The 47,674-nt window shown below is 71.5% G+C and carries 37 protein-coding genes and 5 pseudogenes; 33 read left to right on the forward strand and 9 right to left on the reverse strand.

Features of this window, described 5'->3' with window-relative positions:
- The first annotated feature begins 50 nt into the window (after positions 1-50).
- On the forward strand, positions 51-749 hold the full coding sequence (locus tag ACFVHB_RS32070) for a hypothetical protein (protein ID WP_380329222.1): 699 nt from the start codon (positions 51-53) through the stop codon (positions 747-749).
- A gap of 18 nt (positions 750-767) precedes the next feature.
- Here ACFVHB_RS32070 and ACFVHB_RS32075 read toward each other — a convergent pair whose 3' ends face one another.
- Positions 768-1,040 carry an antitoxin gene (locus tag ACFVHB_RS32075; protein ID WP_380329224.1) on the reverse strand — a complete coding sequence of 91 codons (273 nt, stop codon included), beginning with the start codon at positions 1,038-1,040 and terminating at the stop codon, positions 768-770.
- Between the two features lie 148 nt (positions 1,041-1,188).
- Between ACFVHB_RS32075 and miaA the strand changes: the two genes are divergently transcribed.
- From miaA to hflX, 5 genes are all read left to right on the forward strand, one after another.
- Positions 1,189-2,133 carry a tRNA (adenosine(37)-N6)-dimethylallyltransferase MiaA gene (miaA, locus tag ACFVHB_RS32080; RefSeq protein ID WP_380329226.1) on the forward strand — a complete coding sequence of 315 codons (945 nt, stop codon included), beginning with the start codon at positions 1,189-1,191 and terminating at the stop codon, positions 2,131-2,133.
- Positions 2,134-2,362: 229 nt separating this feature from the next.
- The gene (locus tag ACFVHB_RS32085) at positions 2,363-2,887 is read left to right on the forward strand and encodes a hypothetical protein (protein ID WP_380329228.1); all 525 of its coding nucleotides are present in this window, start codon (positions 2,363-2,365) and stop codon (positions 2,885-2,887) included.
- 60 nt (positions 2,888-2,947) lie between these two features.
- Positions 2,948-3,856, forward strand: a complete 909-nt coding sequence (gene dapF, locus ACFVHB_RS32090; protein ID WP_380329230.1) for a diaminopimelate epimerase — start codon at positions 2,948-2,950, stop codon at positions 3,854-3,856.
- A 307-nt stretch (positions 3,857-4,163) separates the two neighbouring features.
- On the forward strand, positions 4,164-6,518 hold the full coding sequence (locus ACFVHB_RS32095; protein ID WP_380329232.1) for a RelA/SpoT family protein: 2,355 nt from the start codon (positions 4,164-4,166) through the stop codon (positions 6,516-6,518).
- A gap of 111 nt (positions 6,519-6,629) precedes the next feature.
- On the forward strand, positions 6,630-8,141 hold the full coding sequence (gene hflX, locus ACFVHB_RS32100) for a GTPase HflX (protein WP_380329234.1): 1,512 nt from the start codon (positions 6,630-6,632) through the stop codon (positions 8,139-8,141).
- A 143-nt stretch (positions 8,142-8,284) separates the two neighbouring features.
- On the opposite strand, the gene ACFVHB_RS32105 is transcribed toward hflX, so the two are convergent.
- Positions 8,285-9,445: a trypsin-like serine peptidase gene (locus ACFVHB_RS32105; protein ID WP_380329236.1), complete on the reverse strand. Its 1,161-nt coding sequence runs from the start codon at positions 9,443-9,445 to the stop codon at positions 8,285-8,287.
- 38 nt (positions 9,446-9,483) lie between these two features.
- A complete protein-coding gene (locus ACFVHB_RS32110) occupies positions 9,484-10,647 on the reverse strand; it encodes a hypothetical protein (protein ID WP_380329238.1) in 1,164 nt (387 codons plus the stop codon).
- A gap of 342 nt (positions 10,648-10,989) precedes the next feature.
- Here ACFVHB_RS32110 and ACFVHB_RS32115 point away from each other — a divergent pair, with 342 nt between their 5' ends.
- The 5 genes from ACFVHB_RS32115 (at position 10,990) to ACFVHB_RS32135 (ending at position 19,010) form a co-directional block, all read left to right on the forward strand.
- A complete protein-coding gene (locus ACFVHB_RS32115; protein ID WP_380329240.1) occupies positions 10,990-12,936 on the forward strand; it encodes an IucA/IucC family protein in 1,947 nt (648 codons plus the stop codon).
- A complete protein-coding gene (locus ACFVHB_RS32120) occupies positions 12,933-13,505 on the forward strand; it encodes a GNAT family N-acetyltransferase (RefSeq protein ID WP_380329242.1) in 573 nt (190 codons plus the stop codon). Before ACFVHB_RS32115 ends, ACFVHB_RS32120 begins: the two co-directional genes overlap by 4 nt.
- A 122-nt stretch (positions 13,506-13,627) precedes the next feature.
- On the forward strand, positions 13,628-15,067 hold the full coding sequence (locus ACFVHB_RS32125) for a lysine N(6)-hydroxylase/L-ornithine N(5)-oxygenase family protein (RefSeq protein WP_380329244.1): 1,440 nt from the start codon (positions 13,628-13,630) through the stop codon (positions 15,065-15,067).
- Entirely contained in the window at positions 15,045-16,871 is a 1,827-nt protein-coding gene (locus tag ACFVHB_RS32130) for an IucA/IucC family protein (protein ID WP_380329246.1), read from the forward strand. Before ACFVHB_RS32125 ends, ACFVHB_RS32130 begins: the two co-directional genes overlap by 23 nt.
- 12 nt (positions 16,872-16,883) lie before the next feature.
- Entirely contained in the window at positions 16,884-19,010 is a 2,127-nt protein-coding gene (locus ACFVHB_RS32135; RefSeq protein WP_380329248.1) for an ATP-dependent DNA helicase, read from the forward strand.
- Positions 19,011-19,189: 179 nt separating this feature from the next.
- On the opposite strand, the gene lexA is transcribed toward ACFVHB_RS32135, so the two are convergent.
- Positions 19,190-19,852: a transcriptional repressor LexA gene (gene lexA, locus ACFVHB_RS32140; protein ID WP_224281048.1), complete on the reverse strand. Its 663-nt coding sequence runs from the start codon at positions 19,850-19,852 to the stop codon at positions 19,190-19,192.
- 562 nt (positions 19,853-20,414) lie between these two features.
- On the opposite strand from lexA, the gene nrdR reads away from it, so the two are divergent.
- From nrdR to ACFVHB_RS32175, 7 genes and pseudogenes are all read left to right on the forward strand, one after another.
- Entirely contained in the window at positions 20,415-20,912 is a 498-nt protein-coding gene (gene nrdR / locus ACFVHB_RS32145) for a transcriptional regulator NrdR (protein WP_380329250.1), read from the forward strand.
- Between the two features lie 208 nt (positions 20,913-21,120).
- Complete coding sequence (locus ACFVHB_RS32150) at positions 21,121-24,003, forward strand: vitamin B12-dependent ribonucleotide reductase (RefSeq protein ID WP_380329252.1); 2,883 nt, start codon at positions 21,121-21,123, stop codon at positions 24,001-24,003.
- A gap of 116 nt (positions 24,004-24,119) precedes the next feature.
- Positions 24,120-24,434: pseudogene (locus tag ACFVHB_RS32155) on the forward strand (DnaB-like helicase C-terminal domain-containing protein); the annotation flags it as partial.
- A gap of 182 nt (positions 24,435-24,616) precedes the next feature.
- Positions 24,617-25,336 carry a hypothetical protein gene (locus tag ACFVHB_RS32160; protein ID WP_380329254.1) on the forward strand — a complete coding sequence of 240 codons (720 nt, stop codon included), beginning with the start codon at positions 24,617-24,619 and terminating at the stop codon, positions 25,334-25,336.
- A gap of 143 nt (positions 25,337-25,479) precedes the next feature.
- Entirely contained in the window at positions 25,480-25,761 is a 282-nt protein-coding gene (locus ACFVHB_RS32165) for a DUF3892 domain-containing protein (RefSeq protein WP_380329256.1), read from the forward strand.
- Positions 25,762-26,534: 773 nt separating this feature from the next.
- Positions 26,535-27,661 (forward strand): annotated as a pseudogene (locus ACFVHB_RS32170) (tyrosine-type recombinase/integrase).
- Entirely contained in the window at positions 27,658-27,984 is a 327-nt protein-coding gene (locus ACFVHB_RS32175) for a helix-turn-helix domain-containing protein (RefSeq protein ID WP_380329258.1), read from the forward strand. Before ACFVHB_RS32170 ends, ACFVHB_RS32175 begins: the two are co-directional and overlap by 4 nt.
- 1,308 nt (positions 27,985-29,292) lie before the next feature.
- Here the strand turns inward: ACFVHB_RS32175 and ACFVHB_RS32180 are convergent.
- On the reverse strand, positions 29,293-29,619 hold the full coding sequence (locus tag ACFVHB_RS32180) for a hypothetical protein (protein ID WP_380329260.1): 327 nt from the start codon (positions 29,617-29,619) through the stop codon (positions 29,293-29,295).
- 943 nt (positions 29,620-30,562) lie between these two features.
- Between ACFVHB_RS32180 and istA the strand changes: the two genes are divergently transcribed.
- Together istA and istB are read left to right on the forward strand one after the other, a co-directional pair.
- Positions 30,563-32,224: an IS21 family transposase gene (istA, locus tag ACFVHB_RS32185; RefSeq protein ID WP_380329262.1), complete on the forward strand. Its 1,662-nt coding sequence runs from the start codon at positions 30,563-30,565 to the stop codon at positions 32,222-32,224.
- The gene (gene istB / locus ACFVHB_RS32190) at positions 32,221-33,063 is read left to right on the forward strand and encodes an IS21-like element helper ATPase IstB (protein ID WP_380329263.1); all 843 of its coding nucleotides are present in this window, start codon (positions 32,221-32,223) and stop codon (positions 33,061-33,063) included. The genes istA and istB overlap by 4 nt, the downstream gene beginning before the upstream one ends.
- Before the next feature lie 46 nt (positions 33,064-33,109).
- On the opposite strand, the gene ACFVHB_RS32195 is transcribed toward istB, so the two are convergent.
- Positions 33,110-33,694, reverse strand: coding sequence for an SMI1/KNR4 family protein (locus tag ACFVHB_RS32195; protein ID WP_380329265.1), 585 nt, complete (start codon positions 33,692-33,694; stop codon positions 33,110-33,112).
- A 357-nt stretch (positions 33,695-34,051) separates the two neighbouring features.
- On the opposite strand from ACFVHB_RS32195, the gene ACFVHB_RS32200 reads away from it, so the two are divergent.
- The 12 genes and pseudogenes from ACFVHB_RS32200 to ACFVHB_RS32255 all read left to right on the forward strand — a co-directional run bounded on the left by ACFVHB_RS32200 (position 34,052) and on the right by ACFVHB_RS32255 (position 45,765).
- Positions 34,052-34,816, forward strand: coding sequence for a hypothetical protein (locus ACFVHB_RS32200; RefSeq protein ID WP_380329267.1), 765 nt, complete (start codon positions 34,052-34,054; stop codon positions 34,814-34,816).
- Positions 34,817-34,968: 152 nt separating this feature from the next.
- The gene (locus ACFVHB_RS32205) at positions 34,969-35,214 is read left to right on the forward strand and encodes an RNA polymerase subunit sigma-70 (protein WP_380329269.1); all 246 of its coding nucleotides are present in this window, start codon (positions 34,969-34,971) and stop codon (positions 35,212-35,214) included.
- Positions 35,214-35,783, forward strand: a complete 570-nt coding sequence (locus tag ACFVHB_RS32210; protein ID WP_380329271.1) for a Clp protease N-terminal domain-containing protein — start codon at positions 35,214-35,216, stop codon at positions 35,781-35,783. Before ACFVHB_RS32205 ends, ACFVHB_RS32210 begins: the two co-directional genes overlap by 1 nt.
- Before the next feature lie 229 nt (positions 35,784-36,012).
- Entirely contained in the window at positions 36,013-37,776 is a 1,764-nt protein-coding gene (locus tag ACFVHB_RS32215) for a sensor histidine kinase (protein ID WP_380329273.1), read from the forward strand.
- Between the two features lie 9 nt (positions 37,777-37,785).
- Entirely contained in the window at positions 37,786-38,220 is a 435-nt protein-coding gene (locus ACFVHB_RS32220) for a roadblock/LC7 domain-containing protein (RefSeq protein ID WP_380329275.1), read from the forward strand.
- The gene (locus tag ACFVHB_RS32225) at positions 38,217-38,585 is read left to right on the forward strand and encodes a DUF742 domain-containing protein (RefSeq protein ID WP_380329277.1); all 369 of its coding nucleotides are present in this window, start codon (positions 38,217-38,219) and stop codon (positions 38,583-38,585) included. The genes ACFVHB_RS32220 and ACFVHB_RS32225 overlap by 4 nt, the downstream gene beginning before the upstream one ends.
- A pseudogene (locus ACFVHB_RS32230) lies at positions 38,566-39,192 on the forward strand (ATP/GTP-binding protein); the annotation flags it as partial. The gene ACFVHB_RS32225 and the pseudogene ACFVHB_RS32230, both read left to right, overlap by 20 nt.
- Positions 39,193-39,344: 152 nt before the next feature.
- Complete coding sequence (locus ACFVHB_RS32235; protein WP_380329279.1) at positions 39,345-40,589, forward strand: cytochrome P450; 1,245 nt, start codon at positions 39,345-39,347, stop codon at positions 40,587-40,589.
- Between the two features lie 201 nt (positions 40,590-40,790).
- On the forward strand, positions 40,791-41,996 hold the full coding sequence (locus ACFVHB_RS32240) for a cytochrome P450 (RefSeq protein ID WP_380329281.1): 1,206 nt from the start codon (positions 40,791-40,793) through the stop codon (positions 41,994-41,996).
- A 208-nt stretch (positions 41,997-42,204) separates the two neighbouring features.
- On the forward strand, positions 42,205-43,617 hold the full coding sequence (locus tag ACFVHB_RS32245) for an ABC transporter substrate-binding protein (RefSeq protein WP_380329283.1): 1,413 nt from the start codon (positions 42,205-42,207) through the stop codon (positions 43,615-43,617).
- Between the two features lie 100 nt (positions 43,618-43,717).
- Positions 43,718-44,743 carry a carbohydrate ABC transporter permease gene (locus ACFVHB_RS32250; RefSeq protein WP_380329285.1) on the forward strand — a complete coding sequence of 342 codons (1,026 nt, stop codon included), beginning with the start codon at positions 43,718-43,720 and terminating at the stop codon, positions 44,741-44,743.
- A gap of 170 nt (positions 44,744-44,913) precedes the next feature.
- Positions 44,914-45,765, forward strand: coding sequence for a carbohydrate ABC transporter permease (locus tag ACFVHB_RS32255; RefSeq protein WP_380329287.1), 852 nt, complete (start codon positions 44,914-44,916; stop codon positions 45,763-45,765).
- A 66-nt stretch (positions 45,766-45,831) separates the two neighbouring features.
- On the opposite strand, the pseudogene ACFVHB_RS32260 reads toward ACFVHB_RS32255, so the two are convergent.
- Both ACFVHB_RS32260 and ACFVHB_RS32265 read right to left on the reverse strand, forming a co-directional pair.
- Positions 45,832-46,103 (reverse strand): annotated as a pseudogene (locus tag ACFVHB_RS32260) (GNAT family N-acetyltransferase); the annotation flags it as partial.
- Between the two features lie 81 nt (positions 46,104-46,184).
- Positions 46,185-46,346 (reverse strand): hypothetical protein, encoded by a 162-nt coding sequence (locus tag ACFVHB_RS32265; protein WP_380329289.1) that lies wholly within the window; start codon positions 46,344-46,346, stop codon positions 46,185-46,187.
- 195 nt (positions 46,347-46,541) lie between these two features.
- Between ACFVHB_RS32265 and ACFVHB_RS32270 the strand changes: the two genes are divergently transcribed.
- The gene (locus ACFVHB_RS32270) at positions 46,542-46,901 is read left to right on the forward strand and encodes a hypothetical protein (RefSeq protein ID WP_380329291.1); all 360 of its coding nucleotides are present in this window, start codon (positions 46,542-46,544) and stop codon (positions 46,899-46,901) included.
- A gap of 79 nt (positions 46,902-46,980) precedes the next feature.
- Here ACFVHB_RS32270 and ACFVHB_RS32275 read toward each other — a convergent pair.
- Positions 46,981-47,196 (reverse strand): annotated as a pseudogene (locus tag ACFVHB_RS32275) (IS5/IS1182 family transposase); the annotation flags it as partial.
- Between the last annotated feature and the right edge of the window lie 478 nt (positions 47,197-47,674).

Raw genomic sequence — 47,674 nt, forward strand, 5'->3', positions numbered from 1 at the left:
GGACTCCACGTCCCGCCGGGCCGCCGTCGTTCTTGGCTAGAGTGATCCACATGCTGGTTGCCGCCGCCGTCTGCCCCTGTCCGCCGCTGCTCGTCCCGGAGGTCGCCGCCGGTGCGGCCGCCGAGCTGGAGCCGCTGCGCGCGGCCTGCGACGAGGCGCTGGCCGCGCTGCTGGCGGCCGGGCCGGAGCTGCTCGTGGTGGTCGGGACGGGGCCGGAGGCCGAGGTGTGGACCGAGGGCGGAGCCGGCTCCTTCCACCGCTACGGGGTGCCGCTGGTGGTCAAGCTGCCGGCCGGCCGGGTCGAGGGCCCGGAGCTGGCGCCCTCGCTCACCGTCGGCGCCTGGCTGCTGGAGCGGGCCGGGGCGACCCTGCCGACGCACGCCTGCTCGGTGCCCGCCGACGCGCCCGCCGACCGGATGCTGGGCCTGGGCCAGGGGCTGGCCGGGCTGGCCGACAAGGTCGGGCTGCTGGTGATGGGCGACGGCAGCGCCTGCCGCTCGCTGAAGGCACCCGGCTACCTGGACGAGCGGGCCGAGGGCTTCGACGCGGCGCTCGCCGACGCGCTGGGCTCGGCGGACCTGGCGGCGCTGGCCGCCCTGGACCGGGGCCTGGCCGCCGAGCTGAAGGCCGAGGGCCGCGCCCCCTGGCAGGTGCTGGCCGGTGCCGCGGAGGGCGCGGGCCTCACCGCGCGACTCGGCTACCAGGACGCCCCGTACGGCGTCGGGTACTTCGTGGCGTCCTGGAGCTGAGCACCCCGGCCCGGGCGGTCAGGCCGGCGGCCCGCCGGGGCTCCGGTCGGCCCCGGGCTGCTCGGGCTGCTCGGGCTGCCCGGGCTTGTGGGCGAAGTCGTCCACGGCGTGCTTGGCCTTGCTGGTGCCGTGCTCGATCTTCTCGCTGTACTTGCCCTTGGTCGCCTTGTCGATCGCGTTGCCGGCCTTGTCCACGACGTGGTCGATCTGCTCGTTGTGCTTGCCGGCCAGCTCGCTGGCCTTCTCCTTGAGCTCCTCGGCCTTGCCCTTGAGGTTGTCCATCAGGCCCATGACGTCCTCACCTTCTTCCTCTCCTCTCGGTCAACGACCGTTGCGCTCGAACCGTTCGCAACGGCCCTCACCGGTCCATCGTGGCCCGTCCGCCCGGGGGCGGGGGGACAGGTCACCCGCGTGGCGGCGGGTTTGGGAGACTTGTTCGGTGAGCACCTCCCGTACCCCCCGTGTCGTCTCCGTCGTCGGCGCCACCGCCGCCGGCAAGTCCGACCTGGCCGTGGCCATCGCCCGCAGCCTCGGCGGCGAGGTGATCAACACCGACTCGATGCAGCTCTACCGCGGCATGGACATCGGCACCGCCAAGCTCACCCCGGCCGAGCGCGGCGGCGTCCCGCACCACCTGCTGGACATCTGGGACGTCACGGAGGCCGCCAGCGTCGCCGAGTACCAGCGGCTCGCCCGGGCCGAGATGGACCGGCTGCTCGCGGCCGGCCGCACCCCCGTCCTGGTGGGCGGCTCCGGGCTGTACGTGCGGGCGGCGATCGACGAGATGGAGTTCCCCGGCACCGACCCGGAGGTCCGGGCCCGGCTGGAGGCCGAGCTCGACCAGGCGGGCCCGTACGCGCTGCACCGGCGGCTGGCGGAGCTGGACCCGGCCGCCGCCGCGGCGATCCTGACCAGCAACGGCCGGCGGATCGTCCGGGCGCTGGAGGTCATCGAGATCACCGGGCAGCCGTTCACCGCCAACCTGCCGAGCAACACCGCGGTCTACGACGCGGTGCAGATCGGCGTCGCCGTCCCGCGTCCCGAACTGGACGAGCGGATCACGCTGCGGGTCGACCGGATGTGGGAGGCCGGACTGCTCGACGAGGTGCGGGAGCTGGAGCAGGCCGGCCTGCGGGAGGGCAGGACCGCCTCCCGGGCGCTCGGCTACCAGCAGGTGCTGGACCACTTCGCCGGCGAGTGCACCGAGGACGAGGCCCGGGCCGAAACCGTCCGGGCGACCAAGCGGTTCGCCCGGCGCCAGGAGTCCTGGTTCCGCCGGGACGACCGGATCCACTGGCTCTCCCGCCCGGCCGGCGCCGACCCCGCCGAGCTGCTCGCCCGCTCGCTGGAGCTGATCGAACGTCAGGGAACCGCCACTCCGTAGGCGCGATCCGGCCAATCCGGCGGTGCACCTGCGCGCGCAGCCGGCCGTGCAGGACGAACCGGCGGTCACGGCCCGATCACGTGATGGCCACGGATCACCCGATGACGCCGGTCAGGCCCGGAACGCCCCCCTGGACATGCCATCATCGAGGTCATAAGGGTCGGCCCGTGCGGGCCGACCGTGCCCGGCCGCGAGTCCGCACTCGTGTCGAACTGTCAGGGGAGGCCGCGTGTCGACGGGTACCGGCCCCGAAACCGGCCAGAGCGCCATGCCGATGAGCGGCAGCGCCACGGCGCAGGCCGACGACCTCGACGCGTCGGCCCTGCCCGACCTGCCCGTGCTGCCCGGCCTCGACGCCCCCACCTCGTACGCGGTCGCGCTGCCCGCGCTGGACACCCGCGCCCCCGCCGGCGCGGTGCACGAGCGGGAGATCCGCCCGCGCCGCCGGCTGCGGTGGTGGCAGACGCTGCCGATCGCGCTGCTCGCCACAGCCGGTTCGCTGATGTTCGCCTTCCCGCTCGCCTTCGGCTCGGCCGGCGCCGGCTCGGCGATGGTCGGGATGCTCGGGCTGCTGCTCACCGCGGCCTCGGTCGGCTGGGGCGCGATGGCCGCCCGGCACGCCGGGTACAAGTGGCCGGGCCTGCCGCGCCGGGGCTCCGGCCAGCGGGCCGGGTGGAAGGCGATCGTGATCTACACCCTGATCGTGCTGGCCGCCTGCGCGCTGGCCCTCTGGCGGGTCGTCCACCTGCGCTGACCCCGTCCGCCAGGTGGTCCGCCCGGTCGCCCCGGACGCCGGCTCAGTACCATCGGGAGGGTGAGCGACTTCTCCCGGCAGCCCGCCGGCATCCCCTTCCTCAAGGGCCACGGCACCCAGAACGACTTCGTCATCGTGCCCGACCCGGACGGCCGGCTGACCATCGGCCCCGAGGCCGTCGCCGCGCTGTGCGACCGCCGGGCCGGCATCGGCGGCGACGGGGTGCTGCGGGTGGTGCGCTCGGCCGCCGACCCGGCCTCGGCCGACCAGGCCGACCGGGCCGAGTGGTTCATGGACTACCGCAACTCCGACGGCTCGATCGGCGAGATGTGCGGCAACGGCGTCCGGGTCTTCGCCCGGTACCTCGTCGAGGCCGGGCTGGCGAAGCCGGGCGAGCTGGCGGTCGCCACCCGGGCCGGGGTGCGGACGGTGTGGATCGCCGAGGACGCCGAGGACGGCACGCCCGGCGAGGTCACCGTGGACATGGGCCGCGCGCTGCTGCCCGGCCCGGACGGGATCGAGGTGACCGTCGGCGAGCGGCACTGGCCGGCCCGCAACGTCAACATGGGCAACCCGCACGCGGTCGCCTTCGTCGAGAGCCTGGACGACGCCGGCGACCTGCTGAAGGCGCCGCTGACCAGCCCCGCGACCGCCTACCCCGAGGGCGTCAACGTCGAGTTCGTGGTGGACCGCGGGCCGCGGCACGTCGCGATGCGGGTGCACGAGCGCGGCTCCGGCGAGACCCGCTCCTGCGGCACCGGCGCCTGCGCCGTCGCCGTCGCCACCGCCCGCCGGGACGGCGTCGACCCGGCGGTCACCGGCGAGCCCGTCACCCACACCGTTGACGTGCCGGGTGGCCGGCTGACGATCACCGAGCACCCGGACGGACGGGTGGAGAAGACCGGGCCGGCGGTGATCGTGGCCCGCGGCGAGCTCGACCGGCGCTGGCTGGCCGCGTTCCAGGGCTGACGGCCGCGGGGGCTGACGGGCACTCGGCGCCCGGTGACCGATGACCGGTGACCGGCACTCCATGACCGGCGCTCGGCGACCGATGACCGGCGCTCGGGGCCGATGACCGAGGCGCGATGACCGCCCGCGGCCGGCAGCCGCGGGCGGTTTGCCCATTTCGTACGGCGACGAATCCCCCCGTTCGGGTGATCCGGCTGACGGATGGGAAGCAGGGCGTCGCGGAACGTGCTCTGCTCGGTAGCATGGACCACCGGGTCGATCGCCCCTCGGCAGGGGCAGCAACCGGTGACCGCCGCCGGAGGTGTTGATGACCATCGAAGCCGGGCAGCCCCTGGCGGGGCAGCCGACGTCCGCACGGCAGGCCGGGGCCAGGCGGCCCCTGGGAGGGCTCGGCCGCGTCGCGCTCGGCCGGGCCGGGCGGGCCGCGTTACTGGCCACCGGCCGCACGCCGGTGCCGGACGCGCTGGAACCGCTCGTCCGCGTCCACCGCGAGCACCACCCGCAGGCCGATCTCGCCCTCCTCGCCCGGGCCTACCGGCTCGCCGAGGCCAGCCACCGCGGGCAGAAGCGCAAGAGCGGCGAGCCGTACATCACGCACCCGCTGGCCGTCACCATGATCCTGGCCCAACTCGGCGCCGGGACGACCACCTTGGTCGCCTCGCTGCTCCACGACACCGTCGAGGACACCGACCTGACGCTGGCCCAGGTGGCCGAGGGGTTCGGTCCCGAAGTCGCCTACCTGGTCGACGGGGTGACGAAGCTGGAGAAGGTCGACTTCGGCGCGGCCGCCGAGGCCGAGACCTTCCGCAAGATGCTGGTCGCGACCGGCGACGACGTCCGGGTGATGGTGATCAAGCTCGCCGACCGGCTGCACAACATGCGGACCATCCGGCACATGAAGCCGGCCAGCCAGGTGCGGATCGCCAAGGTCACCCGGGACGTCCTGATCCCGCTGGCCGAGCGGCTCGGCATCCAGGTGCTCAAGGCGGAGCTGGAGGACATCGTCTTCGCCACCCTGCACCCGGAGGAGCACGCCCGGACGCGCGCGCTGCTGGCCGGCCACGAGGCCGAACCGGACGCCCTGCTCCAGTCGTTCGCCCGGACGCTGGCCCGCCAGCTCACCGAGGCCGGGGTGGCCGCCGAGGTCACCGTCCGCCCCCGGCACTGCGTCTCGCTGCACCGGGTGCTGCTCAAGCGGGCGGCCGCGCCCGGGCGGGACGGCCGGCCGCAGCGTCCGCAGCCCGCCGACTTCGGGCGGCTGCTGGTGGTGGTCGAGGAGAACGCCGACTGCTACGCCGTCCTCGGCGAGCTGCACACCTGTTGGACGCCGCTGCCCGGCGAGTTCAAGGACTTCGTGGCCGCCCCCAAGTTCAACCTGTACCAGTCGCTGCACACCGCGGTGGCGCTGGCCGCCGGCGAGGTGGTCGAGGTGCTGGTCCGCACCCGGCGGATGCACCAGGTCGCGGAGACCGGGGTGGTCGCCCTCGGCGACCCCCGGCAGCCCGGCGCGAGCGGCGCCGACCAGACCGGGGACGAGCTGGACCGGACCGACCCGGCCCGCCCGGGCTGGCTCAGCCGGCTGCTGGAGTGGCAGCAGGAGACCCCCGACCCGGACGCCTTCTGGTCCGCGCTCACCGCCGACCTGGCCGGGGACCGCGAGATCACCGTCGTCACCGAGGGCGGCGAAACGCTTCAGCTGCGGGCCGGCGCCAGCTGCGTGGACGCCGCCTACCTGCTCGGCGAGGAGACCGGCCACCGGTGCATCGGGGCCCGGGTCAACGGCCGGCTCACCGCCCTGTCGACCGTCCTCCAGGACGGCGACCGGCTGGCCATCCTCACCGAGCAGGGCGACCCGGCGGCCCGCCCCTCCGGCCCGGCCCCCGAGTGGCTGGCCCACGCCCGGACCCCGGCCGCCCGGCTGGCCATCGAACGGTGGCTGGCCGACCACCCGGCGCGGCTGCCGGTGGTGCGCACCGGCCCCTCGGCCGGCCAGCCGGCCCCGCCCGCGCACCGGGCCGCCGAGCGCGGCGCCGCCCCGGTGGCGGTGGCCGGCCGGCCCGGAGCGCCGGTCCGGCTGGCGCGCTGCTGCACCCCGGTGCCGCCGGACGAGGTCAGCGGCTTCGCGATCCGCGGCGGCGCGGTCGCCGTGCACCGCACCGGCTGCCCGGCGGGGGAGCGGATGCGGGCGGACGGGCGCGGCGTGCTGGAGATCCACTGGCAGCCGGACGGCGCACCGCCGGCCGGGTACCGGGCCACGCTGCGGGCCGAGGCGCTCAACCGGCCCCGGCTGCTGGCCGACCTCACCGCGGCGATCTCCGGGGAGGGCGTCGGGATCGTCTCGGCCGAGGTCGAGCCGCCGCAGGAGCTGCGGGTGCGGCACACCTACACCGTCGAACTGCCCGAGCCGGCCGCCCTGGCCGCGGTGATGCGGGCGATGCTGCGGGTCTCCGGGGTGTACGACGTGAACCGCCCGCACGCCCCGGAGGGCGGCGGCGCCCCGCGCACGCCCGCCGGGGACGCCGAACCGGCGGCGGCCGCGGGAAATGGGGATGACCCGCCCGCACCGGGCGTGCGACCATCATGGGGAATTCACGGCCGTTCCGCGGCGTTCACCGGGCATCGGGAAAACCTGCCCGTGCGGGCCCGCGGTCCCGAGGGGTAGCTCACACCTCGCCCGAGCGGTAGACGGGGCGGCAGCTGGGCAGACTCCCGTGCGTGACCGTCGGGTACGGTCACGCTGACAGGCCTTCCACTCCAGCAGCCAAAGGACAGAATGACCTCCACGTTCGACACCCGCGACCACGCCGACGCCCCGCGCCGCCTCGACGGTCTGCGGGCGGAAGCCCTCATGGACGAGGACCTCGCGGCCATCGACGAGGACCTCGGCCAGCACTACGACGGCGACCAGTACGACCGCAGCGAGCGAGCCGCCCTGCGGCGTGTCGCCGGCCTCTCCACCGAACTCGAAGACGTCACCGAGGTCGAGTACCGCCAGCTCCGCCTGGAGCGCGTGGTGCTCGTCGGCGTCTGGACCGACGGCACCCTGGAGGAGGCGGAGAACTCGATGGCCGAGCTCGCCGCCCTCGCCGAGACCGCCGGTTCCCAGGTGCTGGACGGCGTCATCCAGCGCCGTGACAAGCCCGACGCGGCCACCTACATCGGCTCCGGCAAGGCGAAGGAGCTGCGGGACATCGTCGCGGCCACCGGCGCCGACACCGTCGTCTGCGACGGTGAGCTCACCCCTGGCCAGCTGATCCACCTGGAGGACGTGGTCAAGGTCAAGGTCGTCGACCGGACGGCCCTGATCCTGGACATCTTCGCCCAGCACGCCAAGTCCCGCGAGGGCAAGGCGCAGGTCTCGCTGGCGCAGATGCAGTACATGCTGCCGCGGCTGCGTGGCTGGGGCCAGTCGCTCTCCCGGCAGATGGGTGGTGGTGGCTCCGGCTCGTCCGGCGGCGGCATGGCCACCCGTGGTCCCGGTGAGACCAAGATCGAGACCGACCGGCGCCGGATCCGCGAGAAGATGGCGAAGCTCCGCAAGGAGATCGCCGAGATGAAGAAGGGCCGCGACACCAAGCGCCAGGAGCGCAAGCGCCACCAGGTGCCGTCCGTGGCCATCGCCGGCTACACCAACGCCGGCAAGTCCTCCCTGCTCAACCGGCTCACCGGGGCCGGCGTCCTGGTGGAGAACGCGCTGTTCGCCACCCTGGACCCGACCGTGCGCCGGGCGCAGACGCCGAGCGGCCGGCTCTACACGCTGGCCGACACCGTCGGCTTCGTCCGGCACCTGCCGCACCACCTGGTCGAGGCCTTCCGGTCGACCATGGAGGAGGTCGCCGACGCGGACCTCATCCTGCACGTGGTGGACGGCTCGCACCCCGAGCCGGAGACGCAGCTGGCCGCCGTCCGCGAGGTCATCGTCTCGGTCGACGCGCAGAACGTGCCGGAGATCGTGGTGATCAACAAGGCCGACGCGGCCGACCCGCACGTGCTGCAGCGCCTGCTGCGCCGCGAGCCGCACGCCATCGTGGTGTCGGCCCGCAGCGGTCAGGGCATCGAGGAGCTGCTGAAGCTCATCGACGACGAGCTGCCGCGTCCGGCGGTCGAGGTGCAGGCGCTCGTCCCGTACACCCAGGGCGGCCTGGTCTCCCGGGTGCACGCCGAGGGGGAGCTGCTCTCCACCGAGCACACCGCCGAGGGCACCCTGCTGCACGCCAAGGTGCCGGCCGAGCTGGCCGCCGAGCTGGAGCACTTCGCGGTCGAGCTGACCACCGCGCAGGGCTGAGCGCGCGAGGGCTGAGCGCGCAGGGCTGAGCCCTCGCACGCGCCGACGGCCCCGGTCTCCGCACGGAGACCGGGGCCGTCGGCGTTGCTGCTTTCCGGTTGCCGGCTGCGCTCGCCGGTCGTCGGGACCGCGGGGCCGCCGGGCTACTTCGCGTTCTTCGAGAAGTACTCGAACGCCTGCTTCGCCTGCTCCTGGAGCGAGGGGCCGGCCATGTACTCGGACGGGTTGCGGTTGCCGATCGAGTTGACGCTGATCAGGTTCGGCTTGCCGTCCTTGGTGATGAACCAGCCACCGCCGCTGGAGCCGCCGGTCATGGTGCAGCCGATCACGTACATCGGCGGGCGGGCCGGGTCGAAGGAGAGCTTGGCCGGCCGGATAGCGGAGTCGCAGTGGTTGAGCTCCATGCCGTCGAACGGCCGCTCGGCGGGGTAGCCGTAGGAGAACGCCGAGGTGATCTGCTCGCGCGGGGCGTTGAACCAGATCGGGATCGAGCTGCCGACCGCCTCCTCCAGCGACTTGCCGGAGCCGTTCTCGTTGCGGACCCGGATGATCCCGTAGTCGTACTGGGAGTTGGGGCCGACGCCGCTCTCCTTCACCCAGGTCGGCGAGACCAGCGCGTTCACCGCCGTCCACCGCCCGTACGGCGAGACCTGCTGCTCGGTGTACTTCTTGCCCCGGCTGGCCTGGCCGTCCCGGTTGTAGCCGGGGACGAAGACGATGTTCTTCAGCCAGGTGCCGCCCTTGCCGTCGTGCAGGCAGTGCGCGGCGGTGTAGACGAGGTTGCTGCGGCCCGGGTTGGCCGGGTCCGAGACCACCGTGCCCGAGCACATCGAGTCGCCCTCGGGCGCGGTCATGAAGATCTTGCCGACCACGGCCGTCGCCGGGCTGTACGGGTGCTGCTGCGGCTTGGCGGGGATGGCGGCCGGCGGCTCGTCCCGTTCGACCGAGCTGCCGGCCGACTTGGCCGAGTACTCCGGGGTGGCCCGGCCCTTGGCGTCCTCCATCTTGGCGATCGACCAGAAGTCCTGGGCGACCTCGTTGACGAAGGCGTTGTCCTTGAGGAACCGCGCCCAGTCGTCGAGCTTCCAGTTGGCCAGGTCCTGCAGGCTGGTGGGCAGCCCGGCGCCCGGCTTGCCGGTGGCGGCGGTGGTGGCGGCGGCGGTCGCGGACGGGGCGCCCGCGGCCTCGTCGCTCTTCTCGTTGTCCGGCCCGCAGGCGGTCGCGGTGAGGGCGAGCGCGGCGAGCACGGCGGCGCCGGCCGTCGCGGCGCGGCGGCGGGCTCCCGGCGTGGTGGTCAGTGGCATGGTGATCGGTCCCCGTGGGTCGGTGGCGCGTCGGGCGGCTACTTCTGCTTGCGGGAGATGTAGTCCAGGGCCTGCTTGGCGACCGTCTCCAGGTACGGGCCGCTCAGCGAGGTGTGGTCCTGCGTGCCGATCGAGGTGTTGCTGACCAGGGCGAGCTTCCCGTCCGGCATCGGCGCGAACCAGCCGCCGCCGCTGGAGCCCTGGGTCATGGTGCAGCCGATGGTGTGCATCGACGGCCGCTTCGGGTCGAAGGAGAGCCGCGCCGGCTTGCCGCCGTCGCACTTGTACAGCTCCTGGCCGTCGAAGGGCTTGTAGAGCGGGTAGCCGACGGCGGAGATGCTGAGCTGGTCGCGCGGGGCGTCGAACCAGACCGGGACGGCCGCACCGACCGTCTCCTCCAGCGACTTGCCGGTGTCGTTCTGGTTCTGCACCCGCATGACGGCGAAGTCGTACTGGCTGGCGGCGTCACCGGTGCCACCACCCTCGACCGTCCACTGCGGCGAGGTCACCACGTCCTTGGCCCACCAGGTGCCGAGCGGGGCGAGCTCGGACAGCGGAGCCTTCTTGCCGCCGCTGGAGGCACCGGAGTTGTTGTAGGCCGGGACGAAGACCAGGTCCTTGTAGAAGTTGCCGCCCTTGCCCGGGTGGACGCAGTGACCGGCCGTCCAGACCAGGTTGCTCTTGCCGGGGTGCGCCGGGTCGGCGATCACGGTGGCCGAGCAGTTGCCCCGGCCGCCCTCGGCGCTGAAGAAGATCTTCCCGGAGGGCTGCTTGGTGTACGGGCGGGCCACCGGCGTCGCCTTGACCGCCGGTGGCTCGGGGTCCGTGACCCCGGCGTCGCCGGCCGGCTTGGCGGTGGGCGGCGCCGGGTCGGCGGGCTTGGAGTCGCCCATCTTGTCCGGGTTCCAGAAGTCCTTGACGACCGGGTTGTTGAAGACGTGCTTGGACGCCCACTTGTCCCAGTCGTCGAAACTCCACTTCTTCAGGTCCTCCCAGCTCTTCGGCAGGCCCTCCAGCAGGCTGGTCGGGATGCCCGAGGGCAGGGTGAGGCCGCCGATCACGCCGCCGCCCCCCGCGGCGGCCGTGGCGGTGGCGCTCGCCGAGGCCGGCGGCGGTGCGGCGGTGCCCCCGCCGCCGGCGGGACCGTCCGGGCCGCAGGCGGCCACGGCGAACAGGGTGCCGGCGGCAAGGACCGCGGCCACGGCTGACCGGTGGATCGATGGCATGGTGTTCGCTTCCCCCTGATAGTCCTGTCCGGCGGTGGCTCGCCGCCCTGGAGTCTCCCACTGGCCACCAGGACGGTACCGGGCGGCCCCCGGGTTGCGGACCTGACCCGAGGTCACCGATCTGTGACGAACTCCCGGTTGTCCGGTTGTCGCGGCACCCCCTCCCACCTCAGGGGTGAACAATCACCGCGCTTCACCCGTACGAGTGAGTCGTCCTTGTGATCACCCGTCCGGGATAGGTAACCCTTACCTGACGCGACGGTGCGAGCGCCCGCCGGACCCGCGCGCGTCCGCACCCACGCGCCCCTAGGAGCAGCCTTGAGCACCGCCCTCACCGGAGCCCCGCCCGACGCCCCGGCCCCCTGCGCGGACCCGGACCGCCCGGCGGCGGCCCCCGTTGCCGCCCCCGCCACTGCCGTGGAGGCGGCCGCCGTTGCCGCGGCCACCGCTGCCGCGGTCACCGCCACGGCGGCGGCCGTCGGCACCGCCCCGGCCGGGGCCGACCCGCTGCTGCACCGGGACCCGGCCGGGGCCGACCCGCTGCTGCACCCGGACCCGGCCGTCGCCGCCGAACAGGCCACCCTGGAAGGCCTGTTGCGCTGCTGGGCCCGGGAGACCGGCGCCACGCCCGGCCCGGACGAGCGGCTGCGGATCCCCGTCCTCGGCGGCGCCGCCCGGCTCTGCGCCCCGGTCCGCTACTGGTCCCCGGCCGGCTGGCACCGCTTCGGCCCGGCCACCCTCTCGGTCGGCGAGGGCACCGCCGCCGCCCCGGTCGACGCGGTCACCACCGCCGCGCTGCTGGCCGCCGCGGCCGCCGACCGCCCCGACCCCGGCCAGGTCGCCGACCTCGCCGCCCGGGTCGCCGACTCCGTCGTCCGCACCGCCGACATCCTCGCCCACCGCCGCACCGCCGCCGCCCCCGGCGGCCCGGAGGGCTCGCACTTCCTCGCCGCCGAACAGTCCCTGCTGCTCGGCCACCCGATGCACCCCACCCCCAAGAGCCGCGACGGCCTCGGCCCCGCCCAGAGCGCCGCCTACTCCCCGGAACTGCACGGCTCCTTCCAACTGCACTGGTACGCCGTCGACCGCGAACTCCTCGCGGCCGGCTCCGCGCTGACCGAGAGCGCCGACCGGATCACCGCCGGGCTGCTCGGCGACCGCGCCGCGCTGCCGCCCGGCACCGCCGCGCTGCCGCTGCACCCATGGCAGGCCCGCGAACTGGCGCTGCGCCCGGCCGTCGCCGAGCTGCTCGCCGACGGCCTGCTGCGCGACCTCGGCCCGGCCGGCGAGCCCTGGTACCCCACCTCCTCCGTCCGCACCGTCTACCGGCCGGGCACCCCCTGGATGCTGAAGCTCTCGCTCGGCCTGCGGATCACCAACTCCCGCCGGGAGAACCTCCGCAAGGAGCTGCACCGCGGCCTGGAGATGCACCGGCTGCTGGAGAGCGGCCTCGCCGCCGAGTGGCGGGCCGCCCACCCCGGCTTCGACGTCGTCCGCGACCCCGCCTGGATCGGCGTCGACCACCCCGCGCTCGGCGACCCCGGCGGCCTGGACACCGTGCTGCGCGCCCAGCCCTTCGCGCCGGCCGACCGCGCCCTCTGCGTGGCCGGGCTGGTCGCCGAACAGCCGCTCGGCACCGGCGAGACCGTGCCCTCCCGGCTCGGCGACACCCTGCGCGCCCTCGCCGCCCGCTGCGGCCGCCCGCTGGCCACGGTGACCGCCGAATGGTTCCTCCGTTACCTGGACGCCGTCGTGCTCCCCGTCCTCTGGCTCGACGGACGGGCCGGCATCGCGCTGGAGGCCCACCAGCAGAACAGCCTCGTCCTGCTCGACGCCGACGGCTGGCCGGCCGGCGGGCGCTACCGCGACAACCAGGGCTTCTACTATCGGCAGAGCGCCGCCGACCGGCTCACCGGCCGGCTGCCCGGACTCGGCAGCCGGAGCGACACCTTCCTCGACGACGAGGTGATCGACCACCACTTCGTCTACTACCTCGGCATCAACCACGTCCTCGGCCTGATCGGCGCCCTCGGCTCCCAGCGGCTCGCCGACGAACCGGTCCTGATCGCCGCGCTGCGAAGCTTCCTCGCCAGCCCCCGGGTCACCGCCACCGGCTCCGGGCTGCCCGCGCTGCTGCTCGACGCCGACACCCTGCCGTGCAAGGCCAACCTGCTCACCCGGATCAACGGCATGGACGAACTGGTCGGGCCGGTCGCCACCCAGTCCGTCTACGTCGACATCCCCAACCCGGTGGCCGGCCCGTGACCTCCGCAGCGGGCCCGGCCGACGGCGCCCCCGGCGCGGGCTGGGGTGCCATGCCCACCACCGCCGGCGAGTTCCGGCTCCGCCCCGTCCGGCTGCCCGCCGACCTGGAGCTGCTCGCCGGCTGGATGAACGACCCGGAGATCGCCGCCTTCTGGGACCTCGCGGGCCCGCCCGCCGCCACCGAACGGCACGTCCGGGCCCAGCTCGACGGCGACGGCCACAGCGAACCCTGCCTCGGCCTGCTCGACGGCACCCCGATGAGCTACTGGGAGATCTACCGCGCCGACCTCGACCCGCTCGCCGCGCACTACCCCGCCCGCCCGCACGACACCGGCGTCCACCTGCTGCTCGGCCCGGCCGACCGCCGGGGGCGGGGCCTCGGCGCCACCCTGCTCGCCGCGCTGGCCGACCGCATCCTGCGCGAACGGCCGGGCTGCGCGCGGGTGGTGGCCGAACCCGACGTCCGCAACCGGCGCTCGGTCCGCGCCTTCGAGCGGGCCGGGTTCCGGGCGGCGGCCGAACTCGACCTGCCCGACAAGCGCGCCGCCCTGATGATCCGCGACCGCTGATCCGGACCGGCTGATCCGTGACCGCGGATCCGCGACCCGTCGTGACCGCGGATCCGCGGCCGCGTCACCGCCCTGCCGCCCCGCCGCCCACCCCGAACCCCGCCTAGGACACCCACCACCCCATGGACACCCCAGCACCCCGGCCGGCGCCGTACGACCTGCTCGGCGTCGGCATCGGCCCGTTCAACCTCTCGCTCGCCGCGCTCGCCGAGTCCGTCCCCGGCCTGCGCACGCTCTTCTGCGACCAGCGGCCGGAGTTCCGCTGGCACCCCGGGATGCTGGTCGACGGGGCCCGGATGCAGGTGCCCTTCCTCGCCGACCTGGTCTCTCTGGTCGACCCGACCAACCGCTGGTCCTTCCTCAACTACCTGCGCGAACAGGACCGGCTCTTCCCGTTCTACTTCGCCGAGCGCTTCCAGCTGCCCCGCCGGGAGTACGACCACTACTGCCGCTGGGCCGCCGAGCGGCTCGCCAACTGCCGCTTCGGCACCGAGGTGACCGCCCTGCACTGGGAGGGCGACCGCTACCGGGCCGAACTGACCGACACCGCCACCGGCCGGCGCGAGCGGGTGTACGCCCGCAACCTCGCGCTCGGCGTCGGCACCCGCCCCGTCCTGCCGGAGTCCTTCGCCGCCCTGGCCGGCCACCCGCGGGCCTTCCACTCCGCCGACTACCTGGACCGCCGCGCCGACCTCGACGGCGCCCGCGACATCACCGTCGTCGGCAGCGGGCAGTCCGGCGCCGAGGTCTTCCTCGACCTGCTGCGCCGCCACGCCGTCGACGGCGTCCGGCTGCGCTGGCTCACCCGGACCAGGGCGCTCGCTCCGATGGAGTACTCCAAACTCGGCCTGGAGCACTTCACCCCCGACTACACCCGGTACTTCCACAGCCTTCCCGAACCGGTCCGCGACACCCTGGTCGAGGCCCAGTGGCAGCTGCACAAGGCCGCCAGCGCCGAGACCCTCGCCGAGATCCACGACCACCTCTACGAGCGGACCATCGGCCGCCCGATCGACGCCGACCCGGTGGAGATCACCCCCGGCACCGCCGTCACCGACGCCCGCCCCGGTCCTTGCGGCGGCCTCGAACTCCGCTGCCGGCACACCGACTCCGGCGCCGAGCACGTGCTGCGCACCGACGCCGTGGTGCTCGCCACCGGCTACCGCGCCGCCCGCCCGGCCGCCCTCGAACCGCTCGCCGACCTGATCGACTGGGACGCCGCCGGCCGCTACCGGGTCGACCTCGACCACCGGGTCGCCACCCGGCCCGGGCTCACCGGCGGGCTGTACGTCCAGAACGCCGAACTCCACACCCACGGCGTCGGCACCCCCGACCTGGGCCTCGGCGCCCACCGGGCCGCGGTGATCCTCAACGCCGTCACCGGCCGGACCGTCCACCGGCTGCCCGGCCGCACCGCCTGGACCGGCTTCGCCCCGCCCCGCTCCGCCCCCTCGACCACCGCCCCCTCGACCGCCGCCTCCTCGACCGCCGTCCCCTCGACCGCCGCCACCGCCGTCCCTCGCCCCCAGGAGCTGACCCGTGCCGCAACCGCCGGCCGCTGAACCGCCGCTGTACCTGCCCCCGCAGCTCACCGCCGGGCACTGGCAGCGGGCCGGCCGCGCGCTGCTGGCCAAGATGCTCGGCGAGTTCGCCTACGAGGAGCTGATCACCCCGCTGGTCGGAGCCGCCGACGGCGAGTACCTGCTCCCGCTGCCCGAGGCCGAGTACCGCTTCACCGCCCGCCGCGGCGCCTACGGAAGCTGGCGGGTCGACGAGGACTCGGTGCACTGCACCCGGTCGGACGGCCTCGACCCGCTGCGCTTCCTCCCGTACGCCCGGCACGCCCTCGGGCTGACCGGCGAGACCACCGGACACCTGGTCCGCGAGCTCACCGCCACCCTGATCGCCGACGCCCACCAGCTCGCCACCGCGCTCACCGCCGCCGAACTGGCCGACCTCGGCCACACCGAGCTGGAGGGCCGGCAGACCGGCCACCCCTGGATCGTCCCCAACAAGGGCCGGATCGGCTTCTCCGCCGCCGACGCCGCCCGCTGGGCCCCGGAGGCGCGCACCCCGCTCCCGCTGCCCTGGATCGCCGTCCACCGCCGGCTCGCCCAGTACCGCGGCGTCCCCGGCCTGGCCGAGCCCGGACAGCTCTACGCCCGCGAGCTCGACGACCCGGACGCCCTGCGCGCCGCCCTCGGCCCGGACGCCGACGACTACCTGCTGCTGCCCGTCCACCCGTGGCAGTGGGACGAGACCGTCGTGCCGCTGTTCGCCCCCTGGATCGCCTCCGGCGAGATCGTCCCGCTGCCCTCCGACGGGGACCTGCGGCTGCCCCAGCAGTCCATCCGCTCCTTCTTCAACCAGACCCGCCCCGACCGCTGCACGGTCAAGCTCCCGCTCGCCATCCTCAACACCCTGGTCTGGCGCGGCCTGCCGACCGAACGCACGCTCGCCGCGCCCGCCGTCACCGCCTGGATCCACGGCCTCCGGGACGCCGACCCGTTCCTGCGGGACGAGTGCCGGGTCGTCCTGCTCGGCGAGATCGCCTCCGTCACCGTCGACCACCCGCTCTACCGCGAGCTCCCCGAGGCCCCCTACCAGTACAAGGAGCTGCTCGGCGCGATCTGGCGCGAGCCGCTCGGCCCGGCCCTGGACCCCGGCGAACGCGGCCGCACCCTGGCCGCGCTGCTGCAGACCGGCGCCGACGGCCGGGCGCTGGCCGCCGAGCTGATCGCCCGCTCCGGGCTCACCCCCGCCGCCTGGACCGCCCGGCTGTTCGCCGCCGTGCTGCCGCCGCTGCTGCACTTCCTCTACCGGTACGGCCTGGTCTTCTCCCCGCACGGCGAGAACGCCATCGTGGTCTTCGACGCCGCCGACACCCCGGTGCGGCTGGCCGTCAAGGACTTCGTGGACGACGTCAACCTCAGCGACCAGGACCTCCCCGAGCTGCGCGACGTGCCCGCCGAGGTCGCCGGGGTGCTGCTGCGCGAGGACCCGCAGGGCCTCTGCCAGTTCCTCCACTCCGGCCTCTTCATCGGCGTCCTCCGCTACCTCGCCCCGCTGCTGGAGTCGCAGACCGGACTGCCCGAGGCGGACTTCTGGGCCCTGCTGCGGGCCGAGGTCCTCCGCCACCAGGAGCGCTTCCCCGAGCTGAAGGAGCGGTTCGCGCTGTTCGACCTGTTCCGCCCGGAGATCGACCGGCTCTGCCTCAACCGCAACCGGCTGCTCCTCGACGGCTACCGGGACCGCCCCCACCGCCCGCACGCGGCCCGGCACGGCACCGTTCCGAACGCCCTGGCCCCGGAGGGAACGGCCGCGCTGCCCGGACAGCGGGACCGGATTGTCACCCCCGCCCCGTAGGGTGGGAGGGTCATGACGAACGACTCCGAATCCCAGCTCCCCGCCGACGCCGCCGAAGAAGCGGCCGACGATTCGGCCGCGGTCGAGGCCGTCCCGCGCGCCCGACTGCCCGAGCTGCTGCACGCCGCCGTGGCGGCCGTCGGCGGCGTCGAGCGCCCCGGCCAGGTCCGGATGGCCGAGGCCGTCGCCGACGCCGTCGACCACGGTGAGCACCTGCTGGTGCAGGCCGGCACCGGCACCGGCAAGTCCCTGGCCTACCTGGTGCCGGCCCTCGCCCACGGGGACCGCGTGGTGGTCGCCACCGCCACCCTGGCGCTCCAACGCCAGCTGGTCGAGCGGGACTTGCCGCGCACGGTGGAGGCGCTGCACCCGGTGCTGCGCCGGCGGCCGCTGTTCGCGATGCTCAAGGGCCGCTCCAACTACCTGTGCCTGCACCGGGCCAACGAGGGCACCCCGAGCGACGAGGGCGAGGGCCTGTTCGACCCGGTCGAGGCGATGGGCGGTCCGGCCGGCAAGCTCGGGCAGGAGGTGCTGCGGCTGCGCGAGTGGGCCGACGAGACCGAGACCGGCGACCGGGACGACATGACGCCCGGCGTCTCCGACAAGGCCTGGGCCCAGCTGTCGGTCACCTCGAAGGAGTGCCTGGGCGCCACCCGGTGCGCGTACGGGCAGGAGTGCTTCGCCGAGAAGGCCCGCGAGCGGGCCAAGCTGGCGGACGTCGTGGTCACCAACCACGCGATGCTGGCGATCGACGCGATCGAGGGCGCGCCGGTGCTGCCCGAGCACGGGCTGCTGATCGTCGACGAGGCGCACGAGCTGGTCAACCGGGTCACCGGCGCGGCCACCGCCGAGCTCACCGTCGGCGCCGTCAACCGGGCGGTGAAGCGGGCCGCCCGGCTGGCCAACGAGAAGGCCGTGGACGCCCTCCAGGCCGCCGCGGAGAACTACCACGGCCTGATGGAGACCGCCCAGCCCGGCCGGGTGGAGGAGCTGCCCGAGTACCTGGCGTACGCGGTCACCGCGATCCGGGACGCCAGCCGCCAGGTGATCACCTCGCTCGGCGAGACCAGGGACAAGGCGCTCAGCGACGAGGACGCGGTGCGCAAGCAGGCGATGGCCTCCGCCGAGACGCTGCACGAGACGGCCGAGCGGCTGCTCGCCGACTCCGAGTACGACGTGGTCTGGATCGAGCGCAGCGACCGCTTCGGGATGGGTGCCGCCTCGCTGCGGGTCGCCCCGCTGAGCGTCTCCGGGCTGCTGCGCGAGGGCCTGTACAAGGAACGCTCGGTGGTCCTCACCTCGGCCACCCTCAAACTCGGCGGGGACTTCAACGGTGTCGCCGCCTCGGTCGGCCTGCCCTCGGAGGCCCGGCTGCCGGACGTGCGCGAGCCCGGCGACAACCCGGAGACCGGCGCCGGCTTCGGCGACGAACCGGTGCCGCACTGGCGGGGCATCGACGTCGGCTCGCCGTTCAAGTACCCCAAGCAGGGCATCCTCTACGTCGCCAGGCACCTGGCCGACCCGGGCCGCGACCCGGAGCGCCCGGACATGCTGGACGAGCTGGCCGAGCTGATCGGCGCGGCCGGCGGGCGGACGCTGGGCCTGTTCTCCTCGATGCGGGGTGCCCAGACGGCGGCCGAGGCGATGCGCGAGCGGCTGGACAACCGGATCCTGCTCCAGGGCGAGGACACCCTGGGCGAGCTGATCCGCGAGTTCGCCTCGGACGCCACCACCTGCCTGTTCGGGACGCTGTCGCTCTGGCAGGGCGTGGACGTGCCCGGCTCGGCCTGCCAGCTGGTGGTGATGGACCGGATCCCGTTCCCGCGCCCGGACGACCCGCTGATGAGCGCCCGCCAGAAGGACGTCGAGCAGCGTGGCGGGAACGGCTTCATGGCCGTCGCGGCCACCCACGCGGCGCTGCTGATGGCGCAGGGCGCGGGCCGGCTGGTGCGGGCGGCCGACGACCGCGGCGTGGTGGCGGTGCTGGACCCGCGGGTGGAGACCAAGCGCTACGGGGGCTTCTTCCGGTCCTCGATGCCGGAGTTCTGGTACACCACGGACCGCAACCAGGTGCGCCGCTCGCTGGCGGCGATCGACGCCTCGGCGGCGCCGGTCCGGCCGGTGGTGAGGCGGGGCTAGGCCGCGGCTGTCCGACCCGCCTTTGCGCCGGGGCCGAGCTGGCCCGGGGTGTGGGCGTAGGAGTCCGGGCGCCGGGGCTCGGGTGCCGGGGCATCGGGCACAAGGTGCTCGCAGAGACGCCGGAGGGGCTCCCCGCAGTGCGGTGGAGCCCCTTCCCGGTGCGTGCCGTGGCGCGGGCGTCAGAGGCGGCGCAGGACCGCGACGACCTTGCCCAGGATGGTCGCGTTGTCGCCGTTGATCGGCTCGTACGCCGGGTTGTGCGGCATCAGCCAGATCCGGCCGTCCTCGCGCTTGAGCCGCTTCACGGTGGCCTCGCCGTCGATCATCGCGGCCACGATGTCGCCGTTCTCGGCGACCGGCTGGCGGCGGACGGTGACCCAGTCACCGTCGCAGATGGCCGCCTCGATCATCGAGTCGCCGCGCACGGTGAGCGCGAACAGCTCGCCCTCGCCGACCAGTTGGCGCGGCAGCGGGAAGACGTCCTCGACCGTCTGCTCGGCCAGGATCGGACCGCCGGCGGCGATCCGGCCGACCAGCGGCACGTACGAGGTGGAGGGGCGCCCGGCCGTCTCGGCGGTGTTGGGGCGGGCCACCTCGACGCCGCGGACCTCGTAGGCGCGGGGGCGGTGCGGGTCCCGGCGGAGGAAGCCCTTGCGCTCCAGGGCCATCAGCTGGTGCGCCACCGAGGAGGTGCTGGACAGGCCGACGGCCTGGCCGATCTCGCGCATGGACGGCGGGTAGCCGCGGCGCTGGACGGAGTCCCGGATGACCTCGATCACCCGGCGCTGGCGCTCGGTCAGCCCGGCCTCGTCGGTGCGGATGCCGGGGGGGCGCCCGGGCATCGAACGGGCGGGCGCGGGGTGCGCGTCGTCCAGCGCGGGGGAGTGTTCGATCGGCTGGTCGGGAACGCGGCTCGTGTTGGAAATGGCCGGGCCGGAGAGGCGGTGGTCTTCGCTACGGTCCATGCTGACGTCCACACTCTGCTGGTTCGTGGTGCGCTGCCCCACCTTGAGCTGGGAGTGTTCCTGCACCGGGATGGTGTTGCTTTCGATCGTGTTCACGGCGGCCCCTCTCGACGGCTGTCCTCTCCCTTTTCCAGCCCAACGGCACCTCCTATCGAAAGGTTGCGCCAAACACACGTTCGAGTGAATTATTCGGGAGTTGGCTGACTCGATCAAGGCTTTGTTGTACATCGATTAAATGTTCGACTCGAAGTCGACTCCGGCAGTCTAATCCGGGCCGACACGCCAGGGGTGCCGCCTCCCCCGGAGACCTACATGTAGTGGCTACAGTCCTCACCGTGCCCAGTACTAGTGGTCACGTCGCATGATCAGCTTGCCGAGGCCCGGTCGTCATCGCATAGACTCGACGGGTCCGCACGTCCTGCCAGGGAGGGATCCTCAGGTGCACTGCCCCTTCTGCCGGCACTCCGACAGCCGCGTCGTCGACAGTCGGACCACCGAAGACGGCAGCTCCATCCGCCGTCGCCGGCAGTGCCCGGACTGCAGCCGCCGCTTCACCACCGTGGAGACGGCCGCGCTGATGGTCATCAAGCGCAGCGGCGTCACCGAACCGTTCTCGCGGGAGAAGGTCATCTCCGGAGTCCGCAAGGCCTGTCAGGGCCGCCCGGTCACCGAGGACGCCCTCGCCCAGCTCGGCCAGCGGGTCGAGGAGTGCGTGCGGGCCACCGGCAACGCCGAGCTCACCACCCACGACGTCGGGCTGGCCATACTCGGACCGCTGAAGGAGCTCGACGTGGTCGCCTTCCTGCGGTTCGCCAGCGTGTACCAGGCGTACGACGGACTGGAAGACTTCGAGGCCGCCATCGCGGAACTCCGCGCCGAGCGGCCCGTCCCCGAGGCGGACGGCACCTGCGTGCCCGTCCCCGCCGCCGCGCCCTAGGAGGCCGGCGCAGTACACCGGCCCCACGGGGCCGGCCGCCACACCGGCCCCCTGCGGGGTCGACGCGTGCCCGGAAACGGTGCACGGAACACCACGAACCGTGCGGAAGCAGGCAGGTCGTCGCCTGTCCGCACACCGGAAGAGCGAACCAGCGGTGCCCGGACTTTTCAGGGCACTTTGGGCGTTTGCCCAGGAGGAGGAGCGAGAAGTGACAGACACCACGAGCGGTTCCGCACGCGGGTCGAAGTCCGACAAGACCGCGGCCAAGGGCGCCGGCAAGGCCCCCAAGGGCGGTCTGCGGATCGAGCGCATCTACACCACCCCTGGCGTTCACCCCTACGACGAGGTCCGCTGGGAGCGGCGCGACGTCGTCATGACCAACTGGCGCGACGGCTCGATCAACTTCGAGCAGCGCGGCGTCGAGTTCCCCGACTTCTGGTCGGTCAACGCCGTCAACATCGTCACCTCGAAGTACTTCCGCGGCGCCGTCGGCTCCCCCCAGCGCGAGTGGAGCCTCAAGCAGATCATCGACCGCGTGGTGCTCACCTACCGCGCCGCCGGTGAGAAGAACGGCTACTTCGCCACCCCGGGTGACGCCGAGATCTTCGAGCACGAGCTGACCCACGCCCTCCTCCACCAGGTGTTCAGCTTCAACTCGCCGGTCTGGTTCAACGTCGGCACCAAGCAGCCCCAGCAGGTCAGCGCCTGCTTCATCCTGGCCGTCGACGACTCCATGGAGTCGATCCTCGACTGGTACAAGGAAGAGGGCATGATCTTCAAGGGCGGCTCCGGCGCCGGCCTCAACCTCTCCCGGATCCGCTCCTCCAAGGAGCTGCTCTCCTCCGGCGGCAACGCCTCCGGCCCGGTCTCCTTCATGCGCGGCGCCGACGCCTCCGCCGGCACCATCAAGTCCGGCGGCGCCACCCGCCGCGCGGCCAAGATGGTCGTCCTGGACGTCGACCACCCCGACGTCGAGGCCTTCATCGAGACCAAGGTGAAGGAGGAGGAGAAGATCCGCGCCCTGCGCGACGCGGGCTTCGACATGGACCTCGGCGGGGACGACATCACCTCCGTCCAGTACCAGAACGCCAACAACTCGGTCCGCGTCAACGACGAATTCATGACCGCCGTCGAGAACGGCACCGAATTCGGCCTCCGTGCCCGGATGACCGGCGAGGTCATCGAGACCGTCGACGCGAAGAAGCTCTTCCGCAAGATGGCCGAGGCCGCCTGGGCCTGCGCCGACCCCGGCATCCAGTACGACTCGACCATCAACCACTGGCACACCTGCCCGGAGTCCGGCCGCATCAACGCGTCCAACCCCTGCTCCGAGTACATGCACCTGGACAACTCCAGCTGCAACCTCGCCTCGCTGAACCTGATGAAGTTCCTGCGCGACGACGACTCCTTCGACGCCGCGACCTTCGCCAAGGTCGTCGAGCTGGTCATCACCGCGATGGACATCTCCATCTGCTTCGCCGACTTCCCGACCGAGAAGATCGGCGAGACCACCCGCGCCTACCGTCAGCTGGGCATCGGCTACGCCAACCTCGGCGCCCTGCTGATGGCCACCGGCCACGCCTACGACAGCGAGGGCGGCCGCGCCCTGGCCGGCGCCATCACCTCCCTGATGACCGGCACCGCCTACCGCCGCGGCGCCGAACTCGCCGGCGTCGTCGGCCCGTACGACGGCTACGCCCGCAACGCCGCCCCGCACCAGCGGGTCATGCGGCAGCACGCCGACGCCTCCGAGGCCGCCGTCTCGGTCGACGACCTGGACGCCCCGGTCTGGGCCGCGGCCACCGAGACCTGGCAGGACGTGCTGCGCATCGGCGCGCAGAACGGTTTCCGCAACGCCCAGGCCTCGGTGCTCGCGCCGACCGGCACCATCGGCCTGATGATGGACTGCGACACCACCGGCGTGGAGCCGGACCTCGCGCTGGTCAAGTTCAAGAAGCTCGTCGGCGGCGGCTCGATGCAGATCGTCAACGGCACCGTCCCGCGCGCCCTGAAGCGCCTCGGCTACCAGGACGAGCAGATCGAGGCGATCGTCGCCCACATCGCCGAGCACGGCAACGTGGTGGACGCGCCCGGCCTGAAGACCGCGCACTACGAGGTCTTCGACTGCGCGATGGGCGAGCGCTCCATCTCGCCGATGGGTCACGTGCGGATGATGTCGGCGATCCAGCCGTGGATCTCCGGCGCCATCTCCAAGACGGTGAACATGCCGGAGAGCGCCACCGTCGAAGAGGTCGAGGAGATCTACTTCCAGGCCTGGAAGCTCGGCGTGAAGGCGCTGGCGATCTACCGCGACAACTGCAAGGTCGGCCAGCCGCTCTCGGCGAAGACCAAGACTCCGGAGGCCGCCGAGGCCAAGGCCGAGGCCGCCCCGGCCGCGGTCGAGAAGGTCGTCGAGTACCGTCCGGTCCGCAAGCGCCTGCCCAAGGGCCGCCCGGGCATCACCACCTCCTTCACGGTCGGTGGCGCCGAGGGCTACATGACCGCCAACTCCTACCCGGACGACGGCCTCGGCGAGGTCTTCCTGAAGATGTCCAAGCAGGGCTCGACCCTCGCGGGCATGATGGACGCCTTCTCCATCGCCGTCTCGGTCGGCCTCCAGTACGGCGTGCCGCTGGAGACCTACGTCTCGAAGTTCACCAACATGCGCTTCGAGCCGGCCGGTCTGACCGACGACCCGGACGTGCGGATGGCGCAGTCGATCGTCGACTACATCTTCCGCCGCCTGGCGCTGGACTTCCTGCCGTTCGAGACCCGCTCGGCGCTCGGCATCCACTCCGTCGAGGAGCGCCAGCGCCACCTGGAGACCGGCTCCTACGAGCCGCTGGAGGCCGAGGAGCTGGACACCGAGACGCTGGCCCAGTCCGCCCCGGTGACCAAGCCCGCCACCCCGGCGGCGGTCGAGGCGCCCAAGGCCGCCCCGGCCCAGGCGCACAACTCCACGGAGCTGCTGGAGATCCAGCTCGGCCTCAACGCCGACGCCCCGCTCTGCTTCTCCTGCGGCACCAAGATGCGCCGCGCCGGCAGCTGCTACCTCTGCGAGGGCTGCGGCTCCACCAGCGGCTGCAGCTGATCCCGAGCGGAATTGCATCGAGTGCAGCACTCGGCAGTTCCTGATCTGACGCGCGATCTCTGAGGCGGGGGCGCCAGCCCCAGGCTGGCGCCCCCGCCTCGCGCTTGTGGTGCTAGGACATGTCCCGCAACCTCAAGCTGCTGGCCAAGAAGCTGGAGGTCCCGGTGATCGCGCTCTCCCAGCTGAACCGTGGTCCCAAGCAGCACACCGACAAGAAGCCGATGGTCAGCGACCTGCGCGAGTCTGGCTCGCTCGAGCAGGACGCCGACATGGTCATCCTGCTGCACCGCGAGGACGCCTACGAGAAGGAGTCCCCCCGGGCCGGCGAGGCCGACATGATCGTGGCCAAGCACCGCAACGGCCCCACCGCGACGATCACGGTGACGTTCCAGGGCCACTACTTGCGCTTCGTGGACCTGACCCGGGACTGACGCGGGGTGTAGGGCGCCGTGGCACCTGAGCATTTCCCCCTCGTACTCAGGCAGTAGATGAGCAACCAGACGGAGTCGAGCACTGGGACCGAAGCGGAGCACTTGCGCTGTAGCGAAAAACAGTGATAATGGGGCTGATGTTCGGTACAGTGGCACTGTAAACAGTGGCGGTGGAGGTGAACATGGCGATGGAAGAGAACGGCTTCTTGGAGTACCTCCAGCTGCAGGACGGTGCGCCGGACTTGATCACCAAGTCAGAGTTGATCGCGCGAGTGCGGGCCGAAGGTTTCTCGGTCAGCGATCGCCAGCTCACCTTCTACGTCACCGAGGGACTGCTCCCGAGGTCGGTGCGAGTTGGATCCCGCGCCGGCGCCTACCCCGCCATCGTTGTCGAGCTGGTCACGTGGATTCTGCGAGCTCGAGACGGCGGAGCGCCGATCGAGGCACTGAAGGAACTGCTGCCGGTATGGAAGTTCCTGGTCCGGGCTCGCATAGCTCGAGAGCTTGCTCTGAGCGAGCTGGAGTACGTCGCACGCCAGCACGTGACCTCCTTGGAGGGTTCGCTGGCTGTCGCACGTGTGGTCACCGACGTCATGGCGTGCTACTGCCCGAAATGCCAGGGGGACATGGTCATCGTCGCGAAAAACGGCGACAGGATGCGGATGGGTGATCCGAAGAGCACGGTGGGCTTTGCAGTAGCTCGCATGCTCGATGACGAAGACACCGGACCTAACCCCCGGTGGTACGCGTCGACTCGGGTCAGCTTGGCGGCCACGTATGGGTACTCATCCGACCCTACGACGGTGATCCTCGGGCTCAAGCCGAACGATGCACTGCCCCCAGACCCCGACAGTGAGCCAGAGCCCTGCGATCAGGACAAGGAGCCTGCTGTCCAGACGTAAGGGTCCACGAAGACGAACTGAGGCGAGCCCTGGCAGGCCCGCCTCAGTTGAGGGTCGCTACGCAACCCGTGGTTACACACAGAGCGTACGGCCCTCACTGGTAGGCCGCCAAGCGGCACAGCATGTGAGGAGAACAGCAAAAAATGGCGATTCAGATCACGGGCACTCGTCTTTCGGGTGGCTCAGAGCACCAGCACATCGTCCACCTCTGGTGGACGAACCCGGCGACCGGAGAGACCGGCGACAACTCGCGGGCCGAGATCGTCGCGTGGATCGAGGACAAGAACGGCAAGGCGTTCACCGACGACGGCAGGGGCAACCGGGCCGACGTCGCGGTCCGGACTCCTAGCTACGGCGCCAAGTACCTCCAGACGCACGCCGACGGCGTATGGACGAACAACCTTCTGGCGCTTCCCCGGCGCTGAAGGTGACCGGTTGAAGGGCGAATAGACCGCTCTCCAACCGGCCGGCGTCGTGATCAACCCTCCTCTCTGACTAGAGGATGGTTGATCACGACGTCCAGAAGAGGGCACAGGCAGTTGCCTTGCGCTGTGCGTTCCTCTCTACGTGGGAACCTCACACAACGTCGCAGTCTCTCCGTGGAGTTCTCGAAGCTTCTGTGGAGAGGGGAACGTGTGGACGTTGGGGTGACGGGGTTGGGCCGTGCTCCGACTCGGAAAGTGGCTGCCTCACGTGATGATGCCGGGGATGCCCTGGTATCACTGCGGGCCTTGGATGACAGCACTACCGAGAAGTCAATGAGGCAACTGCGTTCGGCTCAGGTGATGCGGGCTATAGCCCATGGGTTTCCGGCAGCGAGAGCCGCCGGAAAGGCGAACGCCCGGCCTTGTAGGAGGCCGGGCGCTTGCTGCAGTCAGGAACGTGATGTCCTGCTCGCGTCAGAACCTGCATCACATCACGGTCCGGGCTGTGAGGCAAAACAGCCCGGAAGGAGGTGATTCGATTGGCAAAGAACCCCAAGGAGACCAGCAAGAAGGTTGCCTCGAAGGCTAGCAAGCAGCTGAGCAGTTCGAAGTCGACCGCGGCGCAGAAGTCTGTGGCGGCCAGTGCCTTGTCGCAGACGAGGCCTGGTAAGAAGAAGTGACACGCGGCCGCCCCGAGCCTACACCTGGGGCGGCCGGCCCGTTTCTGCTCCCCACTGGCGTAACCAACTCAACGATGTTGCGTTAGATGCATCGTGAGTCGAGCTGTTGATCTGCCTGGTGCCGCGCACCTGGTGCTGGCGGACGGAGTCGTTCATCTCGACCCCGAGCCAGCGGTCTTCAACGCGATGCTGGACGGCTGGGCCCGGCAGCAGAGGACCCATTTCCTGGACGAGGACGGGACGATCAAGCCGCGGCTATCAGTGGTGCAGCGCTTCGCGGAATTCACCAACCAGTACCCGTGGCAGTGGGAGCCTGCTGAGGTCGAGGCGTTCATCGACCATCTGAGATCGCGGCGGACGACCTTCGCGGTGTCGACGGCCCGGAACTACCAGAACGCGCTTCGCCTGTTCTGCGAGTACGTCACCGATGCCCGCTACGGCTGGCCACTGCGGTGCCTGGACCAGTTCGGTCAGGCGCCGCGCAGATCCTGCACGAGTGGAACACGGTCACCCACAGCAGCGAGTACGAGGGCAATCCCGGCCGGCGCCCGCTGACCTACGACGAGGTCCAGGCCCTGTTCGACGCGGCGGACGCCCGGGTTGACGAGATCCGGGCTCGGCACCGGAAGGGCTCAATCGCCGCTCCGCGGGACGCGATCCTGCTCAAGACCGTCTACGCCTACGGGCTTCGTCGCCAGGAGGCGTGCGGTCTCGATCTGGCGGACTTTCGGCAGAATCCGAAGATGTCTCAGTACGAGCGGTTCGGAGGCCTGTTCGTGCGCTTCGGGAAGTCCTCCAAGGGCGGTCCACCCAAGCGCCGCACTGTCCTGACCGTTCCCGAACTGGACTGGAGCGTCGACCTGCTCGGCCAGTACCTGGAGGAGGTCCGGCCGGCCTTCTCCCCGCGCAAGCACCCCGCGCTCTGGATCACCGAGCGCCGCGGACGGATGTCGCCGCGACGACTGGACGAGGCGTTCGAGATCGCCCGCAAGGCCGCTGACCTGCCGGAAGAGCTCGATTTGCATGGGCTTCGCCACAGCTACGTGACCCATCTCGTGGAGTTCGGCTATCCCGAGCGGTTCGTCCAGGACCAGGTCGGCCACGCCTACGCCAGCACCACCGCGATCTACACCGGCGTCTCGGACGAGTACCGCAACCGATTGCTCCAGCGGATGTTGAAGGAACGGTACGCCGAACTCTGGGAGGACGACGAGACGTGATCAAGAAGATGGGCTACCACTGGCACCTGCGGCAGATCATGGCCACCCGGCAGATGTTCCAGACCACCGACCTGGTCGGACCGCTCGCAGAGCGGGGCATCACTCTCTCCCGCGAACAGGTATTCCGCCTGGTCACCCAGCCCCCTCAACGGCTATCCATGGACACCCTCGCAGCACTCTGCGACATCCTCGACTGCCAGCCCGGCGACCTCATCGAAGTCCAAGTCGTCAACGAAGAGATCCGCAAAACCGCAGACGAAGCCCTGGTCCGGCCGCTGCCGACTGCCCGCAGGACCACGATCCGGCGCCCCGAGGGACTATGACCCGCACCCGTGACTGCCAGCGAGCCGAACAGCGTCAAGCCGCCCTCGACCGCGTGATCACCACCCTCACCACCTCAGTGCCAGGCCTCGATCAGGAGAGGGCTCTCCGAGTGGTAACAGAGGCCAGGGCCTCCCAGGGCATCCCGCTGCGTGACCTCGACCAGCACCTCGCCAACCACCCCCACGCTCTGGTCTCTGGGATGCCCACTGCCCATTGGTGATCCTCCGACTCGCCGAGATCCTCAGCTCCACCGGGCACACGGAGGTGATCCGCCCGGCTTGCACCGACTGCGGAAGATCCAACGTGAAGCTCCCGCGGTCCGGCCCCACGGACGCCTCTGCACGAACTGCTTCGCGCGCGCCAACAAGGGCACCTGCGACCGATGCGGCCGCAGTGGCACCCGGCTCGCCGCCCGACGGTCCGACGGTCGCATTTGCTACTCCTGTTACAGCGTTGACCCTAACGTCGTCGAAAAGCGCGCCGCTTGCGGCCAGCTCCGCATGCCCGTGACCCGGAAATCGGACAACTCGCCACTCTGCACGGCCTGTTGGTCTCGCCCGCAGCACATTTGCGTCAGCTGCGGAACCGTCGGTCCGGCCAAGTCGAACGGCTCCGGGGGGCCACTTTGTGCTTCTTGCCACCACCAGAAGCAGAAGCCCACCCGGGAATGCGGCCGCTGCGGACAGGTCCGGCGCATCGCCCACAGGGCCTCCAGATCACGGCCGGACATCTGCGCGGAGTGCTACAACGGGCCAACCAAGACCTGCTCCACCTGCGGGGAAGCACGCCCCTGCCAGCGCGGAAGGGGCGGGGCATGGGTCTGCCAGCCTTGCCGCCCGGGGCCAACCCAGGAATGCTGCCGCTGCGGGCGGACCCGCCGCGTCCACGCCCACTGGCCGATCGGACCGGTCTGCTCGACCTGCTACACCATCGTGCTGGATACACCGACGACCTGCTCGGGATGCGGCCGTCACCAGCCGCTGATCGGCATCGCCGAAGACGGCACAGGGGTCTGTGGAGCCTGCTCTGGCACTTCCTTCGACTACACCTGCCGCACCTGCGGGCTCGGCGGCCGGACCTACGCCGACTGCCAGTGCGCCCGCTGCGTGCTCGCAGAACGCCTCCAGCAGCTGTTGTCCGGCCCCGAGGGGCACATTCCTGCACAGCTACAGCCGCTGAGTGACGCTCTTGCCTTGGCCGATCATCCTCGAAGCGTCCTGCAGTGGCTCAAGCACAGCCCGAACGCCGCCCTGCTCCTCGGCTTGGCCGCCTCCGGCGAACCGATCACGCACCAGCGTCTCGACCAGCTACCGCCCAGTCGACACCTGCATTACGTCCGTCACGCCCTTGTGCACCTTGGCGCCCTCCCAGAGCGAGATGAGGAACTCGACCGCATCCCTGCCTGGCTGGACACTGTCCTCGTCGACCGGCCCGCCGGCCACGTCCAGCTGGTCCGTCCTTACGCGCACTGGCACTTGTTGCGACGGGCCCGACGACGTGCCGCCCAGCGTCGCCGCCCAGCCGAGCCAGGTTCGTTCCTTCGCACCCGTGTCCTGGTGGCGTTGGAGTTCCTCGCCTGGCTCGACGAGCACGGCATCGCGCTGGGCGAACTCCAGCAAGAAGACCTCGACCACTGGCTCGATGAAGGCAACACCCGCACCTACGCGATCCGCTACTTCCTATCCTGGACCGCAGGCCGCGACCTCGCCGGGAAACTCGCGGTTCCTTCCATTCCACGTCAACAGCCCAGCCAGATGATGGACGAAGACGACCGCTGGCAGCTGCTGAAACGGTGCCTGACCGACTCGACCATGGCCCTAGACACTCGGGCCGCCGCCGGCGCATTGATCCTCCTTTTCGGTCTGCATGCCTCCCACGTCCGGCACCTGGCCGCGACCCAACTCACCCGCGGTGACGGCAACAGCTACCTCACCATCGACCAGCACCCGATCCTGCTGCCGCCCCGGCTCGCCAAGCTCCTGCACCAGTTGGCCGAAGCACCCCATACCCGGGCCGCTCTTGCCCGAACTACCGCGGCGAGCCCTGGCTCTTCCCTGGCCTCGTCCCCGGCCGCCCCATCTCACAGACCGGGCTCAGCTCGAAACTCCTGTCCCACGGCATCGACACCAGACCGGCCAGGAGTGCAGCCCTGGTCGCCCTCTCCGGTGATCTGCCCGCACCGGTCCTCGCGAGCATTCTCGGACTTCACCCCAACACGGCCGTCCGCTGGGCCGGGTTCGCCAAGACCTCCTGGGCCGACTACCTGGCCGCCCGGGCCCGTAACATCCAGACAAGTCCGGGTAGGGCTAAACCCAAGCCGGAGGCACTCTCCTCCCCAAGCAGAAACGCGACTGACAACTGCTGTTGACTCCGAGACCATCAGGCAGTGTGTTTTTACCGGGGTGAAGTAGAGCCACGGCTTCGGTCTGTTGGGGAGCCAGTCGTTCTCCGGCGAGATCGGGAGCCAGTTGGTGTGATGGTGTGGAACATGCCGCTTTTGGAGTAATCGTGGGGGCTTGGGCTGTTCGGCCGTCACGCTGTGCCTGTTGATCACGGTCCAGGTCAGGGAGACCGCTGGTGCACAGGTCACGTGAGTGGCTGTTCGAGAGGATCCGCCGGGCCAAGCGTGAGCAGGGGCTGTCCGGGCGGGAGCTCGCGGTGCGGTTCAAGGTGTCGCGGAACACGGTGAAGAAGGCGTTGGAGTCGCCGGTGCCGCCGAAGCGCAAGTCGCCGCCGCCGCGCAAGAGCGTGCTGGAGCCGGTGAAGGGCTTCATCGACGCGATGCTGCGCGAGGACCTGGACGCTCCGGCGAAGCAGAAGCACACGATCCCGCGAATCATCGAGCGTCTGGCCGCGGAGCACGACTTCGAGCAGGCCCGTCCCACCACGGTCTGGGACTACGTGTCCAAGCGGCGTCCGGAGATCCGCGCGGAGGCGCTGGAGGGACGCCGGCACCTGGACGGGATGGTGCCGCAGGCGAAGAGGCCGGGCGAAGAGGCGGAGGTCGACTTCGCGGACTTCTGGCTGGACCTGGCCGGGCAGCGGCGCAAGTGCGTGCTGTTCACGCTGCGGCTTTCCTACTCGGGCAAAGCGGTGCACCGGGTCTATGCGACCGCGTCCCAGGAGGCCTTCCTCGAAGGGCACCTGGAGGCGTTCACGGTGCTGAGCGGGGTGCCGTCGGTGCACATCCGGTACGACAACCTGAAGCCGGCGGTCAAGCAGGTGCTGTTCGGGCGCTCCAGGTTGGAGTCGGCGCGGTGGGCGTCGTTCAAGTCCTGGTATCAGTTCTCGGCGTTCTACTGCGCGCCCGGTGAGGACGGCGCCCACGAGAAGGGCGGGGTGGAGCACGAGGGCGGCCGGTTCCGCCGCAAGCACCTGGTCCCGCCACCCGTGGTCGACTCGTTGGCGGAGCTGAACGAGCGGCTGGCCGCGATCGACATCGCGGAGGACGCCCGGCACATCCACGGCCGGCCGACGTCGATCGGGTTCGACTTCGAGGCCGAGCGGGACCGGCTGCGGCCGCTGCCAGTGGACGACTATGACTGCGGGATCGACCTGACCCCCGTTGTCGCGCGGAACTCCCGGATCACGGTGCGGCAGTGCTACTACTCGGTGCCGGCGAAGTTCATCGGCACCAGGGTGCGCGTCAAGCTGCGGGCGAACGAGTTGTGGGTGTTCGACGGACGCAAGGTCGTCGCCCGGCACCCGCGGCTGACGCGCCGCTACACCTACCACGACTTCCTGGACCACTACCTGGAGATCCTGCTGGCCAAGCCCGGCGCGTTCGCCGGGGCCTCCGCGCTGGCGCAGGCCCGCGCGGAGGGCGGCTTCACCAAGGTCCACGAGGCGTTCTGGGCGGCGGCGAAGACCAGGGCCGGTGACCGCGAGGGCACCAGGATGCTGATCGAGGTGCTGCTGTTGCACCGCCAGCTCCCGCCGGAGGCACTGGTGGCGGCGATGGAGACCTGCCTGCGGGTCGGGTCGGTCTCCACCGACATGGTCGCGATCGAGGCCCGCAAGGCGATGGAGGGCACCGACGCAGACGACGCCGAGCTCCTGGCCGACGCCGACAAGGCGGCCGCAGACGCGCCCGCGGCCGGGGCCCAGGTGATCTCCCTGCACGCGCGCCGCCTGCCGCCCGACCCGCGGCCGGCACTGCCCGACATGAGCAAGTACGACCGGCTGCTGAGCCCGGTCGCCAGCCGCGACAGCCAGACGCAGAAAGGCCATGGCGCATGAGGCCGACCATCACCGTCACCGACCAGGACGACGAGCAGGACACCGGCAAGGTCCCCGGCCGCAGGATGTCGCTGCCCGGTGACCCGGAGGACATGCTCATCGACGAGGCATGCCGCGAGCTTCGCCTGCCGGCGTTCCGCGAGCGGTTCATCGACCTGGCGGGCACCGCCCGGCGCGAGCAGGCCACCTACAAGCAGTTCCTGCTGGACCTGCTGCAGGTCGAACTCGCCGACCGGGACCTTCGCCGCCAGCAGCGGCTGCTGCGGCTGGCCCGATTTCCGCGGCCCAAGCGGTTGGAGGACTTCGACTTCGAGAAGAACCCGAACGTCACCCCGGAGGTCGTGGCGGACCTGAAGTCCCCGACCTGGGTCCGTGAGGGGCGGCCGCTGGTGCTGATCGGCGACTCCGGCACCGGCAAGTCCCACCTGCTGATCGGCATCGGCACCGCGATCGCCGAGACCGGCCTGTCGGTGCGCTACACCACCACCAGCGCGCTGGTGAACGAGCTCGCCGAGGCCGACGCGAGCCGTCGGCTGTCCTCGGTGATCGCCCGCTACAGCAAGATCGATCTTTTGTGCCTGGACGAGTTCGGCTACCTGAACCTGGACCGCAAGGGCGCGAAGCTGCTGTTCCAGATCTTCACCGAGCGCGAGGAGCGCAAGGCCACTGCCGTCGCCACGAACTCACCCTTCACCGAGTGGGACAAGACCTTCGGCGACGCCCGCCTCTGCGCGGCCATCGCCGACCGGATCACCTTCCGCTGCACCCTGATCCAGACCGGCACCGAGTCCTACCGCTACCAGGCCACCCAAGAATCTCTCTTCCCCACCCCGAACTGACACGCCGCCAGCAGCACGGAGAGCTGGACCCCATTCGTCCGAGAACCTACCAATGCGGATCGGCGTCCCACTCGCTGTCGGGTTCGCTGATCTGCTCAAACGACTTGAAGGCGTGAGCTTCGAAGAACATCGCTATTGAGCAGGGCTGCTGGGGGTCCGTAAGGATCCGGTATATGAACTCGCTGGTGGAGCCGTCGAAGCGTTCCCATTCGTCGACGTCCTCATGTGCTTGGGCGAGAATCGGCCACTCGTCAGGATCGGCAGATTCGGTCAACCAGTAGAACTGGTCAGCCTGGACGGAGTCGCCCCACTTGAGCAGGCCACCGGCGGCAGGGAAGACCAGGTAGGGGCGATAGAGCTCGCTGATCCGGGGGGTGGCAAGGGCCTGATCGCCAAGCCATTTGGCGTCTTCGATCAGATCGTGATGGGGGCTCGGCGAGTCGGGCGTCGAGAACCACAGATACTCGGTGAACTCGCCGGAGCCGAAGCGCTCCGCCAAGAGTTTGTAGTCGGTCGGTAGAGGAGTGCCGAGTCGCGACTCCACCGAGGGCCAGTCGATCGTCCTGGTCCTCGTGGTCTCCCAGCCTGTGACGGCTGCGAGCTTCTCGATCCACGTTTCCGCTGTGTCCACAACGGTGAGTAAACCGCAGCCAACCGACAACAGCCCTGTCGGGGGTTCAGCTGGCGCCGAACACCGGTCTGAAGCGAGGCCCTGGCCGCGACTTGTCAGGGAGGCGACCCGGGCCTGCGATCACAAGCTACCGACCCCCCCACCCGAGCCCCTGCGGACACTCCGCCCACGCCCACCAGGTCACCCGATCAGTGGCTCCCAATCTCGCCGGACTGGCTCCCGAACTCGCCGAAGAACACCCGCCACGGTCGAGTACACCATCGCCACGAACGGCCTAGACCCGGCTCTCATTCACACCGGAGCAGTGGCTCCCATATGACCCGACAAAATCAGGCAGTGACTACACAACCGCATCGGATGTCCCTGCGCATCGTCGTGCCTCCTCTTGGAACCAGGGCCAGCGTGGAATGCCGACCGATCGTCGACGGACGAGACATCCTGACCGACGTGTTCGATGAGGGCTCCGCAGAGGACCCTCGCTGCCTGTTGGGCCCGAACGCGCCGCTGAATGCGACCAACGTCCCTCGTGAGGTTCGGCTAGCTGAGGCTGGGTGCACCGAAGGATGCTGCGGTGCTGTCTACGTGACAATCAGGCGCGAAGGGCAGCAAGTGGTCTGGAGCGGTTGGCGCAACCCGGATGCCGAGGAGGTCAATCTCCCAGAGTTCCGGTTCGACGCCGATGAGTACGAGGCAGAGGTCCACCGGGCCACGACGGACCACAGCTGGGAGTGGCCAGCCCGAACGGTCGCCAGACTGCTGGAACAGCGGCTCCGGGAGCACACCGACTGGTTGACGACGTGGGACTGCGAGCTGGGCGCCGTCTCCGCCTGGCCCTGGGAACCTGACCAGATCACCATCTTCCTGTTCCACCCCGGCCGCTCCGCGATCAGGGCAGACCGCCCCTGGCTTCAGTTCAGGATGACCATTCCGGTCTCCGGAGACGACCCGGCTGACCAGGCCGAACACCTTGAGGCGAGTCTCACGGCCGAGGAACCCCGCGAGGTCGCTGAGGTCTGCGGAGGTTCGAAGGAGTTTGCCGACCAGCTCGGCTGCCCCTGGCCTGGGCCTCGACGACGCGCTCGAACTGCGGGTGAGGCTGGGAATACGGCACGCCAGGAATAAGTACTCTGCGCCAGTATCCCGGGTGGTGACTCCCGGGCGGTGATCCACCGCTGAGGCGGGGCGAGGACTTGCGTGTCCTCGCCCCGCCTTCTTCGCACCCGTGGTGTCAACCAGGGTTGACAGGAGAGGGGATGTCAACCTAAGTTGACAGCATGAGTGAGGGCAGGGAGCTTGCGGCGGCGGCGGGGAGTCGGGATCCGGCGGTGGGGCTCCGGGCGGTCCGGGCGTTGCGTGATCTGGCGGACCGGCTGGAGGGGTTGCAGGTGGGCAACGCGCGGCAGCAGGGCTGGTCGTGGCAGGACATCGCGATCTGCCTCGGGGTGAGCCGGCAGGCGGTGCACAAGAAGTACGCGAGGCGAGGGGCCGGGGAATCCGGGACGGGGACGGAGGGCGAGTGATGTTCGAGCGTTTCACCGATGGTGCGCGGCGCGTGGTGATGCGGGCGCAGCAGGAGGCGGCCGAGCTGCGGCACGGGTACGTCGGGACGGAGCACCTGTTGCTGGCGGTCCTGGCGGAGCCGGAGGAGCCGGCGGCGGCGGTGCTGGTCGATGCGGGCCTGGACCACGAGACCGCCCGTCGGGCGGTGCGGCGGCTGCTGGGGGAGGGGGACGACGCGCAGGCGCTGGCGGCGATCGGGGTGGACCTGGACGCGGTGCGGGAGGCGGTGGAGTCGGTCTTCGGTGAGGGGGCCCTGGACGCCGCGCCGGAGGAGGAGCCGGGGTCGCGGCGGCGCGGCTGGTTCCGGTCCGAGCCGAAGGGGCGGCGCAGCCCGTTCACGGCGCGGGCGAGGAAGGTGCTGGAGCTGTCGTTGCGGGAGTCGTTGCGGCTGAAGTCCGGCCGGATCGGGGTCGGGCACCTGGTGCTCGGGGTGCTCCGGGAGGGTGAGGGTCTCGGGGCACGGGTCGTCGCCGACCACGGGTTGGACTTCGCGGCGCTGCGCGGGGCGGTGGAGGCCCGGTTGGACTGAGCCTGGTGCGGCGGGCTGGTCGCGGTTCGGTGCACGAAGCGTGAACGGCGGAGACTGACCGTCAACTCGCCGGTTGAGGCGAAAAGCTGAATGGATATGATCGGCCGAAAGCGTGAACCGATCAGCCGCCCGGAGACGTTTCACCACGTCAGCCGGGCGGTCGCGCATTCGCCCGCCCCCGCTGTCGGCGTCCGCCCGTCGACGCCCGCCGCTGCCGAGGACCGCACCGATGACAGAACGCACCAGCCCCGAGGGCGGGCCGGCCCGACGGCCCGCCGCGCGCACCGTGGTCGTCACGGCGGCCGCCGTGCTCCTGACGGTGGTCGTCGCCCCGGCCGCGTTCGGCCGGGCCGTGGCGGCCCACCAGCCGCTGACCGCCGTCGCGGTCGGTGCGGTGACGGTGCTCTGGCTGATCGCGGTCGGCCTGGCGTCGAGCACCACCGAGCGCGCCCGCCGGCTGACCGAGCAGCTCGCCGCGAAGGACGAGGAGGTCAGGGCGGCGCTCGTCCGGGCCGGCACCGCCGAGCAGGCCGAGAAGGCCGCGCTGGCCCGGGCGGCCGCGGCGGAGGCCGAGCGTGACGCCGACCGGACGTTGCGGGCGCGGGCCGAGTCCGCGTTCGACGTGGCCCGCGGCGACCTGGCCCAGGCGCAGGCCGAGGTCGAGGCGGAGCGCGCGCGGCGGGAGGAGCTGGACCGGCTGGCCGACGAGGTGCTGCCCGGGGTGGTGCGGAAGCTCCGTGACGGCGCGTCCGTCGACAGCGCGCTGGCCGCTCACCGCAAGCACCCGCAGTACGCGCTGCTGCGCGCCGTCGCCGAGGAGGTCGGCCGCGGCGAGCGGCTGCGGGCCGCCGCCCTCGCGGTCTGCGCGACCGCCGCCGGGCGGGTGCAGGCGCTGGCCACGAGCATGCACGCCGAGCTGCGCGAGATGCAGCACCGGCACGACGAGGAGGTCCTCGGCGACCTGCTGCGGCTGGACCACTCCACCGCGCAGGCGGGCCGGATGGCCGACAGCATCGCGGTGCTGACCGGCGCCCGGTCGGGTCGGCGGTGGGCCAAGCCGATCGCGGTGGAGTCGGTCCTGCGCGGCGCGCTCGGCCGGATCGGCGCGTACCAGCGGGTCCGGCTGCACAACGCCAGCACCGCCGCCGTGGCCGGGTTCGCGGCCGAGGGCGTGATGCACGCGCTGGCCGAACTGCTGGACAACGCCACCAACTTCTCCGCCCCGCCCTCCGAGGTGCACGTCTACGTCGAGGAGGTGCCGGCCGGACTGGCGGTCTCCGTCGAGGACAGCGGTCTGGGTCTGAGCGAGAGCTGGCTGCGGCGGGCCGAGCGGGCCGTCTCCGCCGAGCCGCTGGACCTCGCCACGCTCTCGGCGGGCACCCGGCTGGGCCTCGCGGTGGTCGGCTCGCTGGCCCGCAAGCACGGCCTGCAGATCTCCTTCCGGCCGTCGGCGCGCGGCGGTACCGGGGTGGTGATGCTGATCCCGCAGCAGCTGGTGACGCACCCCGCGCCGGAGCCCGCGCCCGCCCCCGCGCCGGTGCGGACGACCGGGCCGGCTCCCGCGCGCCCGGCGCTGACGCCCGCGCCCACCTCCGCGCCGGCGGCGGCGCTCACCCCCGCGCGCCCGGCGCCCGCCGTACCCGAAGCCCCGGCGCCCGCCGCGGCCATCCCGACCACCCCGACCGCCGCGGCGACCCCGACCGCCGTGGCGACCCCGACCGCCACAGCGGCCCCGGCCACCGCCGCGGCCCCGGCCCCGGCGGTCCGACCCGCGGCGCCGGTGCCGGTCACCGAGAGCGGTCTGCCGCAGCGCCGCCGCGGCCAGACGCTCGCCACCGCAGCCCCGGCGGCCCCCGCCGCCAAGCCCGCCCGTGCCGACGCCGCCACCGCCGCGGCCCGGCTGGGCGCCTTCCGCCGCGCCGCCCAGCAGGCGAAGAGCGGCGACGCACCGACCACGGACACCACGCCCGACGCTTCCCCCGTCACCGAGTAAGGACTCCCCATGAGCAGCGCCACCGATCGCGACCTCGACTGGCTGTTGGAAAACCTGCTGACGGCCACCCCCGGCACCCGGCACGCCCTGGTGCTCTCCGCCGACGGACTGAAGCTCTGCCACACCGCGGGCCTCAGCACCGACCAGGCGGACCAGCTGGCCGCGATCTCCTCCGGCCTGCAGAGCCTGGCGCACGGCGCCTCGATCGAGTTCGGCGACGGCACCGGCGGGGTGCGGCAGTCGATGACCGAGTTCCACGGCGGCATCCTCTGCATCGTCGCGGCCGGCGAGGGCGCCCACCTCGCCGTGGTGACCGACGACGACGCGGACGTGGGCGTGGTCGGCCACAACATGCACGGCCTGATCGAGCAGATCGGCGTCCACCTCAGTGCCCCGGCCCGCGAGGACGTGGACCCGTCGGTGCGAGAGAGCGCCCGGGCATGACCGGCCGGCCGGTCCTACCGGGCCGTGACGACGACCCGGACCGCCTGTACACCATCACCCGGGGCCGCAGCCGGTCCCCGGAGAACGCCTTCGACCTGGTCACCCTGATCGTCGCCGAGCGGGAGCCGGCGTCGGGCATGCAGTCGGAGCACGTCCGCATCCTGCGGATGTGCGAGGCGCCGACCGCCGTCGTGGAGGTCGCTGCCGAGCTGGCGCTGCCGGTCTCGGCGGTGAAGATCCTGCTCGGCGACCTGCTGGAGACCGGGGCGATCACCGCCCGCCACCCCCGGTTCGCGCCCAACAAGGCCCGGCTGCCCGATCTCGACACGCTGAAGCAGGTGCTGCATGGACTCCAACGGCTCTGACGCCCCGGCGGCCCGGCGCACCCCCCTGCGCGGGACCGCCGACAACGCGCTGAAGGTCGTCGTGGTCGGCGGCTTCGGCGTCGGCAAGACCACCCTGGTCGGCGCGGTCAGCGAGATCCGTCCGCTGAACACCGAGGAGACCATGACCAAGGCGGGCGAGGGGATCGACGACCCCTCGGGCGCCTGGGGCAAGCGCTCCACCACGGTCGCGTTCGACTTCGGCCGGATCACGCTCTCCGCCAGCCAGGTGCTGTACCTGTTCGGTGCGCCGGGGCAGGAACGTTTCTGGTTCCTCTGGGACCGGCTGTTCAGCGGCGCCCTCGGCGCGGTCGTCCTGGTGGACACCCGGCGGCTGGAGGAGTCCTGGTACGCGATCGACCGGCTGGAGCACCACGGCACGCCGTTCATCGTGGCCCGGAACAACTTCGGCGCGCCGACCCACACCCTGGAGCAGGTCCGGGAGGCGCTCGACCTGCCCGCCGACGTCCCGCTGGTGGACTGCGACGCGCGCGACCGGGAGTCGAGCAAGCAGGTGCTGATCGAGCTGGTCCGCCACCTGACCGCCCGGGTGGAAGCGGCTGCCGCCGAGGCTGCCGTCGCAGAGGCCCTCGGTGCCGACGCCCTGGGTGCCGACGCCCTCGGTGCCGACGCCCTGGGTGCCGCGCTCCCGGCCGATCCCTTCCCGGCCGATCCGTTCCCGGCCGGCCCGCTCGCGGCAGAAGGCATCACCGACCCGTCCCCGTACGAGGAGAGCACCCCGTGACCGAGCCCGCCGCCACCCCGCCGCCGGGCTGCCCGGCGCACGCCGGCGCCACCCCGCTGTACGGGCCGCGCTTCCAGACCGATCCGGCCCAGCTCTACCGCGAGCTGCGGGCCGCCCACGGCCCGGTCGCGCCGGTCGAGCTGGCCGGCGGCGTCCCGGCCTGGCTGGTGATCGGCTACCGCGAGCTGCAGCTGGTGACCGGTCAGCCGCAGCTGTTCGGCCGCGACTCCACCCGCTGGAACGCCTGGGAGACCATCCCCGAGGACTGGCCGCTCAAGCCGATGATGGCCCCGGTGCCGTCGATCCTGTACGCCGAGGGCGAGGAGCACGTGCGCCGCTCGCGGGCGGTCACCGACGCGCTGGCCGCCGTCGACCCGTACGAGCTGCGCAAGCACGCCGAGGAGATCGCCGACCGGCTGATCGACGAGTTCGCCGGGCGCGGCGAGGCCGACCTGGTCGCCGAGTACGCGCACCGGATGCCGCTGCTCGTCCTGTGCCGGCTGCTCGGGCTGAGCGAGGAGCAGGCGCCGGTCCTGATCGACGGCCTGCTGACCATGCTGGACGGCGGTCCGGACGCGCCCGCCGGGGCGCAGCGGCTGCTCGCCGTGATGCTGGAGCTGGTGCGGGAGAAGGCCGAGCACCCGGGGGAGGACCTCGCCTCGCGGATGCTGCAGCACGAGGCGGGCCTGTCGCACGACGAGATCATGCGCGACCTGCGGGTCATCCTGATCGCCGGCCACCAGCCCAGCTCGTACTGGATCTCCAACGCGCTGCGGCTGATGCTCACGGACGAGCGGTTCGCGGCCTCGCTGTCCGGCGGCCGGCGCAGCATCAGCCAGGCGCTGAACGAGGCGCTCTGGGAGGACACGCCCACGCAGATCTTCGCGGGCCGCTGGGCGACCCGGGACACCCAGCTCGCCGGGCAGCGGATCGCCGCCGGGGACATGGTGCTGCTGGGCTTCGCGGGCGCGAACGCGGACCCGTCGGTGCGCCAGCCGGACGGCAGTCCGGCGGAGGGCAACCGGGCGCACCTGAGTTACTCGTACGGCGAGCACGGCTGCCCGTTCCCGGCGCAGGAGGCGGCCGAGGTGATCGCGACCACGGCGATCGAGGTGCTGCTGGACCGGCTGCCGGACCTGCGGCTGGCGGTGGCCGAGCACGCGCTGGTCTGGCGTCCGTCGGCATGGGTGCGCGGGCTGGTGGCGCTGCCGGTGTCGTTCACTCCGGGCTACCAGGGCTGATCCGGCCGATCCGGCGATCCGGCGATTCGGCCCGGCCCCGGCCGGGCCCGGCCCGATCCGGTCCCGGCCGGAACGCCGGCGGTCCGGGGCCGTTCACGTCGGGGCCGTTCACGCCAGGACTGTTCACGTCAGGGCCGTTCACGTCCGGGCCGTTCGAGCCAGGTCTGTTCAAGAACCAGGAACCCAAGGAGAGTTGTGCGAATGAGCGCCCCGATAGCCCTCGATCCGCTGGCACGCGACAACGCGGCCGAGGGCGCGCTGCTGCGCGCCGCCGGCCCGGCGGTGGCGGTGGAGCTGCCCGGCGGCGTCGCCGCCTGGGCGGTGACGCGGCACGCGGCCGCGCGCGACCTGCTGACCGACTCCCGGCTGGTGAAGGACGCCGCGCACTGGGCGGCCTACCAGCGCGGCGAGGTGCCGAAGACCTGGCCGCTGATCGGCCTGGCGGTGCCCGGTCCGAGCATGGTGACCACCGACGGCGCCGAGCACCGGCGGCTGCGGGCGCTGGTGGCGCAGGCGTTCACGCCGCGCCGGGTGGAGCTGATGCGTCCGCGCGTGGAGGAGATCACCCACGGCCTGCTGGACGCGCTGGCGGCGGGGGAGCGCGAGGTGGACCTCAAGACGGTGTTCGCGTTCCCGCTGCCGATGACGGTGATCTGCTCGCTGCTCGGCGTCCCGGAGTCCGACCACGGCCATCTGCGGGACCTGTACGAGCGGTTCTTCGGCATCCGGCCGAACCCGGAGGGCATCCAGGCGACCATCGCCGGGCTGAACGCCTTCGTCAACGACCTGGTGGCGCAGCGCCGTTCGGTGCCCGGTGACGACCTGGCCAGCGTGCTGCTGGCGGCCGACACCGAAGGCGGGGCGTTGAGCGACGCGGAGGCGGCGGCCACCCTGCGGGTGATCATCGCGGCGGGCCACGAGACCACGGTCAACCTGATCGGCAACGCCGTCCGGGCGCTGCTGGCCTACCCGGACCAGCTGGAGCTGGTGCGCTCGGGCAAGGTCGGCTGGGACGCGGTGGTGGAGGAGTCGCTCCGCTGGACGCCGCCGACCAGCAACTTCCTGTTCCGGTTCACCACCGAGGACGTCGAGGTCGGCGGGGTGGTGATCCCGAAGGGCGAGCCGGTGCTGATCTCGTACAACGCGATCGGCCGGGACCCGGCGCAGCACGGGGTGACGGCGGAGCTGTTCGACATCACCCGGGATCCGATCCGTCACCTGTCCTTCGGGCACGGCCCGCACGTCTGCCCGGGGTCGCCGCTGGCCCGGCTGGAGGCGGGGGTGGCGCTGCCGGCGCTGTTCGAGCGGTTCCCGGGGCTGGCGCTGGCGGTGCCGGACGAGGAGCTGCGGCCGAGCCCGTCGCTGGTGGTGAACTCGCTGCGGGAGCTGCCGGTCCGGCTGTACTGAGCACCGCCGGTGTTCGGGACGTCCCGAGCACCGGCGGGTCACAACTGCGGCACGTGCGGGCGAAGGTTGAACGCGGACCTTGGCGAGGGGTGGCCGCTGCGTTAACGTCGTCAAACCGGCCACTGCCGCGTCCATGTCGATCTCCGGTACAGCGCAATGTCGTTCTGTCGTACTGCCGGCGCCTGGCGCCCTGGCGAGGAGGACCGCATTGACCCCCACCCCGACCGTGCCGTCGTCGAGTCCGCCGTCGAGTCCGCCCGCCACCCGGTCCCGCCGGCTGGTCGCGGTGCCCGCCCTGCTGGCGGCGCTGGCGCTGACCGCGGCCTGTTCCAACAGTTCGGGCGGCTCCGGCGGCGGCTCGGGCGGCGGGGGCGGGACGCTGGCCGGGGACTGCGCCAAGTACCAGCCGTACGCCGGGCATTCGGGCAGCACGGTGACGGTGTTCGCGTCGATCCTCAGCCCGGAGTCGGACAACCTGGAGAAGTCCTGGTCCGAATTCAGTTCCTGTACCGGCATCCGGATCAGTTACGAGGGCAGCAACGACTTCGAGTCGCAGCTGCCGGTCCGGGTGACCGGCGGCAACGCCCCGGACTTCGCGATCATCCCGCAGCCGGGCCTGCTGGCGCAGATGGTGAAGAGCGGCAAGGTCGTGAAGCCGCCCGAGCAGACCGTCGCCAACCAGGCGAAGTGGAGCCCGGTCTGGAAGACCTACGGCTCGGTGAACGGCACCTTCTACGCGGCGCCGATGAGCGCCAACATGAAGTCGCTGGTCTGGTACTCGCCGAAGGCCTTCAAGCAGGCCGGCTACGAGGTGCCGAAGACCTGGGCCGACCTGATGGCGCTCAGCGACAGGATCGCCAAGGCGGGCGGCGGCAAGCCGTGGTGCGGTGGCATCGCCTCCGGGACGGCCACCGGCTGGCCGGCCACCGACTGGCTGGAGGAGGTGGTGCTGGGCTCGTACGGCGGTGAGGTGTACGACCAGTGGGTGAGCCACAAGGTGAAGTTCTCCGACGAGAAGATCACCACGGCGATGAAGACCGTCGCGGACTGGATGCAGAACCCGGCCTGGGTCAACGGCGGCTACGGTGACGTGAAGTCGATCGCCACCACGACCTTCCAGGACGCGGGCGCGCCGATCCTCACCGGCAAGTGCTTCATGCTCCAGCAGGCGTCCTTCTACAAGGCGCAGTGGCCGAAGGAGACCAAGGTCGGCCCGGACGGCGACGTGTTCGCGTTCCGGCTGCCGGCGGTGAGTCCGCAGGTGCCCAGCCCGGTCGAGGGCGGCGGCGAGTTCCTGACGGCGTTCGCGAGCCGGCCCGAGGTGCAGGCGGTGCAGAACTACCTGTCCAGCCCGGAGTGGGCGAGCAGCCGGGTGAGGACGGCGAGCGGCTGGGTCTCCGCCAACCAGGGCGTGGACAAGAGCCTGTACACCGACCCGATCGACCGGCTCTCCGCCGACGCGCTCACCGATCCGGCGGCGACCTTCCGCTTCGACGGTTCGGACCTGATGCCGGCCGCGGTCGGTGCCGGGCAGGAGTGGAAGTCGCTGACCGCCTGGTTCGCCGAGGGCCAGTCGGTCCAGAAGACCGCCGCCGACATCGACGCGGCCTGGCCGCAGTAGCGGCCGCGGTCGTCAGGGACCATCTGCCGAGGGCGGTGCGGGGCCACCCACCCGCACCGCCCGCTCCCCCTTTTTTTCCCGGACGGGAGGACGCACCGCCATGTCCCTATCCGGCTCCACCCCCGCAGACGGCGCCGCGCTGGCAGCCGGCGCCTGGGGCGACGCGGCCGTCAAGTTCGGCAACACCTTCGGCGCCGTCGCGGGTTTCCTCGGCATCCTGCTGCTGGTCTTCCTGGTCGCCGGGCGGGCCTCCGGCCGGCTCGCCCGCCCGCTGGCCGTCGGGGTGTTCCTCGGCCCGGCGGTGGTGCTGCTGCTGGTCGGCCTGGTCGTCCCGCTGGTGCGCACCGTCTACCTGAGCCTGTACGACGACGACAGCAGCCGGTTCGTCGGCGGCGAGAACTTCGGCTGGGCGTTCAGCACCGACTCGGTGCAGAAGATCCTGGTCACCACGCTGCTCTGGCTGGTGGTCGCGCCGCTGGCGGCGACCGGACTGGGCCTGGTGCTGGCGCTGCTGGTGGACCGGATGCGCGGCCAGGCGGTCTACAAGTCGCTGATCTTCATGCCGATGGCGATCTCGCTGGTCGGCGCCTCGATCATCTTCAAGTTCGTCTACGAGTCCCGGGACTCCTCGCAGCAGCAGATCGGCCTGCTCAGCCAGCTCGCGATCGCCCTGGGCTGGGAGCACCCGCCGAACTGGATGCTCTCCCAACCGCTGAACACCTTCCTGTTGATGGCGGTGATGGTCTGGGTGCAGACCGGCTTCGCGATGGTGGTGCTCTCGGCCGCGATCAAGGCCATCCCGGACGAGGTGACCGAGGCCGCCCGGCTGGACGGCGCGGGCGGGGTGCGGCTGTTCTGGTACGTCACCGTGCCGATGATCCGCACCACCGTGGTGGTGGTGCTCACCACCGTCATGATCACCACGCTGAAGGCCTTCGACATCGTCCGCACCATGACCGGCGGCAACTTCGGCACCCAGGTGCTGGCCAACGAGATGTACTCGCAGTCCTTCGTGCAGTTCAACACCGGGCGGGGCAGTGCGCTCGCGGTGATCCTCTTCCTCGCGGTGCTGCCGCTGGTGGCCTACAACATCGTCCAGCTGCGGAAGGAGCGTGGGGTGCGATGAGCGTGCTCCGTTCGGCGCGCGCACGGCGTTCGGCGGGCGCACGGCGTGAGGCGGGTGCACGGCGTGAGGCGGGTGCACGGCGTGAGGCGGGTGCGCGTCCGCCGGCGGGCCTGCGGTCCGGGCGCGGTCCGGTCCGGGCGGCCTTCAGCAGCCCGCTCGCCTCGGTCTTCGTGATCGCGGTGACCGTCCTGTGGACCGTCCCCACCCTCGGGCTGCTCGCCACCTCGCTGCGCCCCAAGCAGGACGTCACCGCGAACGGTTGGTGGAACGTCCTCCTCCACCCGGACCTCGGCCTCTCCAACTACCACACGGTGCTGTTCGAGGGCGGCTCCGGCGTCTCCACCGGCCTGATGCCGTTCCTGGTGAACTCGCTGGCGATCAGCGTCCCGGCGACGCTGTTCCCGCTGGTGCTGGCGGCGATGGCCGCGTACGGGCTGGCCTGGGTGCGGTTCCGGGGCAGCGACACGGTGTTCTTCGTGGTGTTCGCGCTGCAGGTGGTGCCGATCCAGATGGCGCTGATCCCGCTGCTGAAGCTGTTCTCCGGCGGCGCGCACCTGGGCCCGCTGACGCTGATCCCGGCGGTGGACCTCAAGGGCACCTACGCGCCGGTCTGGTTGGCGCACACCATGTTCGCGCTGCCGCTGGCGATCTTCCTGCTGCACAACTTCATCGCCCAGCTGCCGCGCGACCTGATGGAGGCGGCGGTGGTGGACGGGGCCTCGCACTTCAAGATCTTCCGCTCGATCGTGCTGCCGCTGTGCACGCCGGCGCTGGCCTCCTTCGCCATCTTCCAGTTCCTCTGGGTCTGGAACGACCTGCTGGTGGCGCTGACCTTCGCCGGCGGCACCCCGGAGGTGGCGCCGATGACCGTCCGGCTCGCACAGCTGTCCGGCTCCTTCGGCGGACGCTGGGAGCTGCTCACCGCGGGGGCGTTCCTGTCGATCGTCATCCCGCTGGCGGTCTTCTTCGGCCTGCAGCGGTACTTCGTGCGCGGTCTGCTGGCCGGATCCGTCAAGGGTTAGGGCGTGTATCGAAAGCACGGACAGGCCGGGCGGGGTGATGTCCCGGTCCGGCCTGTCCGCTCTCTGCTAAAGGTCGAGCTGATACCGGTGTGTCGTGTGCGTGGGTGTGTAGCCGAGACCGTCGTGGACCCGTCGCATGTGCGCGTTGCTGTCGGCGGTGTCGGTCAGGAGGTCACCGAGGTCCGGACAGTCCCTGTGGGCCTGTCGGATCGACTCGGCCTTCATCCGTCGGCCGAGGCCGTGACCTCGGTGCTCGGCCAGCACCCCGTGCCGTCGTGCTGGCCGTCACCTGTGCCGTTGCCGGGGATGACGAGTTCGGTGAAGGCGGCGATCGAGCCGCAGAGTTGAGCTCGGCCGCCTCTTGACTGACCCCTGACCTGACGACGAAACGCCGCGGCTTGCCGGGGCGTTTCCTGAGTTCAGCGCAAGCCGTCTGTGTCGTCGTGCTCTTCGCCGACCGGGAGTGGCCGACGGTCCTCCACCGGGTCATCGCTGTACATGGCCGCGGAGACCGCGCGGTCGTAGGCATCGTCGAGGCCGTTACCGCTTGCGCCGAGTATGTTCTCCCAGTCAATTCCCATACCTACGAGCCTACCCGTAGTGTTCGAGGAACCGAGCGATGTGGGCGTTGAGCTCGTCCGCCTGGGCAAAGATCGCAGCTGCCTCTCCTGGAAGGTGGGCGGCGCGGCCGGCCTCGTCATCGGGCTAGGTGTTCTGCCTCGGGAGGTTGTGAACGGCCGGGCAGTTGAGTCCTATGGGTCGGTACAGTCGCGTGCATGCTAAAGCCAGTGCTGCGTGTAGTTGAAGCGGGCGGTCGTACCGTGGACGATCCGACCGAGGAGGTTCTGCACGACCTGCTGTCTGAGATGAACCTGTCGCACCGGTTTGTGATCCTGGAAAGACTCGATCTGGAGCCTGTGGATCAGCATTACATTCAGGTGTACCTGAACGACGACCTCAGCTACCAGGCCGAGTACCGCGAAGGCAGTGCAGACAAGCACTACCAAGCCCACGTTCCAAGGCTCCATGAAGTGTTCGGCCCAGAAGAGTCGACCGCCAAGGTGATGATGGACTGGGCTCACGATCGACAGGGCTGGCGGGAGGCGTTGCCGTGGACCCCGATGCCTTTTCAGTGAAGGATGACAGCCACTCGTTGATCGCCGCGACCAGGACTGTCGCTTCGTAGCGGACGGCGAGCCTGTCGTACCGCGTGGCGACAGCGCGGTTCCTCTTGAGGCGGTTGATCCCACACTCGACCGCGTGGCGCTCGCGGCAGTCGGCCGGGTCGAAGCGCGGCGGCCGGCCGCCGCGGGAACCGAGCCTTCGGCGGTTGCGGGCCTGGTCGGCCTTGTCCGGGATGGTGCAGCGAATCCCGCGGCGGCGCAGGTAGCCGCGGTTCCTGCGGGAGGCGTACGCCTTGTCGGCCCGCACGCGGTTGGGGGACGCGTGGCCGTCCCGGACCGATGCGGGGCACGCGGACCTTGTCCGACACGGGTTCGAACTGCGGCGAGTCGCCGCGCTGCCCGGCCGTGATCACGATCGACATGGGTTTCTGACCCTGCTCGACGGCCAGGCGCAACTTGGTGATGAACCCGCCGCGTGAGCGACCCAGTCCGTGATCCTCGGGTTCGGTGAACACACCGCCTGGCGGTTCCTTCTGCAGGTCACCCTGCCTGCGGGCCAGACAGGTGGCCGGCCCGCCTTCGTGCCCTTCGGCAACAACGGCTCCAGCACCGCCCACTGCTCGTTCGTGAGACCTCCCCGACCCATGAACCGTGATCATCCACAGCACCAGATCCACTTTCGACACACAGCCTAGTGTCCTGAGTCTGGAATTTCATTCATAAATATAGACTGGGTCTATGGTGCGGACTGGTCGGCCGAAGGCCGAGTTGGTGTTGTCGGACGA

The sequence above is a fragment of the Kitasatospora sp. NPDC127111 genome, from assembly GCF_042677465.1.
Taxonomy (GTDB): Bacteria; Actinomycetota; Actinomycetes; order Streptomycetales; family Streptomycetaceae; genus Kitasatospora.

Excerpts from the sequence above, each read along its gene's own strand:
- ACFVHB_RS32160 (WP_380329254.1), top strand. The coding sequence starts at position 24,617 with ATGGCGATGGAAGAGAACGGCTTCTTGGAGTACCTCCAGCTGCAGGAC.
- ACFVHB_RS32250 (WP_380329285.1), top strand. The coding sequence starts at position 43,718 with ATGTCCCTATCCGGCTCCACCCCCGCAGACGGCGCCGCGCTGGCAGCC.
- ACFVHB_RS32125 (WP_380329244.1), top strand. The coding sequence starts at position 13,628 with ATGGACACCCCAGCACCCCGGCCGGCGCCGTACGACCTGCTCGGCGTC.
- ACFVHB_RS32225 (WP_380329277.1), top strand. The coding sequence starts at position 38,217 with ATGACCGGCCGGCCGGTCCTACCGGGCCGTGACGACGACCCGGACCGC.
- ACFVHB_RS32070 (WP_380329222.1), top strand. The coding sequence starts at position 51 with ATGCTGGTTGCCGCCGCCGTCTGCCCCTGTCCGCCGCTGCTCGTCCCG.
- ACFVHB_RS32105 (WP_380329236.1), bottom strand. The coding sequence starts at position 9,445 with ATGCCACTGACCACCACGCCGGGAGCCCGCCGCCGCGCCGCGACGGCC.
- ACFVHB_RS32135 (WP_380329248.1), top strand. The coding sequence starts at position 16,884 with ATGACGAACGACTCCGAATCCCAGCTCCCCGCCGACGCCGCCGAAGAA.
- hflX (WP_380329234.1), top strand. The coding sequence starts at position 6,630 with ATGACCTCCACGTTCGACACCCGCGACCACGCCGACGCCCCGCGCCGC.
- ACFVHB_RS32165 (WP_380329256.1), top strand. The coding sequence starts at position 25,480 with ATGGCGATTCAGATCACGGGCACTCGTCTTTCGGGTGGCTCAGAGCAC.
- ACFVHB_RS32095 (WP_380329232.1), top strand. The coding sequence starts at position 4,164 with ATGACCATCGAAGCCGGGCAGCCCCTGGCGGGGCAGCCGACGTCCGCA.
- lexA (WP_224281048.1), bottom strand. The coding sequence starts at position 19,852 with ATGCCCGGGCGCCCCCCCGGCATCCGCACCGACGAGGCCGGGCTGACC.
- ACFVHB_RS32220 (WP_380329275.1), top strand. The coding sequence starts at position 37,786 with ATGAGCAGCGCCACCGATCGCGACCTCGACTGGCTGTTGGAAAACCTG.
- ACFVHB_RS32215 (WP_380329273.1), top strand. The coding sequence starts at position 36,013 with ATGACAGAACGCACCAGCCCCGAGGGCGGGCCGGCCCGACGGCCCGCC.
- ACFVHB_RS32265 (WP_380329289.1), bottom strand. The coding sequence starts at position 46,346 with ATGGGAATTGACTGGGAGAACATACTCGGCGCAAGCGGTAACGGCCTC.
- ACFVHB_RS32240 (WP_380329281.1), top strand. The coding sequence starts at position 40,791 with ATGAGCGCCCCGATAGCCCTCGATCCGCTGGCACGCGACAACGCGGCC.
- ACFVHB_RS32270 (WP_380329291.1), top strand. The coding sequence starts at position 46,542 with ATGCTAAAGCCAGTGCTGCGTGTAGTTGAAGCGGGCGGTCGTACCGTG.
- ACFVHB_RS32075 (WP_380329224.1), bottom strand. The coding sequence starts at position 1,040 with ATGGGCCTGATGGACAACCTCAAGGGCAAGGCCGAGGAGCTCAAGGAG.
- ACFVHB_RS32205 (WP_380329269.1), top strand. The coding sequence starts at position 34,969 with ATGAGTGAGGGCAGGGAGCTTGCGGCGGCGGCGGGGAGTCGGGATCCG.
- ACFVHB_RS32210 (WP_380329271.1), top strand. The coding sequence starts at position 35,214 with ATGTTCGAGCGTTTCACCGATGGTGCGCGGCGCGTGGTGATGCGGGCG.
- ACFVHB_RS32200 (WP_380329267.1), top strand. The coding sequence starts at position 34,052 with ATGTCCCTGCGCATCGTCGTGCCTCCTCTTGGAACCAGGGCCAGCGTG.
- istB (WP_380329263.1), top strand. The coding sequence starts at position 32,221 with ATGAGGCCGACCATCACCGTCACCGACCAGGACGACGAGCAGGACACC.